The sequence below is a fragment of the Corallococcus sp. AB038B genome (genome assembly GCF_003668955.1).
Lineage (GTDB): Bacteria > Myxococcota > Myxococcia > Myxococcales > Myxococcaceae > Corallococcus > Corallococcus exiguus.
In genome coordinates this window covers 1-56,584 of record NZ_RAWO01000019.1, presented here as the reverse complement: position 1 = coordinate 56,584, position 56,584 = coordinate 1, and the positions used below count along the sequence as shown (strand labels likewise).

General features: G+C 69.6%; 50 protein-coding genes (1 of these 50 cut by a window edge). 34 read left to right on the top strand and 16 right to left on the bottom strand.

The window, feature by feature from the left end; translation table 11 throughout:
• Positions 1–176 carry the start of a BamA/TamA family outer membrane protein gene (locus D7Y04_RS40595; protein WP_121762820.1) on the bottom strand. Its footprint begins 1,759 nt before the window's first position, so 176 of the gene's 1,935 nt are visible here — the first part of the coding sequence; its start codon is at positions 174–176; its stop codon lies beyond the left edge, outside the window.
• A gap of 42 nt (positions 177–218) precedes the next feature.
• Entirely contained in the window at positions 219–1,088 is an 870-nt protein-coding gene (locus D7Y04_RS40590) for a cobalamin-binding protein (RefSeq protein WP_121762819.1), read from the bottom strand.
• A 290-nt stretch (positions 1,089–1,378) separates the two neighbouring features.
• Here D7Y04_RS40590 and D7Y04_RS40585 point away from each other — a divergent pair, with 290 nt between their 5' ends.
• The 4 genes from D7Y04_RS40585 to D7Y04_RS40570 all read left to right on the top strand — a co-directional run bounded on the left by D7Y04_RS40585 (position 1,379) and on the right by D7Y04_RS40570 (position 7,367).
• Positions 1,379–2,992 carry a serine/threonine-protein kinase gene (locus D7Y04_RS40585; RefSeq protein WP_121762818.1) on the top strand — a complete coding sequence of 538 codons (1,614 nt, stop codon included), beginning with the start codon at positions 1,379–1,381 and terminating at the stop codon, positions 2,990–2,992.
• Complete coding sequence (locus D7Y04_RS40580) at positions 2,989–5,544, top strand: TonB-dependent receptor domain-containing protein (protein WP_171807823.1); 2,556 nt, start codon at positions 2,989–2,991, stop codon at positions 5,542–5,544. Before D7Y04_RS40585 ends, D7Y04_RS40580 begins: the two co-directional genes overlap by 4 nt.
• Positions 5,541–6,764: a hypothetical protein gene (locus D7Y04_RS40575; RefSeq protein ID WP_121762817.1), complete on the top strand. Its 1,224-nt coding sequence runs from the start codon at positions 5,541–5,543 to the stop codon at positions 6,762–6,764. The genes D7Y04_RS40580 and D7Y04_RS40575 overlap by 4 nt, the downstream gene beginning before the upstream one ends.
• A gap of 120 nt (positions 6,765–6,884) precedes the next feature.
• Positions 6,885–7,367: a response regulator gene (locus D7Y04_RS40570; protein ID WP_120598047.1), complete on the top strand. Its 483-nt coding sequence runs from the start codon at positions 6,885–6,887 to the stop codon at positions 7,365–7,367.
• A 6-nt stretch (positions 7,368–7,373) separates the two neighbouring features.
• On the opposite strand, the gene D7Y04_RS40565 is transcribed toward D7Y04_RS40570, so the two are convergent.
• From D7Y04_RS40565 to D7Y04_RS40550, 4 genes are all read right to left on the bottom strand, one after another.
• Positions 7,374–7,985, bottom strand: a complete 612-nt coding sequence (locus D7Y04_RS40565; protein WP_121762816.1) for a sulfite oxidase heme-binding subunit YedZ — start codon at positions 7,983–7,985, stop codon at positions 7,374–7,376.
• Positions 7,986–7,988: 3 nt separating this feature from the next.
• The gene (gene msrP / locus D7Y04_RS40560) at positions 7,989–8,978 is read right to left on the bottom strand and encodes a protein-methionine-sulfoxide reductase catalytic subunit MsrP (RefSeq protein ID WP_120598049.1); all 990 of its coding nucleotides are present in this window, start codon (positions 8,976–8,978) and stop codon (positions 7,989–7,991) included.
• A 34-nt stretch (positions 8,979–9,012) separates the two neighbouring features.
• A complete protein-coding gene (locus D7Y04_RS40555) occupies positions 9,013–9,738 on the bottom strand; it encodes a fatty acid desaturase (protein ID WP_121762815.1) in 726 nt (241 codons plus the stop codon).
• Between the two features lie 77 nt (positions 9,739–9,815).
• The gene (locus tag D7Y04_RS40550; protein ID WP_121762814.1) at positions 9,816–11,537 is read right to left on the bottom strand and encodes a hypothetical protein; all 1,722 of its coding nucleotides are present in this window, start codon (positions 11,535–11,537) and stop codon (positions 9,816–9,818) included.
• A gap of 131 nt (positions 11,538–11,668) precedes the next feature.
• On the opposite strand from D7Y04_RS40550, the gene htpG reads away from it, so the two are divergent.
• Positions 11,669–13,576, top strand: coding sequence for a molecular chaperone HtpG (htpG, locus tag D7Y04_RS40545; RefSeq protein ID WP_121762861.1), 1,908 nt, complete (start codon positions 11,669–11,671; stop codon positions 13,574–13,576).
• 43 nt (positions 13,577–13,619) lie between these two features.
• On the opposite strand, the gene D7Y04_RS40540 is transcribed toward htpG, so the two are convergent.
• The 4 genes from D7Y04_RS40540 to D7Y04_RS40525 form a co-directional block, all read right to left on the bottom strand.
• On the bottom strand, positions 13,620–14,654 hold the full coding sequence (locus D7Y04_RS40540) for a 2-dehydropantoate 2-reductase (RefSeq protein WP_121762813.1): 1,035 nt from the start codon (positions 14,652–14,654) through the stop codon (positions 13,620–13,622).
• Positions 14,655–14,678: 24 nt separating this feature from the next.
• The gene (locus D7Y04_RS40535; RefSeq protein ID WP_121762812.1) at positions 14,679–15,254 is read right to left on the bottom strand and encodes a CPBP family intramembrane glutamic endopeptidase; all 576 of its coding nucleotides are present in this window, start codon (positions 15,252–15,254) and stop codon (positions 14,679–14,681) included.
• A gap of 165 nt (positions 15,255–15,419) precedes the next feature.
• The gene (locus D7Y04_RS40530; protein ID WP_120599770.1) at positions 15,420–17,882 is read right to left on the bottom strand and encodes a S8 family peptidase; all 2,463 of its coding nucleotides are present in this window, start codon (positions 17,880–17,882) and stop codon (positions 15,420–15,422) included.
• A 170-nt stretch (positions 17,883–18,052) separates the two neighbouring features.
• On the bottom strand, positions 18,053–19,303 hold the full coding sequence (locus D7Y04_RS40525) for an NAD(P)/FAD-dependent oxidoreductase (protein ID WP_121762811.1): 1,251 nt from the start codon (positions 19,301–19,303) through the stop codon (positions 18,053–18,055).
• 184 nt (positions 19,304–19,487) lie between these two features.
• On the opposite strand from D7Y04_RS40525, the gene aroF reads away from it, so the two are divergent.
• From aroF to D7Y04_RS40485, 8 genes are all read left to right on the top strand, one after another.
• On the top strand, positions 19,488–20,513 hold the full coding sequence (gene aroF / locus D7Y04_RS40520) for a 3-deoxy-7-phosphoheptulonate synthase (RefSeq protein ID WP_121762810.1): 1,026 nt from the start codon (positions 19,488–19,490) through the stop codon (positions 20,511–20,513).
• Between the two features lie 3 nt (positions 20,514–20,516).
• Positions 20,517–21,533, top strand: a complete 1,017-nt coding sequence (trpD, locus tag D7Y04_RS40515) for an anthranilate phosphoribosyltransferase (RefSeq protein ID WP_120600008.1) — start codon at positions 20,517–20,519, stop codon at positions 21,531–21,533.
• Positions 21,534–21,756: 223 nt separating this feature from the next.
• The gene (locus tag D7Y04_RS40510; protein ID WP_199749814.1) at positions 21,757–22,575 is read left to right on the top strand and encodes an indole-3-glycerol phosphate synthase TrpC; all 819 of its coding nucleotides are present in this window, start codon (positions 21,757–21,759) and stop codon (positions 22,573–22,575) included.
• Complete coding sequence (locus D7Y04_RS40505; protein ID WP_121762809.1) at positions 22,572–23,204, top strand: phosphoribosylanthranilate isomerase; 633 nt, start codon at positions 22,572–22,574, stop codon at positions 23,202–23,204. The genes D7Y04_RS40510 and D7Y04_RS40505 overlap by 4 nt, the downstream gene beginning before the upstream one ends.
• Before the next feature lie 11 nt (positions 23,205–23,215).
• Positions 23,216–24,421, top strand: a complete 1,206-nt coding sequence (trpB, locus tag D7Y04_RS40500; protein ID WP_121762808.1) for a tryptophan synthase subunit beta — start codon at positions 23,216–23,218, stop codon at positions 24,419–24,421.
• Positions 24,418–25,209 carry a tryptophan synthase subunit alpha gene (gene trpA, locus D7Y04_RS40495; RefSeq protein WP_120600005.1) on the top strand — a complete coding sequence of 264 codons (792 nt, stop codon included), beginning with the start codon at positions 24,418–24,420 and terminating at the stop codon, positions 25,207–25,209. The genes trpB and trpA overlap by 4 nt, the downstream gene beginning before the upstream one ends.
• A 46-nt stretch (positions 25,210–25,255) precedes the next feature.
• On the top strand, positions 25,256–25,807 hold the full coding sequence (locus D7Y04_RS40490) for a GNAT family N-acetyltransferase (RefSeq protein WP_120578334.1): 552 nt from the start codon (positions 25,256–25,258) through the stop codon (positions 25,805–25,807).
• 51 nt (positions 25,808–25,858) lie between these two features.
• Positions 25,859–26,455: a histidine phosphatase family protein gene (locus D7Y04_RS40485; RefSeq protein WP_121762859.1), complete on the top strand. Its 597-nt coding sequence runs from the start codon at positions 25,859–25,861 to the stop codon at positions 26,453–26,455.
• 6 nt (positions 26,456–26,461) lie between these two features.
• Here D7Y04_RS40485 and D7Y04_RS40480 read toward each other — a convergent pair whose 3' ends face one another.
• The 3 genes from D7Y04_RS40480 to D7Y04_RS40470 form a co-directional block, all read right to left on the bottom strand.
• On the bottom strand, positions 26,462–27,025 hold the full coding sequence (locus D7Y04_RS40480) for an aminodeoxychorismate/anthranilate synthase component II (protein ID WP_120567444.1): 564 nt from the start codon (positions 27,023–27,025) through the stop codon (positions 26,462–26,464).
• On the bottom strand, positions 27,022–28,518 hold the full coding sequence (locus tag D7Y04_RS40475) for an anthranilate synthase component I family protein (protein ID WP_121762807.1): 1,497 nt from the start codon (positions 28,516–28,518) through the stop codon (positions 27,022–27,024). Before D7Y04_RS40475 ends, D7Y04_RS40480 begins: the two co-directional genes overlap by 4 nt.
• A gap of 72 nt (positions 28,519–28,590) precedes the next feature.
• Positions 28,591–29,499: an SH3 domain-containing protein gene (locus tag D7Y04_RS40470; RefSeq protein ID WP_216669569.1), complete on the bottom strand. Its 909-nt coding sequence runs from the start codon at positions 29,497–29,499 to the stop codon at positions 28,591–28,593.
• A gap of 200 nt (positions 29,500–29,699) precedes the next feature.
• On the opposite strand from D7Y04_RS40470, the gene D7Y04_RS40465 reads away from it, so the two are divergent.
• The 16 genes from D7Y04_RS40465 to D7Y04_RS40390 all read left to right on the top strand — a co-directional run bounded on the left by D7Y04_RS40465 (position 29,700) and on the right by D7Y04_RS40390 (position 48,864).
• Complete coding sequence (locus D7Y04_RS40465) at positions 29,700–30,722, top strand: ligase-associated DNA damage response exonuclease (RefSeq protein ID WP_120578330.1); 1,023 nt, start codon at positions 29,700–29,702, stop codon at positions 30,720–30,722.
• Positions 30,723–30,725: 3 nt separating this feature from the next.
• Positions 30,726–32,324, top strand: coding sequence for an ATP-dependent DNA ligase (locus D7Y04_RS40460; RefSeq protein ID WP_121762806.1), 1,599 nt, complete (start codon positions 30,726–30,728; stop codon positions 32,322–32,324).
• Positions 32,325–32,340: 16 nt separating this feature from the next.
• Positions 32,341–34,872 (top strand): ligase-associated DNA damage response DEXH box helicase, encoded by a 2,532-nt coding sequence (locus tag D7Y04_RS40455; protein ID WP_370457322.1) that lies wholly within the window; start codon positions 32,341–32,343, stop codon positions 34,870–34,872.
• On the top strand, positions 34,842–35,495 hold the full coding sequence (pdeM, locus tag D7Y04_RS40450; protein WP_121762804.1) for a ligase-associated DNA damage response endonuclease PdeM: 654 nt from the start codon (positions 34,842–34,844) through the stop codon (positions 35,493–35,495). Before D7Y04_RS40455 ends, pdeM begins: the two co-directional genes overlap by 31 nt.
• A gap of 533 nt (positions 35,496–36,028) precedes the next feature.
• Positions 36,029–36,691 carry a cytochrome c3 family protein gene (locus D7Y04_RS40445; RefSeq protein ID WP_120578326.1) on the top strand — a complete coding sequence of 221 codons (663 nt, stop codon included), beginning with the start codon at positions 36,029–36,031 and terminating at the stop codon, positions 36,689–36,691.
• Complete coding sequence (locus D7Y04_RS40440; protein ID WP_121762858.1) at positions 36,688–39,909, top strand: TAT-variant-translocated molybdopterin oxidoreductase; 3,222 nt, start codon at positions 36,688–36,690, stop codon at positions 39,907–39,909. Before D7Y04_RS40445 ends, D7Y04_RS40440 begins: the two co-directional genes overlap by 4 nt.
• A gap of 5 nt (positions 39,910–39,914) precedes the next feature.
• Positions 39,915–41,354, top strand: a complete 1,440-nt coding sequence (nrfD, locus tag D7Y04_RS40435) for an NrfD/PsrC family molybdoenzyme membrane anchor subunit (RefSeq protein WP_120600189.1) — start codon at positions 39,915–39,917, stop codon at positions 41,352–41,354.
• 4 nt (positions 41,355–41,358) lie between these two features.
• On the top strand, positions 41,359–41,904 hold the full coding sequence (locus tag D7Y04_RS40430; RefSeq protein ID WP_120567452.1) for a DUF3341 domain-containing protein: 546 nt from the start codon (positions 41,359–41,361) through the stop codon (positions 41,902–41,904).
• Positions 41,901–42,461, top strand: coding sequence for a cytochrome c (locus tag D7Y04_RS40425; RefSeq protein WP_120567453.1), 561 nt, complete (start codon positions 41,901–41,903; stop codon positions 42,459–42,461). Before D7Y04_RS40430 ends, D7Y04_RS40425 begins: the two co-directional genes overlap by 4 nt.
• A complete protein-coding gene (locus D7Y04_RS40420; protein ID WP_121762803.1) occupies positions 42,458–43,657 on the top strand; it encodes a hypothetical protein in 1,200 nt (399 codons plus the stop codon). Before D7Y04_RS40425 ends, D7Y04_RS40420 begins: the two co-directional genes overlap by 4 nt.
• Entirely contained in the window at positions 43,654–44,139 is a 486-nt protein-coding gene (locus D7Y04_RS40415; protein ID WP_121762802.1) for a hypothetical protein, read from the top strand. Before D7Y04_RS40420 ends, D7Y04_RS40415 begins: the two co-directional genes overlap by 4 nt.
• A 40-nt stretch (positions 44,140–44,179) precedes the next feature.
• A complete protein-coding gene (locus tag D7Y04_RS40410) occupies positions 44,180–45,055 on the top strand; it encodes an SCO family protein (protein WP_121762801.1) in 876 nt (291 codons plus the stop codon).
• Positions 45,052–46,098, top strand: coding sequence for a cytochrome c oxidase subunit II (gene coxB / locus D7Y04_RS40405; RefSeq protein WP_120567457.1), 1,047 nt, complete (start codon positions 45,052–45,054; stop codon positions 46,096–46,098). Before D7Y04_RS40410 ends, coxB begins: the two co-directional genes overlap by 4 nt.
• A complete protein-coding gene (locus D7Y04_RS40400) occupies positions 46,082–47,758 on the top strand; it encodes a cytochrome c oxidase subunit I (RefSeq protein WP_120580866.1) in 1,677 nt (558 codons plus the stop codon). The genes coxB and D7Y04_RS40400 overlap by 17 nt, the downstream gene beginning before the upstream one ends.
• Positions 47,751–48,413: a cytochrome c oxidase subunit 3 family protein gene (locus D7Y04_RS40395; RefSeq protein ID WP_120560477.1), complete on the top strand. Its 663-nt coding sequence runs from the start codon at positions 47,751–47,753 to the stop codon at positions 48,411–48,413. The genes D7Y04_RS40400 and D7Y04_RS40395 overlap by 8 nt, the downstream gene beginning before the upstream one ends.
• 10 nt (positions 48,414–48,423) lie before the next feature.
• Positions 48,424–48,864 (top strand): cytochrome C oxidase subunit IV family protein, encoded by a 441-nt coding sequence (locus D7Y04_RS40390; RefSeq protein ID WP_120580867.1) that lies wholly within the window; start codon positions 48,424–48,426, stop codon positions 48,862–48,864.
• Between the two features lie 100 nt (positions 48,865–48,964).
• Here the strand turns inward: D7Y04_RS40390 and D7Y04_RS40385 are convergent, their stop codons facing one another.
• Positions 48,965–50,035: a DUF481 domain-containing protein gene (locus tag D7Y04_RS40385; RefSeq protein ID WP_121762800.1), complete on the bottom strand. Its 1,071-nt coding sequence runs from the start codon at positions 50,033–50,035 to the stop codon at positions 48,965–48,967.
• Positions 50,036–50,203: 168 nt separating this feature from the next.
• On the opposite strand from D7Y04_RS40385, the gene D7Y04_RS40380 reads away from it, so the two are divergent.
• Complete coding sequence (locus D7Y04_RS40380) at positions 50,204–50,875, top strand: hypothetical protein (protein ID WP_120599942.1); 672 nt, start codon at positions 50,204–50,206, stop codon at positions 50,873–50,875.
• Positions 50,876–50,897: 22 nt separating this feature from the next.
• The gene (locus tag D7Y04_RS40375; protein ID WP_368666437.1) at positions 50,898–51,875 is read left to right on the top strand and encodes a GNAT family N-acetyltransferase; all 978 of its coding nucleotides are present in this window, start codon (positions 50,898–50,900) and stop codon (positions 51,873–51,875) included.
• Between the two features lies 1 nt (position 51,876).
• On the opposite strand, the gene D7Y04_RS40370 is transcribed toward D7Y04_RS40375, so the two are convergent.
• Positions 51,877–52,842 carry a ferritin-like domain-containing protein gene (locus D7Y04_RS40370; protein WP_121762798.1) on the bottom strand — a complete coding sequence of 322 codons (966 nt, stop codon included), beginning with the start codon at positions 52,840–52,842 and terminating at the stop codon, positions 51,877–51,879.
• Positions 52,843–52,967: 125 nt separating this feature from the next.
• Here D7Y04_RS40370 and D7Y04_RS40365 point away from each other — a divergent pair, with 125 nt between their 5' ends.
• Genes D7Y04_RS40365 through D7Y04_RS40355 form a run of 3 tightly spaced genes read left to right on the top strand, consistent with a single transcriptional unit; the run spans position 52,968 to position 55,403 of the window.
• Positions 52,968–54,107: a hypothetical protein gene (locus D7Y04_RS40365; protein ID WP_121762797.1), complete on the top strand. Its 1,140-nt coding sequence runs from the start codon at positions 52,968–52,970 to the stop codon at positions 54,105–54,107.
• 22 nt (positions 54,108–54,129) lie between these two features.
• Positions 54,130–54,432: a YkgJ family cysteine cluster protein gene (locus D7Y04_RS40360; protein WP_120581371.1), complete on the top strand. Its 303-nt coding sequence runs from the start codon at positions 54,130–54,132 to the stop codon at positions 54,430–54,432.
• A complete protein-coding gene (locus D7Y04_RS40355) occupies positions 54,429–55,403 on the top strand; it encodes a hydrolase (protein ID WP_121762796.1) in 975 nt (324 codons plus the stop codon). Before D7Y04_RS40360 ends, D7Y04_RS40355 begins: the two co-directional genes overlap by 4 nt.
• Here the strand turns inward: D7Y04_RS40355 and D7Y04_RS40350 are convergent, their stop codons facing one another.
• Positions 55,404–56,054 carry a hypothetical protein gene (locus D7Y04_RS40350; protein WP_120581369.1) on the bottom strand — a complete coding sequence of 217 codons (651 nt, stop codon included), beginning with the start codon at positions 56,052–56,054 and terminating at the stop codon, positions 55,404–55,406.
• Positions 56,055–56,584: the final 530 nt, after the last annotated feature.

Genomic DNA, 56,584 nt, shown 5'->3' with positions numbered 1-56,584 from the left:
GGCGCGACGTCCGTGTTCGACACGCCCGACGGATCGACGTCCGGCGAGCGCACCGGCGCATCTGGCGGCACGACGTCCTGGGGCTTGCCGGAAACCTCCTCCGGAGGAGTCTGCCCCGACGGCGTGCCCGTCGCGGCGAGCACGGTGACCAGCAGGACGGGCAGGGAGAGCGGCACGCGCGCATCCTGTCATGCGCCGCGCCTGCCGCCAGCCTCCCCTCACCCCAGCGCGGTGCGCAGGTCTCCCGGCCGGGCCATGGGCAGCTTCTCCCCCTTCGCGATGGCCGCCACGATGCGGGCCAGCTGATCCACCCCGTCCGACAGCGCCGCCGGCCCCGGCTGGAGGATGTACGAGCTCCTCACTTCGTAGAGCTGGTCGTCCACCACCGCCCGCACGTTTGCCCAACCCGGCCGGGAGGCGATCTTCTCCCGCTTCGCCTTGCGCCCGCACCAGCTGGCGATGACGCCCTCCGGGTCGCGCTTCGCCACCTCCTCCGGGTCGAAGATGCGGCCCTTCGCCCCCTGCGACGCGCGCGACTCCTGGCAGACGTCCACGCCACCCACCACCTCCACCAGCTCCGAACACCAGCGGATGCCGGAGATGAGCGGCTCGTGCCACTCCTCGAAGAAGATGCGCGGCCGCTTCGGCAGGGACTGCGCCGCGTCCGAGTGACGCTCCAGGTTCTTCTCCAGCTCCACCGCCAGCGCCTCCGCGGGTTCCGCCCGTCCCACCAGCGCACCGGTGAGCCGCACCGCCTGCAATATCTCCGCGAGCGAGCGCTGATTGAACAGGTACACGGGCACCCCGCGCTTGCACAGCTCCCGGCCGATGTCCGCCTGCAGGTCGCTGAAGCCCAGCACCAGGTCCGGCTTCAGCTCCAATATCCGCTCGAAGTTCGCGTCCAGGAACGAGCTGACCTTCGGCTTCTTGCGCGCCTCCGGTGGCCGCACCGTGAACCCCGACACGCCGACGACCAGGTCTCCCGCGCCAATGCGGTAGAGCACCTCCGTCGTCTCCTCCGTCAGGCACACCACCCGCCGCGGAAACCGCGGCGCCGACGACAACAGCGAGGACAGCCTGGCATTCATGCGGGAAACCCTAACCCGCCCGAGTCCCTGTCACCGGAGATGACGCGACGCACCAGCTGCCACGAACTGTGCGGCAACGGACGCTGATTTCCTCGTTTTCCAACCCCCACCGGGGGACGCGATGCGCACGGGAGGTGCGGGAGTGCGAGCGTGCCTCGCGGGCCGGAAACTCGGCGCTGGGGCGCGGCGATGATAGCGGCACGTCTCTTGGGCGGTTTTCAAAGGCGGTGCTAGCATCCGCCGGGTCTGAAACGACGTATGCGGTTCTTCTCTTCACCTTGGGGGAACACATGATCGAAAGCGACGCCCGCCGCCAGGGCGCGCCCGCCGACGTGCCGGATCCCCTGCTCGGGCGGATCCTCAACGAGCGCTTCCGCATCCTGGAGACGCTTGGCGCCGGAGGCATGGGCCGCGTCTACAAGGCCATGCAGGCCCCGTTGGACCGCTTGGTGGCGCTCAAGGTCCTCAACCCGCAGTACAGCGGCGAGGGCAAGGACCCCGGCTTCCAGAAGCGCTTCTTCCTGGAGGCCAGCGTCACCGCGAAGCTGCGCCATCCGAACACCGTCACCGTCATCGACTACGGCAAGACGGAAGACGGCATCTATTACATCGCCATGGAGTACCTGGAGGGGCTGACGCTGTCGCAGCTGCTCACCCAGGAAGGCCCGCTGCCGTGGGAGCGCGCGCTCGCCATCGGTCAGCAGGTGGCCCGCTCACTGCGCGAGGCGCACAAGGTCGGTCTCATCCACCGCGACCTCAAGCCCGCCAACGTGATGGTCCTCAACCAGGAGGCCGATCACGACGTGGTGAAGGTGCTGGATTTCGGCCTGGTGAAGTCCTTCTCGGGGGACGCCTCCATGAAGGAGGACACCACCCTCACGCAGGCGGGCGTCATCCTGGGCTCGCCGCAGTACATGGCGCCGGAGCAGGCGCGCAACATCGCGGATCCGCGCAGCGACGTGTACAGCCTGGGCGTGGTGCTCTACCAGGTGCTGATGGGCCGGCCGCCCTTCCAGGCAGCGCAGAGCATCGACGTCATCGTCAAGCACATCAACGACCCGCCGCCGCCCTTCTACACCGTGTGGCCGGACCACAACGTGCCGGCGGAGGTGGAGTCGCTGGTGATGAAGTGCCTGGCCAAGCGCCCCGTGGACCGCTACGCGTCCATGGACGCCGTGCTCCAGGGCATGCGCTCCGCCGCGTCCGCGTCCGGCGTCAGCGGCGTCTTCGCCACACGCACCGGCCTCAACGCGGTGGGCTCCGGCCCCCACAGCGGTCCGCACAGCGGCATCCACACCGGCCCCCATCAGGCGCTGGGCTCCGGCCCCACGCCCGCGCCCAACACCATGGCGCTGGACATCTCCGTGGACGAGGCCGGTGGCCTCGCGGAGAAGAAGTCCAGGAAGGGTCTGGGCATCGCCCTCTTCGGCGCGTCCCTGATCGTGGGGCTGGGCGTGGCGGGCATCTTCGTGCTGCGCGGATCACAGAAGCCCCCGGTGGATCCGTTCGAGTCCGCCCCCGTGGCGCGCACGCCCGTCGCGCAGCCGCCCCCCGCCCGCGAGCCCACGGCCGTCGCGGAGACCGCCGTCACGCCGCCGCCAGCCGCCCCCCGGACCGTGCGCTTCGACCTGGACAGCGAGCCCCAGGGCGCGGAGATCATGCTCGACGGCCAGGTGCGTGGCACGACGCCGATGGTCATCACCCACACCCCTGACGGCCCGGGCCTCGCGTCCGTGGAGGTGTCGTTCGCGATGGACGGCTACCAGACCGTCAGCAAGAAGTACGCAGGCGAGCCGGGCACCACCGTCAACGTCTCCATCAAGCTTCCGCGCATCAAGAAGCAGGGACCGAAGCCTTCCCCCAAGGCTCCGGGTTCCTCGTACAAGGACGATCCGTACCAGTGAATCCCCCGACAGCCTTCCGACGTGGAGCGCTCCTCGCGCTGTGTCTTTGCGCGACCGAGGCCCTGGCGGACGCGCGACTCGAAGCGCGCCGCCACTTCCGCAATGGCATGAACCTCATCGAACAGAAGCAGTTCGATGAGGGCATCGCCGAATTGGAAGAGGCCTACAACATCAAGCCGCACCCCAGCGTCCTCTACAACATCGCCCGGGCGTACCAGGACGCGGGCCGGCTGGACGAAGCGCTGGATGCCTACAAGCGCTACCTCGCCTCCAATCCTCCGGACACCACCAACGTGCAGGCCCAGGTCACACGCCTGGAAGCCACGCAGAAGGCGGCCCAGGCGGAGGCGCCCACCCCCGGCACCGAGACCGGCACGACGGGCACCACCGGCCTGCCCATGCCGCCGCCGCCCCCCACGAGCATCCAGGCCCAGCAGCAGCTGGCCACGCTCATGGAGCGGCTGGAGAAGGCCGTCAACCGCGCGGAGTCGCTCACCGCCCAGCCCCAGGGCTCGCAGCAGCCCGCGGCCACGCCCGGCCCCACCGCCAGCACCAGCGGCAGCGCCGAGTCCGGCGACACCTCCGGCGACCAGGGCCTGGTGCCGTACGAAGAGCGCGTCGTGACGGCGAGCCGCCGCGCCCAGTCCTCGCTGGAAGCGCCCAACGCCACCACCGTCATCACCGCTGAGGACATCCGCCTGTCGGGCGCCACCACGCTGCCGGAGCTCTTGCGCCGCGTGCCCGGCGCGGACGTGATGGCCATGGGCGTGGGCAGCGCCAACGTCAGCCTGCGCGGCTTCAACCAGCGACTGGCCAACAAGGTGCTGGTGCTGGTGGACGGCCGCACCGAGTACCAGGACTTCCTCGGCCTCACGGTGTGGGCGGGGTTGCCCATCGGCCTGGAGGAGATCGACCGCATCGAAGTCATCCGCGGTCCAGGCAGCGCGCTGTACGGCGCCAACGCGATGCTGGGCGTCATCAACATCATCACCCAGGCCCCCGGCACCGGCCGGCGCGCGCGCTTCAGCGCCATGGCGGGCGGTGGCAACACCGTGCAGGGCTCCTTCGTCAGCCACGGTCAGAACGGGAGCCTGCGCTACCGCGCGTCCGCCGCCTACCAGCAGCAGGACAAGTGGAGCCGCGATTACGAGAGCGGCCGTCCGGACTTCGCCCTGCAAGGGCCCGCGGATCCGGACCTGGGGCAGCGCGGAGCTCGCGCCAACCTGTCCACCGTCTACACGTTCGAGGAGGGCCGCGCGATTGGCGTCTCCGGCGGCGTGCACCGCTACCTGACGGAGATCTATCCGCTGGGCCTGCTGCGCAACTACTACATCGACGGCCTGGGCGCGTACGCCAAGGCCGACGTGGAGCTGGGCGCCGTGAAGCTCAAGGCGTTCTGGAACCACCTGTCCGGTGACGCGGGCCCGCAGTACGAAGCCATTGGCCAGCGCTCGCTGAGCACCAGCGTCGCGTCCAACGTCTTCAACGGTGAAGCGCTGTACGCGCGCGGCTTCGAGCTGGCCGGTGAGCACCAGGTGAACATCGGCGTGGAGGGCCGCTTGAAGCGCGTGGCCTTCCAGTACCTGGACGACCTGCGCGAGGAGTTCCACGCGGCGGCCTTCGTCCAGGACGAGTGGCGCATCGTGCAGCCGTTGCGCCTCATCGTCAGCTACCGCGTGGACCGCCACCCGCTGCTCGACAAGGGCAACCCGGGCATCGCGCAGTCGCCGCGTCTGTCCGCGGTGTTCCAGCCCATTGAAGGGCACGCCTTCCGCGCGTCCGTGGCCACCGCCTTCCGCGAGCCCACGTTCCTGGAGAGCTACACCCGGCTGCCCGTGCCCGTGCCGGGCGTCAACGGAGTGAGCCTGCTGACCACCGGCAACCGGACGCTGCGCCCCGAGCGCCTCAACGCGCTGGAGCTGGGCTGGCGTGGTGAGTCCCCGCGCCTGGGTCTGGACTGGGACGTGGCCCTCTACCAGAACACGGTGAAGGACCTCATCGCCCTGTCGCCCGTGCAGCCCCTGCCCGCCGGCGAGTCCTACGACAGCGGCACCGGCAACTACCTGCTGGGCCGCTCCATGTTCACCAACGAGGCCGCCATCTACACCGCGCGCGGCGTCGAGGCGGGCATCAACGTGTCCCCCATCGACGGCCTGGGCGTGAAGGCGAGCGCCGCGTACCAGCACGTCAGCTCCGACCTGCCGGACGACGGCCAGTGCGGCACGTGCAGCCAGACGCCGGCCTTCCGCCTCTTCGGCGGCGTCACCTACCGCACGCGCACGGACCTGGAGTTCGGCATCGAAGCGGCGTTCACGACCTCCACCACCTGGGTGGAGCGCGAGCCCTCCGCGTCCGACCCGACGCGCGTGGACCTCATCGCCAACAACCTCCCCGCGTACACCGTCGTCAACGCCCGCGTGGGCTACACCGTGGTGAAGGACTTCGTCTCCGTGGCGCTGCAAGGCAGCCAGCTCGGTGGAAGCCACGCGGAGCACCCCTTCGGCAACCGCATCGAGCGGCGCGTGTTCGCCAACCTCACGGTGACCCCATGAAGCGCGCCCTTCCCTTCCTCGCGTTCACGCTCGCGTCGCTGTTGTCTGGCGGCTGTGATGCCCCGGACGTGGTGCCCACCGCGGACGGCCGCCAGCACACGCGCTCGGCCCGCATCGAGGGCAGCCTGGTGGTGCAGTCGCGCGCCCGCGGCAACGCCATCGTGTTCATCTACGACGCGGCCAACCCGCCGCCGCCCGCGGGCTCCGGCCGGCCGCTGGCCTTCACCGTCGTCACCGCCGCGGAGCTGTTCGGCGCGTCCATGGGTGACAGCTCCACGGGCCCGTTCACCGCGCCGTTCTCGCTGAGCCTGGTGGAGCCGGGCCGCTACCTCCTGCGCGGCTTCATCGACGCGGACACCTGCCGGAACATCCCGCAGCCCTGCCACGTGTCCGACTTCAACCCCTGGTACGGCGTCACCTCCGAGCCCAACGCGGGCGACGTGGGCGGCGGCGCGGTGGACCCCGCCACCAGCGCCACGCGCGTCCTGGAAGTGACGACGGACGCGGACGGCTGGCCCCAGCCGCTCAGCGGCGTCTCCGTGTCCTTCGCGGACTCGGCCACCGTGCCCTTCGACCGGCCGGCGTTCCAGACCGCGGACCCGCGCGAGTTCAACACCTCGAACACGCCCCTGAAGACGTTGACGCTCACGCCGCAGGTCCTCACCGGCGCGGTGGATCAGCGGCCTCCTGGCTTCTGGGTGCAGCTGATTGACGCCAACAAGGACGGCGTCCCGGACGACGCCAACGGCGACGGCGTGCCGGACTTCTGGCCGCGCGTCATCGTCCGCAAGCTGGCGGAAGGCGTGACGGGCTACGTGGATGAGAACGACCTCAACCGCGACGGCATGGTGGACGACGAGGGCGTGGACTACGCGCGCGTGAGCGGCGGCAAGGACGGCAAGCCGGACGTGACGGTGCTGGCGGCGGGCCTTTCGCCTGATCCCCTGCTCGCCGCGCTGCTCGACGAACAAGGGAAGCCCCGCCCGCAGCCCGTCTTCGTTCCGCAGTTGGTGGTGGCCATCCGCGCACTCGCTCTGGACGCGCGCGACCCCGCCGCGCCCGCGCCGCTCGCGGCCGTGCCCCCGGGTCGCTACAGCGTCACCCTGCTTCAATCCACGGGTCAGACGTGGCGGTTGCCCAACGAGCTGGACCCGGCGCTCGCGGAGGCCGTGGGGCTGCCGGGCGTGCAGTCACAGGCGTTCGTGCTGGAGGTCCGCTGAGGTCGTTTTCGCCCTCCTGAAATCGCGGCGGGGTGCCCTGGTTGCTTTGACTTCGCAGGGCCCTTCCGCGACCATGGGCGGAGCCGCTGGAGGCGTTTCCTCCCCGAGGTTTTGATTCCGATGAAGGCCGGCCCTCTCTCCACCCCCGAAACCGCGCCCTCCCGTCCCACGGGGAGTACGCCCACGGTCCGTCCGGCCGGGGGGACAGGTCCGCAGCGCGTGCTGCTGGTGGACGACAGCCGCTCCATCCGGACGCTGCTGAAGATCTACCTCATGGCCCGCAGCTTCGAGTTCCTGGAGGCGGAGTCCGCCGAGGAAGGCCTCAAGGTCGCCGAGGCGGAGCATGTGGACCTCATCCTCACCGACTTCCACATGGACGGGATGAACGGCGCGGACTTCGCCGGGCAGATCCGCGCCAGCAGCAACGCCAGGCTGTCCAAGGTCCCCATCCTGATGATGACGGGCGATCCGAACGTGGCGGAGGTGCGCGCGCTGGGTCAGAAGGCCGGCATCAGCGCCTTCGTGCGCAAGCCGGTGAGCTGCGCGCAGCTGATGACGCTGGTGGACACCATCCTCCCGCTGCCCCGCGCCACCGCGAAGTAGCCCGTCTCAGGCCGGGCGCGCGAGCGCCCGCCGCTTGCGCAGCGCCTCACCCACGCGCACGGCCAGCAGCAGCGCCAGGACGGCCCCGTAGAGCACCGGCTCCGTGACGTCCTTCTTCACCCGCCACACGAAGTGCACCACGCCCAGCACCGCGGCCACGTAGGCCAGCCGGTGCAGGCGCTGCCACGTGGGGAAGCCCAGCTTCCGCACCCACTTGTTGGTGGAGGTGACGGCCAGCGGCACCAGCAGCATCAGCGCGGTGAAGCCCACGGTGATGAACGGCCGGGTGAAGACGTCCTCCGCCATGGCGCGCACGTCCAGGCCCTGATCCAACACCGCGTAGGTGAGGAAGTGCGCCGCCGCGTAGGTGAAGGCCAGCAAGCCCAGCGTGCGGCGGATGCGCGCGGGCCACGTCCAGCCCGTCACCAGCCGCACCGGCGTGCACGCCAGCGACCCCAGCAGCACCGCCAGCGCGAAGAGGCCCGTCTGGTTGAGGGCGAACTCGATGCCGTTGGCCCCCAGCTGTCCCTGCGCCCCCTGCATCGCGAGCAGCAGCAGCGGGGACAGTCCTCCGACGGTGATGGCGGGGTTCAGCCAGGGGAGCTTGGAGGAGGCCATCGTTCAGAAGTCCCGCTTCAGGTCCATGCCGCTGTAGAGGCCGGCCACCGCGTCCGCGTAGCCGTTGAAGGGCAGCGTGGGCCGGCGCGAAGTTTCACCAATGCGGCGCTCCGAGGCCTGGCTCCAGCGCGGGTGATCCACCGCCGGGTTCACGTTGGCGTAGAAGCCGTATTCGCGCTTGTTGGTGATGTTCCACGTCGTGGGCGGCTGCTCGCGCGTGAGCGTGATGCGGACAATGGACTTGATGCCCTTGAAGCCATACTTCCACGGCACCACCAGCCGCAGTGGGGCGCCGTTCTGCGCGGGCAGCTGCTTGCCGTAGAGGCCCGTGGCCAGCAGCGTCAGCGGGTGCTGGGCTTCATCCAGGCGCAGGCCTTCAACGTAAGGCCAGTCCAGCACCGGGCTCTTCTGGCCGGGCAGCTGCTCCGGGTCCTCCAGCGTGGTGAAGGCCACGTACTTCGCGAACGACGTGGGCTGCACGCGGTCCAGCAGCTTGCCCAAGGGCAGGCCCAGCCACGGAATCACCATGGACCAGGCTTCCACACAGCGCATCCGGTAGACGCGCTCCTCCAGCGGGAAGGCGGAGATGAGCTGATCCACGTCCACGGTCCACGGCTTGTGGACCTCCCCGTCGATGACCACGGTCCACGGCCGCGTCTTCAACAGGTGCGCGCGGCGGGCCGGGTCGTTCTTGTCCAGGCCGAGCTCGTAGAAGTTGTTGTAGGTGGTGATGTCCTCGTAGGGCGTGCGCGGCTCGTCCGTGCTGAAGAGGCCCTGGGCGGGCACCACCGGCTGGGCCACCGCGCCTGCGTCCGGCACGAAGCCGTCCATGGGCCGGGTGCGCTTCATGCCCAGCAGGTACAGCCCGCCGCCCACCACCGCGGCGGTGCCCGCGAACAGGCCCGCGTTCTTGATGAACTCGCGGCGGCGCACGTAGAGCTTCTCGGGCGTCACTTCGGAGCCAGGGGGCTCGGGAGGGAGCTTGTCGCGCATGACTCCCTCTATAACGCCCCAGCCCCTTTTCCGGTTACCGCCGGGCGTCCTTCGCCCGCCACAGCCGCCACCAGGGCGTGCCGGGGGACTGATGGTGCTCCCAGTGGTAGCCGAAGAAGAAGCACGACAGCAGGGCCCACAGGTGGTTGCGAGGCAGGGAGCGCGCATGGTGCGGCGCCATGCCCTCCGTCTCCGGGCGCCGGTGCGGCAGGTAGGTGCCGAAGTAGAACAGCTGCACGGTGGCCAGCACCGACGGCAGCACCCAGAAGGCCAGGATGCGCGCCTGGGGCACGCCCAGCCACAGCAGCACGTTGAACTTCAGCGCCATGACCGCGATTTGAAGCCACGTCGTGTAGCGGACCATGAAGGCCCCGAACCACGGCCAGAACGACACGCCCCGCGCCGCGAAGTCCGGGTCGTGCTCGCCGGTGGGGTCCGCGTGGTGCGCGCGGTGGTTCACCACCAGCCGGCGGTAGGACAACCCCGCGAAGAGGAAGCAGGCCAGCATCCCCACCGCCGCGTTCACCCGGCGATTCAGGGACACGGTGCCGTGCATGGCGTCATGCCCGGTGATGAAGAGGCCGGTGGACAGCCACATCTGCAGGAGGACATGCAGCCAGGAGAGCGGTGAAGCCCACGGCAGCGCGGGCCCCGCCAGCATCCACGCCAGATGCCCACCCCACGCGCCCACCACCGCGAGCGCGAGCACGACGCCCCACGGGTCGGGAGGGGCGGGATGGGTGGAGGGCTCGGGCGCCATGGCTCCCTTACTGGCCGGGCCCCGCCCCCCGCGCACGAAGAAACGCGCGCGGGTGGGACGGAGCGTGGCCGGGGACACTACTTCTTCGCCGCGGGCGTGGCGGCCGGAGCGCCGAAGTCCTTCACCAGCGAGTCGGCGGTGACGTAGCGCGGCTCGATGTCCACCGGCACGTTCTTCAGCCGCTCCAGCACCTTCTGCACGGAGGGGCGCACCACGCCCTGCTTCGCGAGCAGCGCCTCCGCGGCGGTGCGGTCGCCCGAGGCCTGAAGGGCCATGAGCTGGTTCGTCAGCGACGTGACGGCCGCCTGCATCTTGTCCGGCACGACTTCGAACGTGCCGTCCGCGTTCACCTTCACCGCGCCGGTGTCCAGGAAGTGGTTGAGCTGCAGCGCGATGCCCTTGCCGTGCGCCTCGTCGATGCCGAAGCGGATGGAGCGGAACGCGGACGCGAGGAACGTCGTGTACATGGTCCGCTGCAGGTCCTTGTCCAGCGTGCCCTTGTCCACCAGCCGCTGGAGCGCCCACAGGCCGGAGATGTCCGCCTTGGCTTCCTCAATGGCGCTGGAGGCCGCCTGCAGCGCCTGACGCACCGTCGTCTGCTTCCCGGCCACGGTGACGTTGTGGGGCCCCAGGCCGTGCATCAGCTCGTGCATGAGGATGTGCGTGAAGAAGGCGTCGAAGGACACGTCCTTGCGGTCCTTCGCGGGCAGCGCCACCTTCGCGATGGGCAGCAGCACGCGCTGGAACTTGGCCTCCTGGATGTTCTTCAGCATCACGCGCTTGGTGCCCTTCTCCGCCGCCACGCGCTCGTCGTTGGGCAGGTTGAAGGCCGCCGTCTGCACGCCCCGGTTGCCGTCGCCGGACGAGTAGATGCTGTTGATGACTCGGATGGGGGCGAGCGCGCCCAGCTTCGGGTTGCGCAGGCCCGGCTCGATCGGGAGGTTGTTCTCCAGCTCCTGGAGCTCCGCGCTGAACTTCGCCAGCTTCTGCGTCTCCGCGTCGTCGCGCACGCCGATGAAGGCCTCGAACGCGGCCTTGTAGTTGAACCAGCCATCCTCGTAGACCTCATAGGGCCCGATGGTGGGGTCCACGCTCGCGTCCAGCTCCATCCACGCGACCTCGCTCGCGTAGTAGTCGTTGGACAGGAACGCCGCCGCGCGCGTCTCCAGGAAGCGCTTCAGCGTGGGCTGCTGGGTGAGCGCCGCGGCCTCACGCAACAGCTGCGCGGCCATGCCCAGCTCGCCCTGGTACTCGACGCTGTAGGGCACGCTCACGAACTTGCCGTCCGTCCCCTTGCGCAGCGTGGTGAAGAAGCCCGTGGCCTCGTGCTGCTTCGCCTCCGGCAGGCTCTTCACCCACGCCTCCACCTCCGCCTTGGTGGCGCCGGCGGGATAGAAGTTGCCCTCGTCCGGCTTGGCCGGCACGCCGGGGATGAACGGCTTCGCCTCGTCCAGGCGCGACCAGGGGCCCTTGTTGAGCAGGAACGCATGCAGCCGCTCCTTGCCCAGGGGCGTGGTGTCCTTCACCAGGTCCAGCAGCAGCGTCTGGTTGCCCGCCCACGCCTGGCCCAGGAAGAGGGGGTCCATGATGCGGGCCGCCTGGAGGACCTTGGCCAGGGCGCGCTTCTCCGCGTCCGGCAGCTTGGACACGTCCACCTTGACGTCCACGGGGGCGAAGCGCGCGGTCATCCGCTTCAGCGTCGGGGCGTCCGGCAGGCGGGCGGGGGCTTCCTGGGCAGGGGCGGCGCTCGACAGGAGCATCGCGCCAAGCAGGGGCAGCAGGGTTCTGGACTTGGGCATGCCCCCTCCCTACCCCAACCCGTCCCCGCCTCCCAGTGACGGGTGTGGGCGGATTCCCTCTTCTCGACAAGCCGCCGGGCATGGTTATGGGGAAGGGCATTGGCGCGTTCCGTCAGCGTCCGGAGGCCTTCATGTCCGCAGAGACCCACCCCCAGCGGGAAACCCACTCATTCCAGGCGGAGATCCAGCAGCTGCTGAGCCTGGTCATCAACTCGCTCTACAGCCACCAGGAGATCTTCCTGCGCGAGCTGGTGTCCAACGCGTCCGACGCGCTGGACAAGCTGCGCTTCCGCTCCATCACGGAGCCGGAGCTGCTCAAGGACGAGTCCGCGCTGGAGCTTCGCATCATCCCGAACGCCGACCAGGGCACCCTCACCATCGAGGACACCGGCGTCGGCATGACGCACGACGAGCTGGTGAAGAACCTGGGCACCATCGCGCACTCCGGTTCGCGCGAGTTCCTCCAGGCGCTGGCGCAGAAGGGCAAGAACGACGTGCAGCTCATCGGCCAGTTCGGCGTGGGCTTCTACAGCGCGTATCTCGTCGCGGACCGCGTGGAGGTGGTGAGCCGCGCCGCCGGTGAGACCTCCGCGTGGAAGTGGGCGTCGGAGGCGCACGGCACGTTCACGGTGGAGCCGGCGGAGAAGGCCACGCGCGGCACCGCCATCACGCTGCACCTGAAGGCGGACCAGAAGGAGTTCCTGGACGAGTGGAAGCTGAAGCAGCTCATCACCCAGTACTCGGACTACGTGGGCCACCCCATCAAGCTCCAGGTGACGAAGCAGGTGGGCAGCGGGGACACGCAGGCCACGGAGACCGCGCTGGAGGTGGTGAACAAGGCCAGCGCCCTCTGGCAGCGTCCGAAGAGCGAAATCACGGACGAGCAGTACCAGGAGTTCTACAAGCACCTGACGCACGACTTCGACAAGCCGCTGGCGTGGACGCACTTCAAGGCGGACGGCACGCAGCAGTTCACGGGTCTGCTCTTCGTGCCCAAGCACCCGCCGTTCGATTTGAACTCGCAGCAGCAGCGCGGCGTGCGGCTGTTCGTGAAGCGCGTGTTCATCATGGACCGCTGCGAGGACCTGGTGCCGCAGTGGCTGCGCTTCGTGCGCGGCGTCATCGACTCGGACGACCTGCCGCTCAACGTGTCGCGTGAGATGTTGCAGGACTCGGCGGTGGTGCGCGCCATCCGCAAGCACGTGGTGAAGAAGTCGCTGGACCTCCTGGAGAAGCTGGCCAAGGACAAGCCGGACGACTACCGCACGTTCTGGGAGTCCTTCGGCACGGTGGTGAAGGAAGGCCTGACGCTGGAGACGGAGTACCGCGAGAAGCTGGGCGCGCTGGTGCGCTACGAGTCCTCGCGTGAGGAGGGCCTCACGTCCCTGGCGGACTACGTGGGCCGCATGAAGGAAGGCCAGGAGGCCATCTATTACGTCTACGGCGAGAGCCGGAAGGCGGTGGCGGACAGCCCGCACCTGGAGGCGCTGAAGCAGCGCGGCTACGAGGTGCTCTTCATGACGGACCCGGTGGACGAGTGGGCCGCGCAGGGCCTGCGCGAGTTCCAGGGCAAGCCGCTGGTCTCCGCGCTCAACGCGGACCTGAAGCTCCAGTCCACGGACGAGGAGAAGAAGGCGAAGGAGCAGCAGTCGGAAGGGCTCAAGGGCCTGACGGACAAGATGAAGGACGTGCTGAAGGAGGACGTGCGCGAGGTGCGCGTGTCGGACCGCCTCACGGATTCGCCGGTATGCCTGGTGGTGTCGGAGGGCGGAACGCCGGCCTACCTGGAGCGCCTGCTCAAGGAGCGCGGCAAGGGGATGCCGCGCATCAAGCGCATCCTGGAGGTCAATCCCAAGCACCCGGTCATCGAGCACCTGCGCGGACTCCTCGCGAACGACCCGGCCGCGCCGCAGGTGGGCGAGTGGATTGAGCTGCTCCACGACCAGGCGCTGCTCACGGAAGGAAGCCCGCTGAGCGACCCGAACCGGTTCGCCCGGCGCATGACGGCGCTGCTCACGCAGGTGGCCGCCCGGAGCTGATGTTCCCGTGCGTGCGCGGGTCGCGAGGCCCGCCACGCACAGGTCAGCCCCTGTTCGCCAGCTCCGCCTTCTTCAGGTCCACGAGCAGCGCCTCACCGGTCCACTGGCGGCGCTGCCCCGCTTCCGCCTCGCGGATGAGCTCCACGAGTCGTGAGTTCACCGGAGCGGAGACGCCGTGTTGGTGGGCCAGCCGGACCACCTCGCCGTTGAGGTAGTCCACCTCCGTCTTGCGGCCCGCGTGCAGGTCGTCCCACATGGACGAGCGCGCCTTCGGGTCGATGGCCAGCATCTTCTTCGCCAGCACCGAGAACACCGCGTCTGGAGCGCCCAGCAGCACCGGAATCCATCCCGGCGGCAGCGGCGTCAGCTTCGCGGGCTTCACCCCGGCGCGCCCCAGCACCGCGAGCGCCTCGCCCTGCGCGAGGGCCAGGCACCGCCGCCACGCGCGCTGTGACAGCTCCTCCTTCAACGGCAGGTTCGCCAGCGCGTTGAGCGCGTTGTTGAGGTTGAACAACAGCTTCGCCCACTGGACCGCGACGATGTCCGCGTGCTGCTTCAACGCCAGCCCCGCGCGGGTGAATGCATCCACGAACGGCGCGAGCACCGCGTGCCGCTCCACCTCCAGCGTGCCTTCCGACCCCGCGTGGAAATGCCCCTGCCCCTGCGCCGCGACGTTGAAGGGCACCATGCCCGTGAGCACCGTGTGGCTGGGCAGCAGACCGCGTAGCACCGCCGCGTTGTGCAGTCCGTTCTGGAAGCTGATGACGATGGCCCCGGGCTTGAGCCGCGGCGCGAGCGTCTGTCCCGCCTCCTCCGTCGCCGCGGACTTCACCGTGACGAGCACCAGGTCCGCCGTGGACAGCGCCTCCGGCCCCGTGTCGATGCGCACGTCCGCCGCGGGCACCTTCAGGTCCGCGCCCTGCCAGTCCGTCAGGTGCAGGCCGTGCGCACGCACCTCCGCCACCACCCGCTCGCGGCCAATGAAGCGCACCGTCGCGCCCGTCGCGGCGAGCCGCCCACCCACGTAACAGCCGATGCTGCCCGCGCCGAAGACGACCACCTCAGGAGTCGAAGCCATGGGCGCGTATTGTGGCACGCGCGCTCACGTCGCGGGCCACACCACGACGATGAGCACGTCCCACAAGGCATGGCTCACCCAGGAAGCGGCAGGCGTCCGACGCCACTCGGCCAGCGCGCCCCAGGCGAGCGACGTGGGCAGCGCGGCAAGGGCCAGCAGCGGCTCACCGAAGCCCAGCAGCACGACGCTCGACAGCACCGCCGACCCAGCGACCGCGCCCCACCGGCCCAGCCGGGGACGCAGCGCACCCTGCACCCATCCGCGCCAGAACAGCTCCTCCGCCGGAACGAGCAGCAGCACCAGGGCCAGCGCCGTCCCCAGCGAACCCGTGCCGAACGTCGCGTAGATGGATTGCAGAGGTCCGCAGAGCGCGTCGGTGAAGCCGCCGCAGAACGCCCACAGGAAGGCCCTCGCGCCCGCGAACAGCACCACCGCCTGGGCGACACCCCACGCGGTATCCGGGAGCGACAGGGAGGGAGGCAGCCTTCGCCAGGGGCCCATCGCCCGCCACGTCACCGCGAGCCAGACGGCGCAGAAGACGGAAGCGACAGCGAAGAAGCGCGGCGGATGCACGTGCACCAGCGCCGTCCAGGCCAGCACGCCGCCAGCGGCCGCGACCCGCCAGAGTGGAAGGGCCGCGTCACCGGCTGACGGCGATCCAACAGGAGAAGCAGTCATCGCGCGCGGCAGCGTACCCCGGCGCGATGGACACCGGCGGGCACGTTCACGCGTGCACCGCCGGCGCCGGTACGAACCTTCACGACACTACGGGAGGCACGCGCCGCTGCCCGCGCCGTCGCTCACGCACCGGTAGCCCGTGCGGCACGACCCCTGGGTGTTGCTGCTCGACGGCGTGCAGGTCACGAAGCAGTAGGCGGTGGCGCCCCGGTCATTGCTGTAGCAGTCCGAACCCGACGGGCAGCCGGCCGTCATGCAGCTCTGGGTGCAGTAGCCGCCCGGGAAGCTGGCGCCGGTGAGGCACTGGCCGTCCGTGCCGCACGTGCTGTTGGTGGTGCAGGCCCCACCGATGGTCGTCGTGGGCGTGTGGTCGTCGTCCGACTGGTAGGGCACCAGCGTGAAGCTGATGTCGCTGGTCGTCTTGCCCTTGGTGACCGTCACGGTCTCCACCTGGGTGGTGTCGCGCCAGAAGCCCACGCGGTCGCCGTCCTCGAAGTAGTCCCCTTCGCCGGTGTCGTCGATGGACGCCAGCACCAGGTAGTCGCGCGGGGTCACCTTCAGGCTGAAGTTGTACCCACCGGCCGCGCGCACCACGGAGATACCGTCGTCGTCGACCTGCACCTCGCCCGCCGCGTCCAGGTACGCGAACCCGATGACGGCGTCCTTCTCATCCGAGGCGCCCACGCGGAACTTCACCAGCACCTGCGCGTTGCCCGCGCTCGACGCGCCGGTCAGGTCGATCTGCGCCACGTAGCTGCCCGGCGCCAGCGAGCCCGGGGTGACGGTCACGTTCAGCGCCGTGGACTTGTACGCGGGGACCGACAGCGAGGTGCTGGAGACGGACACCGCGGAGGCGTTGGCGCCGGAGACGGCCACGCTCACCTGCAGCGTGCCACCGCCGTTATTGCGCACCGTCAGCGCCTGCGACGACGCGCCGGTGAAGGACAACTGCGTGGTGGTGATGGCGAGCTTCGGGGGCAGCGTCGGGTCACCGCCGCCCTTGGCGCGCAGCACCGCGGCGTACGCGTCCACCAGGCCCGCGCCGCAGCCCTCGGAGCACTGGCTCGTCTTGTCCGCGGTGTCCTTCAGGATGGCCTCCACGTCCGCCGCCGTGAGCTTGGAGTCCTGCGCCAGCATCAGCGCCACGATGCCCGCCACGTGCGGGGTGGCCATGCTGGTGCCCTGGTACCACTCGTAGGAAGGCTGGTTGGTGCTGTTGGGCAGCGTGGACAGCACGCCGTCCGGGAAGCCGTCGCCGTTGCGGTCCTCGCTCGTCTGGCCGCCAGCGGCCATCACGTCCACCTGCGTGCCGAAGTTGGAGTAGCTGGCGCGCTTGCCGTTGAAGCGCACCGCGCCCACGCAGATGACGTTCTGCTGGTTGCAGGGGAAGCTGCCGTTGGTGTTGACGTTCTCGTTGCCCGCGGCCACCACCAGGATGGCCCCGCGCGCGTTGGCCGCGTTGATGGCGGTCTGCATCTCCGTCGACGCAGGACCGTCGCCGCCCAGGCTCATGTTGATGACCCGCGCGGGCGTGGTGTTCAGCCGCACGCCGGTGACGGGGCCGCCGCTGGCCCAGGTGACGCCCGCGATGATGTCCGCCAGCGAGCCGCCCTGCGTGCCCAGCACGCGCACCGGCAGGATGTTGCGGCCGGACCAGGTGACGCCCGCCACGCCCAAGCCGTTGTCGGACGACGCGCCAATGGTCCCCGCCACGTGCGTGCCGTGGAACGACGAGCCGCCGTTGGGCAGGTCCTTGCCGTTGTCCGTCGGGTCCGTGTCCACGCCATCGCCGTCGCCCGCGTTGGTGAGGCTGGAGATGAGGTCCATGCCCGGCAGCACGCGCGTGTTCAGGTCCGGATGCGACGTGATGCCGGTGTCCACCACCGCCACGACGATGGACGCGCTGCCCGTGCCCAGGTCCCAGGCCGCCGGCAGGTTCATGTTCTTGTAGTGCCACTGCCGCGAGTAGAGCGGATCATTCGGCACGGCCTGCGCCCGCACGCGGACGTTGCTCTCCGCGTTCTGCACGCCCTGCACGGCCAGCACCTGGGAAAGCACGCGCACGTGCTCCGCCTGGGTGAGCGCGCGCACGGTGGGGGCGCCACCGGACATCGCCTGCGGCTGGCTCACTTCGTAGCGCAGCAGGTGCTGAGTATCGCTCAGGAAGGCCTGGTGCACGACGTGGTAGCCCGCGACGCGCGCCTGCGCGACGGCCTCCTCCGCGGACAGCCCCGGCGTGTCGAAGCGGATGATGATTTCTCCCGGCAGCAGCGACGCCTCGTGCGTCAGCTGCTTGGACGGGATGCCCGTGCGCCACACGCCTTGCGCGGCCAGGGCCTTGGAGACCTTCTGGGACAGGTTCTTCGAGCCCGGCAGGGAGAAGAACGCATCCAGCGACGAGCTGGCGTTCGCGGCGGCGGAGCCAGCCTGGAACGGCTGCAGGGAGCCCGAGACGGTCCCCTTCGTCGCATCAGTGTCATCGTCGTCGCTGTTTTCGCCGGGACAGGCCGCGAGACCGAGCAATCCCAGGAGGGCAAGGCGGCGGAGCATGAACGGAATCCTTGGAAGAACGTGTGAGAGCGTCCGACCCTAGGTCCGCTGCGGGCAATGCGTCCAGCTATCCGGGGCCTGGCTGGCTGGTCCCCCGTCCTTCGCGGTTTCACCCTCACGCGAGGTGTTGTCTGGAAGGCAACGCGCAGCTTCGCAGGCAACAGGGAGGACTATCTCCCCAGGTCCTGCAACACCGCCTCCGCCGCGCGGCGCCCTGACGCGAGCGCTCCGTCGATGGACGCGTTCTCGCGGTGGTCTCCGCACACGTAGAGCCCCGCGGCCAGCCGTACGGGCCGGTGCGGTTCCACCAGCGCGGACGGAGGCTGCGCGGGCAGTGCCTCCACGAGCGTGTACGTGCGCAGATGCCGCCACGCGGACACCGCCGCGCCGAACCACTCCGTGAGCTGCGCACGCACGCGCGCCTCCAGTGAGTCCGCGCCGCCCGGGTCGTCCACCACCGACACGGACACCAGCGCCTGGCCTGGGGGTGCGTACGCGGCGGACACCTCGCTCATCACCGCCACGTTGTTCACCGGTCCGCGCCCCTCACCATTGAGCACGAGCCACGGCCCCTCCACCGGCGGCTCCGGCGCCGCGAAGTACAGACACGTCGCGCGGTTCATCCGGGGCGCGGGCATGCCCACGAGCAGCGACGCCGCGCTGCCTGGATCCGTCGCCACCACCACGGCGTCCGCGTGCAGCAGCTCACTGCCCGGCAGGCGCACGCGGTGCCCCCAGACCTCCTCCACGCGCACGCGCATCCGCAGCGCGCCTGAGGGCAGCTTCGCCGCCAGCTGTTCGGGGATGGCGCCCATCCCCTGCGCGGGGACGGCCGCGTACCCCGTCGCGAACATCCGGAACACGAACTCCAGCATCCGGCTGGACGTCGTCAGCCCCCGCTCCAGGAAGATGCCGCCGAGGAAGGGCGTGAAGAACGCTTCGAGCATCTCCTCGGAGAAGCCCAGGTCCAGCAGGAAGCGCCGCGACTCCTGCTGGGGCCGCTGCCACAAGTCGCCCAATTCGCCAGACGTCGCGTGCTGCCGCAGCTCCAACACGCGCAGCTTGTCCGACAGACCTCCTGGTGCGTCGAACAGATGCGACACCGCCGTGACGGGATGCCGCAGCGGGTCCGCCAGCGTGTGCAGCCGCCCACCCCGCCACACCTTCGCGCCGGGGATGAAGCGTTGGAGCGAGAGGGCCTTCAGGTCCAGCACCCGCTGACCTTCCGGGTAGGCGGTGAGGTACACCTGGAAGCCCCGGTCCAGGAGGAACCCTTCGTGCGAGTCGGTGCGCACTCTTCCGCCCGGTGAGTCCCCTGCTTCCAGCACGTGCGCGTCCACGCGGGCCTCGAGCAGCGCCGTCGCACACGCCAGGCCCGCGAGCCCCCCACCCACCACGATGACCCCGGGCCGCTTCGCCATGGTCCGCCTCCCGTACGAGCGTTCGGACCCTGGCTTGATAACGCCAGGACGTGCAAGCAAGACTCTGGTTCGGTTGCGGGCATCCGACAGTTACGGCAAAGGTTGCCGTGTGCACGGTGCTCCAAGCACACCCACGCAGGCATCCGCCCGCGTGCCCTTTGGAGAGAAAGAGCAGGAGTTCCCCATGCTGATCGTGATGCGCCCAGACGCGACGGACCAGGACATCGAGCGAGTGAACGATGAGATCCGCCGCCGTGGCTGGCATCCGCACGCGATCACAGGAGGCTCTCGCACCGCCATCGGCATCACCGGCAACCCGGGCGCGGTGGAGCCGGAGCCCTTCCGCGTGCTGCCCGGCGTCGCGGACGCGGTCGCCATCTCCCAGCCGTTCAAGCTGGTCAGCCGCGAGGTGAAGCCGGAGGACAGCCTGGTGCGTGTGGGCAACCTCACGCTCGGCGGCGCGGCCATCCACGTCATCGCGGGCCCCTGCTCCGTGGAGTCGCGCGAGCAGATCATCTCCACCGCGCAGGCGGTGAAGCTGGCGGGCGCCACCATGCTGCGCGGCGGCGCGTTCAAGCCCCGCACCAGCCCCTATGAGTTCCAGGGCCTCAAGGGTGACGGCCTGGCGCTGCTCGCGGAGGCGCGCAAGGAGACGGGCCTGTTGGTGACGACGGAGGTGAAGGACACGGCGACGCTGGCCGCCGTCGCGGAGCACACCGACATCCTCCAGGTGGGCGCGCGCAACATGCAGAACTTCAGCCTGCTGGAGGCGGTGGGCGAGACGCGCAAGCCCGTCCTGCTCAAGCGCGGCATCAGCGCCACCATCAAGGAGCTGTTGATGGCGGCCGAGTACATCGTCGCGCGCGGCAACACCCAGGTCATCCTCTGCGAGCGGGGCATCCGCACGTTCGAGAACATGACGCGCAACACGTTGGATTTGAACGCGGTGCCCATGCTCAAGGCGCTCACGCACCTGCCGGTGTTCGTGGACCCGTCGCACGGCATCGGCGTGCGCAAGGCCGTCCCCGCGATGATGCGGGCCGCGGTCGCCGCGGGCGCGGACGGCCTCATCGTGGAAGTGCATCCGGATCCGCCGCGCGCCAGGTCGGACGGCTTCCAGTCGCTGGACTTCTCCGAGTTCGAGAAGGCCATGGGTGAAGTGCGGGCCATCGCGCAGGCGATGGGACGCGAAACGGTCAGGCTGGGATAGGCCATGACACTCAAGGAAGCGCTGGGCAAGGTAGTGGGCCGGCGCGACCTCTCCCGCGAGGAGATGGCCTCTGTCATGGGTCAGATGCTCGCGGGCGAGGCATCCGCCGCGCAGGTCGGTGCGTTGGCGGCCGCGCTGCGCATGAAGGGAGAGACCGAGGACGAAATCCTCGGCGCGGCGGAGGCCATGCGTGCCTGCGCGGCGAAGATTGCTCCCCTGGCGGAGGTGGTGCTCGACACCTGCGGTACGGGGGGTGACGGGGCGCACACCTTCAACATCTCCACCGCGGTGGCCTTCGTGGCCGCCGGGGCGGGGGTGACGGTGGCCAAGCACGGCAACCGCGCGGTCTCCAGCCGCTGCGGCAGCGCGGACGTGCTGGCGGCGCTGGGCGTGTCCATGGAGCGGGCGCACGCGCAGGTGGCGCGCGACATCGACGAGCACGGGGTGGGCTTCCTCTTCGCGCCCTCGCACCACAGTGCCTTGAAGCACGTGGCGCAGGCACGCAGGGACCTGGGCTTCCACAGCGTGTTCAACCTGCTGGGACCGCTGACGAACCCCGCAGGAGCGCGCTACCAGTTGCTGGGCACGTTCGACCGGCAGCGCGTGGAGCAGACCGCGCGAGTGCTGGGGCGGCTGGGCAGCCGACGCGCCTGGGTGGTGCACGGGCACGACGGGCTGGATGAGATTTCGCCATGCGCGCCCACGGAGGTCGCGGAGCTGTGCGCGGACGGCACCGTGCGCCGCTTCACGGTGACGCCGGAGGACGCGGGACTGACGACGGTGACGCGGGAGTCCATCGCGGGAGGCGACGCGGACGAGAACGCGAAGCGCCTGCGCGGACTGCTCGCGGGAGAGCGAGACGGTGTGCGTACGGCGGTGCTGCTCAACGCGGCCGCCGCGCTGCTCATCGTGGGGCTGGTGGACACCCTGAAGGAGGGCGTGAAGCGGGCCGAGCACGCCATCGACTCCGGGGCCGCCGAACGCAAGCTCGCGGCGCTCATCCAGAGGGTCGCGGCATGACGGCGCGCATTTCCAATCTGAAGCCATCTGCGCGCCTCCGCACGCGGGGCGTTGTCGTGGGCGCCCTCGCCACGCGGTTCACGGCGTTCGCCTCCACGCGAGGTGCCGGCATGAACGCCCTTGTCACGAAGCACGCGACGGCCGTCTCCGCACGAGGCGCCGTCATGGGCGCCCCCGCCACACGGCACACGGCGGCGCGCCTCCGCACGCGAGGCACTCCGTCATGACGACCTCCTCATCGGCCGCGAAGCCCGTGGACGCGCCCGGCACGCTGGACGTCATCATGGCGCGCAAGCGACGGGAGCTGGGCACCCGCCCGCCGCCCACGCACGGCGCGCATCCCCCGACGCGGGACTTCGCGCAGGCGCTGGTACGGCGCACGCTCGGACATCCGGTCAACGTCATCGCGGAGGTGAAGCGCAAGAGCCCGTCGGGCGGCGCCTTCCCGCACGCGGACGTGGTCGCGGTGGCCCGATCCTATGAAGCCGCCGGCGCCTGCGCCATCAGCGTGCTCACGGACGGGCCGGACTTCGGCGGCAGCCTGGAGGACCTGGTCGCGATCCGCGCCGCCGTCTCCATCCCCGTGCTGCGCAAGGACTTCCTCGTCGCCGCCAGCGAGGTGGAGGAGAGCGCGGCCTGGGGCGCGGACGCGGTGCTGCTCATCGCGGATGCGCTCGGGGACTCGGAGCTCCGGGAGATGATCGCCGCCGCGAAGCAGGTGCGCGTGGCCGCGCTCGTGGAGGCCCACACGGAGGCGCACGCCGAACGCGCGCTCGCCGCGGGCGCGAGCATCATCGGCCTCAACAACCGCAACCTCGCCACGCTGAAGACGGACACTGGCACGGCGCTCCGGGTGATGCCCGCGCTGCGCTCCCGGTCCACCGCGCTGGTGGCGGAGAGCGGCCTCAAGCACCTGGCGGACCTCACCGCCGCGCGCGACGCGGGCGCCAACGCCGTGCTCGTGGGCGAATCTCTTTTGCGTGACGCGGACCCCGGCCGCGCCCTGCGACGGCTGCTCGGCCTGGAAGGCGACGGGACATGAGGGTCCTGGTGAAGGTCTGCGGCGTGACGCGCGTCGCGGACGCGAAAGGCGTGTGGGCCGCGGGCGCGGACGCAATGGGACTCAACTTCCATCCGGGTTCCCCCCGCTTCGTGGACCTGGCCACGGCGGCGGAGCTCGCACGTACGCGGCCCCCGTTGGCCTCCATGGTGGGCGTGTTCGTCAACGCGAAGCCGGAGGACATCCGGGTGCGCGTGCGCGAGTGCGGCCTCACCGCCGTGCAGCTCCACGGCGACGAGTCCCCCGAGGACTGCGCAGGCTACGGCGTGCCCGTCATCAAGGCGCTGCGCGTGCGCGGGCCGGACGACGTGGAGAAGGCCAGGAGCTACGTGGGCGTGGGTGATGTCGCGGGGCTGCTCCTGGACGGCGCGGCTCCGGGCTACGGGGGCGGCGGCGTCACCTTCGACTGGTCGTTGGTGAAGCAGCTGTCGGACTGCGGCCTGCCGGTGCTGGTGGCGGGCGGCCTCAAGCCTTCCAACGTGGCCGAGGCCGTGAAGGCCACCCGGCCCTACGGTGTGGACGTGGCCAGCGGAGTGGAGTCCTCCCCTGGCATCAAGGACCTGGACGCGGTGCGCGCCTTCGTGCGCACGGTCCAGTCCCTCAACCTCTGAGGAGTCGTGCCATGACGACGGACACTGCCGTGGGCCGCTTCGGCCGTTACGGCGGACGCTATGTGCCGGAGACCCTGGTCCCGGCGCTGCTGGAGCTGGAAGAGGCCTACGCGAAGGCGCAGCAGGACGCGTCCTTCGGCGAGGAAGTCACCCGCGTGCTGCGCGAGTACGTAGGCAGACCCACCACGCTGACGCCCGCGCACCGCCTCACGGAGGCGTGGGGTGGCGCGCAGGTGTGGCTCAAGCGCGAGGACCTGGCGCACACGGGCGCGCACAAAATCAACAACACCGTGGGCCAGGTGCTGCTCGCCCGGCGCATGGGCAAGAAGCGCATCATCGCGGAGACGGGCGCGGGCCAGCACGGCGTGGCCACCGCCACCGCGTGCGCGCTCTTCGGCCTGCCCTGCGAGGTGTTCATGGGCGCGCTGGACGTGGAGCGCCAGGCGCTCAACGTCTTCCGCATGCGCGCGCTGGGCGCGGTGGTGCGGCCGGTGGAGTCGGGCTCGCGCACGCTCAAGGACGCGATGAACGAAGCCATGCGCGTCTGGGTGTCGCAGGTGCAGGACACCTACTACGTCATCGGCAGCGCGGCGGGCCCGCACCCCTACCCCACCATCGTGCGCGACTTCCAAGCCGTCATCGGCCGGGAGATTCGCGCCCAGACGCTGGCCGCGATGGGCCGGCTGCCGGACGCCATCATCGCGTGCGTGGGCGGAGGCTCGAACGCCATCGGCGCGCTGCACCCCTTCATCCCGGACACGGCGGTGCGGCTCGTCGGCGTGGAGGCGGGAGGCCACGGCCTGGACTCCGGCCAGCACGGCGCGTCGCTGACGCTGGGCACGGAGGGCGTGCTGCACGGCTCGCGCTCGCTGGTGCTCCAGGACGAGAACGGCCAGATTCAAGAGGCGCACAGCATCTCCGCCGGCCTGGACTACCCGGGCGTGGGGCCGGAGCTGGCGCACCTGGCGAAGACGGGGCGCATGGAGGTGCGCACCGCGACGGACGACGAGGCGCTCACGGCCTTCTACGAGGTCGCGCGCTCGGAGGGCATCCTCCCCGCGCTGGAGACGTCGCACGCGTTCGCGGCGGCGCGCTCGCTGGCCCGCGACATGGGCAAGGGCAAGCACCTGGTCATCAACTGCTCGGGCCGGGGTGACAAGGACGTGGCGACCATCTCGGCGCGCGGAGTGCCGCCTGCGACGGGGGTGAAGTCATGAGCACGGAGCTGGGCAAGGCGTTCGCCCGGGCGAAGGCCCGCGGAGAGGGCGCGCTGGTGGCGTACGCGATGGCGGGCGACCCGGACCTGCCGAGGTCCGTGGATGTCTTCGCCGCGATGGTGGAAGGCGGCGCGGACGTGCTGGAGATTGGCGTGGCGTTCAGCGACCCCATCGCGGACGGCCCCGTCATCCAGGCCGCGTCAGAGCGGGCGCTGAAGGCCGGAGCCACCCTGCGCCGCGTGCTGGACGAAGTGGTGCCGGAGGTGCGCCGCCGCTGCCCGGAGACGCCGCTGGTCATCATGACCTACGTCAACGTGGTGATGGCCATGGGTGAGGAGCGCTACGCGAAGCTCGCGCGCGAGCGGGGCATCGTCGGCACCATCCTCCCGGACCTGCCGCCGGAAGAGAGCGCGAGCATCCGCGCCGCGTTCGACAAGGAGGGCGTGGACCTGGTGCCGCTGTGCGCGCCCACGACGCCGCCCGCGCGCGCGGAGGCCATCGCGAAGGACGCTCGAGGCTTCGTCTATTGCGTGTCCGTGGCGGGCGTCACCGGCATGCGTGCGGAGCTGCCGCCGGACCTGTCCCAGCGGCTGGACCTGGTGAAGCGCGCCGCGTCCGTGCCGGTGGTGGCGGGCTTCGGCATCTCCAACGCGGAAACGGCCCGGCCGCTGGTGGCCCACGCGGACGGCGTCGTCGTGGGCAGCGCGCTGGTGAAGGCCGCCCACTCGGACGGTCCGGCTGCGGCGAAGCAGCTCTGCGCGGACATCAAGCGCGGCCTGAAGCGCTAAGGTCCACTCCACGCGCCGGCACGTCGCCGGCGCCAGGAGACCGGACATGCACACCCCCCCCATCCTGGGGCCCACCCTCGAAACGCCGCGCCTCATCCTGCGTCCACCCACGCTCCAGGACCTGGAGGGCTTCGTGGCGATGATGGCGGACGAGGAGTCCGCCCGGTACATCGGCGGCCTCCAGCCTCGCTCCAACGTGTGGCGCGCCGTCTGCGCCATGGCCGGCTCCTGGGTGCTCCAGGGCTTCGCCATGTTCTCCGTGTTCGAGAAGTCCACCGGCAAGTGGGTGGGACGGCTCGGGCCCTGGCAGCCCGCGGAGTGGCCGGGCCCGGAGGTCGGCTGGGGCCTGTCGCGCGACGCGTGGGGCAAGGGCTACGCGACGGAAGGCGCGGCGGCCACCATCGACTGGGCCTTCGACCACCTCGGGTGGACGGAGGTCATCCACTCCATCTCCCCGCCGAACGAGCCGTCGAAGCAGGTGGCCCGCCGGCTGGGTTCACGCTTCCTGCGCATGGGCATGCTGCCGGCGCCCTACAACGACCACGAGGTGGAGATCTGGGGCCAGAGCCGTGAGGAGTGGCGGACACGCAAGCGGTAGCGCGTGCACTTTTCCCTCCCGTCCCGCCACGGGCTGACACAGATTGGCGCCATGAACTCACGCGCGCCCCAGGTGGTCCTCGTCCGTCACGGTGAGACGGAGTGGAGCCGCAGCAGCCAGCACACCGGCCGCACGGACCTGCCGCTGTTGGAAGAGGGCCGCCAGATGGCGGAGCGGCTCCACGCGCCGCTGAGCAAGTGGCGCTTCGCCGCCGTGTGGACCAGCCCGCTGACGCGCGCACAGGAGACGTGCGTGCTCGCGGGCTACGGCGACGTGGCCCAGAAGAAGAACGACCTGATGGAGTTCAACTACGGCGACTACGAGGGCCGCACCGGCGCGGACATCCGCACCACGCGCCCGGACTGGACGCTGTGGCAGGACGGAGTGCCCAACGGAGAGACGCTGGAGGACGTGGGCACCCGAGCCGACCGCATCATCGCGGAGGCGCGCGCGCTCCAGGACGACGTGCTCCTCTTCTCGCACGGGCACATGCTGCGCATCCTCGCCTCGCGATGGCTGGGCCTGCCCCCGGACGGAGGCAGGCTCTTCCACCTGGGTACTGCTTCCATCAGCGTGCTGGGCTCCGAGGCCGGCGGCAAACAGCCGGTCCTCGTGAGCTGGAACGACACCACGCACCTGAAGGACTGACGCCCGCTACAGCTTCCCCTCCAGGAAGTTGCGCACCAGCGACGGGCCTTCCGGAGTCAGCACGCTCTCCGGATGGAACTGCAGGCCCACCACCGGCCGAGTGCGGTGACGCAGCGCCATCACCAGGCCATCCTGGCTCCACGCGGTGGCCTCCAACTCCGCGGGCATGGACTCCGCCGCCACCACCAGCGAGTGGTAGCGCGCCGCCTGGAAGCCCTGCCGCATGCCGGTGAAGACGCCGGTGCCGCCGTGCCGGATGTGAGCCGCCTTGCCGTGCACGGGCTCCGGTGCGCGCACCACCTGCCCGCCAAACGCAGCACCAATGGACTGGTGCCCCAGGCACACGCCCAGCACCGGCACGCGAGACTGGGAGATGGCCGCCACGCTCACCCCGGCCTCGTGCGGTGTGCACGGTCCCGGAGACACCACCAGGTGGGACGCGCCCGACGCCGCGATGCCCGCGACATCCAGCGCGTCGTTGCGCACCACCTTCACCTCCGCGCCCAGCGTGTAGAGCAACTGCACCAGGTTGAAGGTGAACGAGTCGTAGTTGTCGATGACGAGGATCACCGCCCACCTCCTTCGCGAGCCAGGCGCAGCGCGGCGGCCATGGCACCCGCCTTCGCCTCCGTCTCGTCCGCTTCCTTCATGGGGTCCGAGTCCGCCACCAGCCCCGCGCCAGCGGTCCACATGGTGCGGTCGCCATCCACGAAGAAGGTGCGCAGCGCGATGGCCACGTCCAGCGTGCCGCAGAAGGACAGATAGCCCACCGCGCCGGCATAGGGCCCGCGCCGCATGGGCTCCAGCTCATCGATGATCTGCATCGCGCGGATCTTCGGTGCGCCTGAAACGGTGCCCGCGGGGAAGGTGCTCGCCAGTGCGTCCAGCGCGTCGAAGCGCGTGGTGTCCAGCTTGCCGCGCACCTGGGAAACGATGTGCATCACGTGGCTGTAGCGCTCGATGATCATCAGGTCCTCGATGCGCACCGTGCCCGGCGCGGCCACCCGGCCCACGTCGTTGCGCCCCAGATCCACCAGCATGATGTGCTCGGCGCGCTCCTTCTCGTCCGCGAGCAGCTCCTTCTCCAGCGCCTGGTCCTCGACCTCGGAGCCGCCCCGGCGGCGCGTGCCCGCGATGGGCCGTACCACCACGTCCCCATCGCGCACCTGCACCAGCAGCTCCGGTGACGCGCCCACCAGCGCACGGGCCTCACCCAGGTCCACCAGGAACAGGTACGGAGACGGATTCACGCGCCGCAGCGCCCGGTAGAGCGACAGCGGAGGGATGGCGCCCTTCGCTTCGAACCTGCGCGCGAGCACCGCCTGGAAGCAGTCGCCCGCGCGCACGTACTCCTTCACCTTGTCCACCGCCCGGGCGTAGCCCTCGCGGTCCCAGCAAGCGACGGGGGCCGGCGCGTTCTTCTGCGCGGGGACGGCGGCGTAGGCCTCCTGCGGCAGCGGACGGCGCAGCTTCTCCGCCATTGCCTCCGCGCGCGCTTCCGCGTCCTTCAGCGCCGCGGCGACACTGCCGTGCAGCGCGGGCCGCGCGATGGCGATGGCCTTGAGCGTCTGGGTGCGCGTGTCGTGGGTGACAAAGTCCTCCGCGATGAGCCACTCGGAGTCCGGGAAGCCCGTGTCGCGAGGATGGCGGTCCGGCACGCTCGGCTCGAACCAGGACGTGGCGTTGTAGCCCAGGTAGCCCACGAGCCCGCCCAGGAAGGGCGCCTCGCCCGGCAGCGTCGCCACGGACAGCTCGCGCCACAGCGTGCGCAGCACGTCCAGCGGCCGGCCCTCGCGGCGCTCCTCATGCGAGCCACGCCACAACGTGAGCCCGTCCCGGTCCAGCCGCACGCGGCCCGCCGGGTTCACGCCCACGTGGCTGTAGCGCCCGAAGCGCTCGCCGCCGTAGCACGACTCGAGGATGAAGCCGCGGCTTCCACCGCCCAGCTTCAGGTATGCCGACAGCGGTGTATCCAGGTCCGCCGGCAACTCCACCGACACCGGCACCGCCTGGCCTGCTTCCGCGCGCTGCCGGTAGGCTGCCTTCCGCTCCTGCGCATCCATGGTCGATTGCCCTGACCCCCTCTTCCTTCACCCGGAGGGGCTCCCGGGTGCCCGGCCGTCCGGGCCCTGCACCTACGGCTTCTTCACCTTCGTGAATACGCCGTCATTCCACTGATAGACCTCGCGCGCCGTAACCGTCCACGCCTTGCCTTCTTCCTCTTCCTCGACGGTCTTGCGCGTCACCACGGCCTGCTTCGCGGCCGCCTGGAAGGCCACCTTGAAGGTGCTGAAGTTCGGCGCGTCCGACAGCCCGGCCGCCTCCAGCGCGAGCTTCGCCTTGCCGAGCACGCCCTTCGCCTTCTTCCCGTCCGCCTGCATGTAGCTCACGTACGTGGTGATGAAGTCCCCGCAGCGCTCCGGCGTGGACTCCATCTCCAGCAGCGCCACGCCCGCCTTCTTCGCGGGAACCAGGCGCATCTTCACCGGACCGCCATGGCCTTCACCGTAGGCCGTGGAGGCCACCTGCACGTCCACGCTGCTCACGCGCCGGGGCGGCTTCACGTTCGGCTCCAGCACGCGCACGCGAGCCTTGAACTCGTTGCTCATCACCACCGTGGCCACTTCCATCTCACCGTCCCCGTCCAGGTCGGCCTCGATGCGGAACGGCGTGAGCGTGTTGCCGAACACCCAGCCCGTGACGGGAGCGGCACCGGCGGGAGCCTTCGCGTCCACCACCGCCACCTGGTACCAGGTGTTGACGTACTCCCCGACCTTCGCGCGGGTCCCCGCCTTCACCACCTTCACGGGCGTGCCCAGCATCAACGTCTGGACCACGGCCGCGTCCGCCGCCGCGTTCGCGCGCAGGTTCCCCTCGTCCACGCCCAGATAGACCGTCCGCCCCGCTTCGAAGGCGGTGAACTCGAAGCTCTCGGGGGCCGGCGCGGCGCCCTCCTCCGCCATCGCGGCGCTGTATTCGAGCACCGTCTCGGAGTCGGGTTCTTGCGTCAGGAAGAGGGACAAGAGGAGCGCGGACGGCGTCATCACGAAGGGTCCGAAGTCGGAGGTTTCCAGGTTTATCCCCTGTCCACGCCCACCATCCAAGGGGCCCTCCGGTCCCTGGCTTCGTCGTTTGGAGCGCAAGCAAGGTCAGCACGGCCGCCCGCCCCCTTGTCAGCGGAGCGCGCGAGAGGGTCCGGCCGTGGGTGGCCCCTGCTCCAAGGCCTCGTTACTTCTAGAGGACCGTGGCCACCGCGACCCACCAGGAACGAACGCCGCTGGTTTCCGTGACGCCGCAGGGGCTGTATTGCCAGGCGGGGAACTTCCACATCGACCCATGGCGTCCGGTGGAGCGGGCGCTCGTCACGCACGCGCACGGCGACCACGCCCGGAGCGGGAGCAAACGCTACCTGGGGGCAGCTCCCGGCCGAGGCCTCTTGCAACGCCGCCTGGGAGCGGACGCGGTCATCGACACGCTGGAGTACGGCGAGAAGCTGACCGTGGGAGACACCACCGTGAGCTTCCATCCCGCGGGCCACGTGCTGGGCAGCGCGCAGATCCGCGTCGAGCATCGGGGCGAGGTCTGGGTCATCTCCGGCGACTACAAGCGCACGCCAGACCCCACGTGCGCGCCCTTCGAAGTGGTGCGCTGCAACACCTTCATCACCGAGGCGACGTTCGGCCTGCCCATCTACCGTTGGGATGAAACGGGCCTCGTGGCCCAGGACATCCTGCGCTGGTGGGACGCGAACCGCGAGGCGGGCCGCTCCGCGGTGCTCTTCTGCTACGCGCTGGGCAAGGCACAGCGGCTGTTGGCGGAGCTGGGGAAGCTCACGGACCGGCCGGCCTACGTGCACGGCGCGGTGAACGGGCTCGTCACCGCGTACCGCGAGGCGGGCATCGCGATGCTGCCCACGCAAATGGTGTCGGAGACGGAGAAGGGCACGTCCTTCGCGGGCGCGCTGGTGCTGGCGCCGCCGAGCGCGGCCGGCTCCACGTGGATGCGCCGCTTCGGCGAAGCGGAGACGGGCTTCGCGTCGGGGTGGATGCGCGTGCGAGGCAACCGGCGCCGTCGAGGCTACGACCGGGGCTTCGTGCTCTCCGACCACGCGGACTGGCCGGACCTGCTGCGCACGGTGGCGGACACGCAGGCGGAGAAGGTGCTCGTCACGCACGGCTACACCGACCCCTTGTCGCACTACCTGCGGGAGCGGGGCGTGGATGCCTCGCCGCTCGCCACGCCCTTCGAGGGCGAAGCGGAGGACTGACGCGTGCGAGCCCTGGCCGACCTCTACGACACGCTCGACCAGACGACCTCCACCAACGCGAAGGTGGAGGCGATGGCGCGTTACTTCCGGCAGACGCCACCGGAGGACGCGGCCTGGGGACTGTTCTTCCTCACGGGTCAGAAGCTCAAGCGACTGCTCACGTCGAAGCTGCTGGTGGGCTGGACGCAGGAGCTCACGGGCATCCCAGGCTGGCTCTTCGAAGAGGTCTACGCGTCGGTGGGAGACCTGGCGGAGGTGATTGCCCTGCTGCTCGACGGAGCGAACCTCCCGCCCGAGCACGCCGAGGAGCTTCCCCTCTCACGCTGGTTGGAAGAGCGACTGCTGCCCCTGCGTGGCCTGGACGCGGCGGAGCAACGCGAGCGCGTGGTGGGCTGGTGGAAGTCCATGCCCCGCCGCGAGCTGTTCCTCCTCAACAAGATGCTCACAGGCAAATTGCGCGTGGGCGTATCCAACACGCTGGTGGTGCGAGCCATCGCGCAGGTCACCGGCCTGCCCCCGCCCAGCGTGGCGCACCGGATGATGGGCACGTGGACGCCGACGAAGGCGTTCTTCGAACAGCTCGTGGCGCCGGACGTATCGGACGGCCACGTGTCACGCCCATATCCCTATTACCTCGCGTCGCCGCTGGAGCAGCCGGCGGAGTCACTGGGCGAATTGAGTGACTGGCTCGTCGAGTGGAAGTGGGACGGCATCCGGGGCCAGCTCATCCGCCGCCAGGGCGAGGTATTTCTCTGGAGCCGGGGCGAGGAGCTGATCACCGAACGCTTCCCCGAAATCACCGAAGCCGCACGGGCCCTGCCCGAAGGCACGGTGCTCGATGGCGAGGTGATGGCCTACGAGGACGGAGTCCCCCTGCCCTTCGCGCGGCTCCAGCGCCGCATTGGCAGACAGAAACTCACGCCCAAGGTGCTGGCGGAGGCTCCCGCCGCGTTCGTCGTCTACGACCTGCTGGAGCAGGACGGAAAGGACTTGCGAGAACTGCCCCTGCGCGAGCGCCGCGCGAGGCTGGAGGCCCTGCTCAAGGACCACCCGCGCTTCCCCATCTCTCCCACGGTGACAGCCACTTCTTGGGAGGAACTGGCGGAGCTGCGCAAGGAGTCGCGAGCCCGCAATGTCGAAGGCTTGATGCTCAAGCGCCTGGACTCGGTGTACCAGACGGGGCGCAAGCGCGGCGATTGGTGGAAGTGGAAGATCGACCCGTACACCGTGGACGCGGTGCTGCTCTACGCGCATCCAGGTCACGGCCGGCGCTCGTCGCTCTACACGGACTACACCTTCGCGGTGTGGAACGGCGAGGACCTGCTGCCGGTGACGAAGGCCTACTCGGGCCTCACCGACGAGGAGATAGGCCGGCTCGACCGGTGGATCCGCGCCCACACGCGGGAGAAGTTCGGCCCGGTGCGCTCGGTGGATCCGGAGCAGGTGTTCGAGCTGCACTTCGAAGCCATCGCCCCGTCCCCGCGCCACAAGTCAGGCGTCGCCCTGCGCTTCCCACGCATCGCCCGCTGGCGCGCGGACAAGACGGCCAGGGACGCGGACACGCTCGACTCGTTGAAGGGGCTGCTGCATGCAGCCCACTAAGCCCCGCCGCAATCGCATGCGCGGCAAGCACGCGCCGGAAAAGCAGGCTGAATCACCGAAGCCCACCAGGACCCGAGCGAAGCGTCCGGCGCCCCGAAGCCCATCCCCATACAAAGGCACGCCACAGGATCAACTCCGCCAGTGGTTCGCCGCCAAGGGATGGACGCCCTATGCCTTCCAGGAAGAAGCGTGGGCCGCCTACGCGCGAGGAGACAGCGGCCTCATCCACGTGCCCACCGGCGCGGGAAAGACATACGCCGCATACCTCGGCCCGCTGGCGGACGTGGCGGAGCGCAATCAGAAGGGCCTTCAAATCCTCTACCTCACGCCACTGCGAGCCGTGTCGCGTGACGTGGAGCAGGCCCTGCGCGAACCGCTGATGGCATTGGACGCGGACCTGGAGGTGGAGAGCCGCACAGGCGACACGTCCTCTTCCGTGCGCCAACGTCAGCGCGAGCGCCTGCCTCAGGTGCTCATCACCACGCCGGAATCCCTGTCGCTCCTCCTGACACAGGAGCAAGCCGCGGAGAACTTCGCCTCACTGCGCGCCGTCATCGTGGACGAGTGGCACGAACTGCTCGCCTCCAAGCGAGGCACCCAGGTGGAACTCGCGCTGGCCCGCCTGCGACAATTCGCTCCAGGCCTGCGCATCTGGGCGCTGTCCGCCACGCTCGCCAATCTGGAGGAGGCCGCGCGCACCGTCGTGGGCACGGACCGCGAGCCCACGCTGGTCAGCGCGGATCTGCAGCGCCCGGTGCACGTGGAGACGCTGCTGCCAGAGGAGGTGGACACCTTCCCGTGGGCCGGGCACCTGGGTTTCACCATGCTCCCACGCGTGGCGGACTGGTTGGACCCCACGCAGTCCACCCTCCTCTTCACCAACACCCGCTCGCAGGCGGAGCGCTGGTTCGAAGGCCTGCGCTTCCTGCGCCCCGAATGGGAACACCTGCTCGCGCTGCATCACGGTTCCATCGACAGCGAGGAGCGAGAGCGCGTGGAAGGAGGCCTCAAGGACGGAAGCCTGCGCCTCGTCGTGTGCACGTCCTCGCTGGACCTGGGCGTGGACTTCGGCCCGGTGGAGCGGGTCATCCAGATAGGAAGTCCCAAGGGCATCGGCCGCACGCTCCAACGCGCGGGCCGCAGCGCGCACCGCCCCGGAGCCACGTGCCGCATCCTCTTCGTCCCCACGCACGCGCTCGAACTGGTGGAGATGGCCGCGGCCCGAGACGCCATCGCGCGCCGCGAGGTGGAGCCGCGCACGCCCCTGTCCAAGCCGCTCGACGTGCTGGCCCAGCACCTGGTGACGTGCGCGCTGGGAGGAGGCTTCACCCGCGAGGCCCTGCGCGACGAGGTCCGCACCGCCACCAGCTACGCGTCCCTCACCGACGAGGAGTTCGACCAGATCCTCGCCCTGGTGCGCGAGGGAGGCCCCACGCTGCGCGCCTACCCGGAGTTCCGCCGCGTGGTGGAGGTGGACGGCCGCTTCCGAGTGCCCGACGCGCGCCTCGCCCGGCTGCACCGGCTCAACATCGGCACCATCACGTCGGACGCGTCCGTGCAGCTGCGCTACTGGAGCGGCGGCACCCTGGGCACGGTGGAGGAGTCCTACGTCAGCCGCCTGAAGCCTGGAGACACCTTCCTCTTCGCGGGCCGCCGGCTGGAGTTCAGCCGCTTCAAGGACATGACGGCGTACGTGAAGCCCGCGAAGGCCAAGGCCACCCAGACGCCGCGCTGGGGCGGCAGCCGCCTGCCCCTGTCCACCTCGCTCGCGTCCGCGATGCGCCGCACGCTGGAGGCCGCGCGCCAGGGCGATGTCACCCGGGACGAGGTCGCCGCCGCGTGGCCCATCCTCGACGCGCAGGCCCGCCTGTCCCGCATCCCCGGCGACGGCGGATGTCTGGCGGAGATTTGCCGCACGCGGGACGGCTACCACCTCTTCCTGTATCCCTTTGAAGGAAGGCTCGTGCACGAAGGCCTGGCGGCGCTCCTCGCCCTGCGCCTCACGCGCCTGCAGAAGGCCACCTTCAGCCTGTCCGTGAACGACTACGGACTGGAGCTGCTCACCTCCACGCCGTTCCCCTTCGATGAAGCCCTGCGCCCCGCCCTCTTCACCCGCGAGCACCTGGTGGAGGACATCCTGGAGAGCGTGAACCTGAGCGAGCTCGCGCGTCGGCAGTTCCGCGACATCGCCCGCGTGGCCGGATTGGTGATGCCGGGCCTGCCCGGAGCGCGCAAATCCACCCGGCAGGTCCAGGCCAGCGCCGCGCTCATCTATGACGTCTTCGTGAAGTACGACCCGGACAACCTCCTCCTGCGCCAGGCGCGCCGCGAAGTGCTGGAGCATCAGTTCGAACAGGGCCGGCTCGCGCGCACCCTGGAGCGCCTGGAGGCGCACCCCGTCGAAGTCGTCCACGTCCACCGGCCCTCGCCGCTGGGCTTCCCGCTCGTCGTCGAGCGCATCAGCGCGAGCGTGTCCAACGAATCCCTGCTGGACCGCGTGCAGCGCCTCAAGGAGCGATGGTCCCAGGCCGATGCCAGACCCGCGTAGCGGACGCGGACGTGGAGCTGCTCCCGGAACGGGCCTTGCATTGGCCCGAGGCCGGCGTGCTCGCGGTGGCCGACCTGCATTGGGGCAAGACGGAGTCCTTCCAGCAGCACGGCATCCCCCTCCCCCTGGGGGTCCTGGATGACGACCTGGCCCGCCTCTCCGCCGCCCTCACCGCCACCAGCGCCCGGCGACTCCTATTGGTGGGGGACCTCGTGCACTCGCGCCAGGGGCTCACCGCGGACGTCATCAGTCGCGTGAATACCTGGCGCGAAGCTCATGCATCACTAGAAGTCGTGCTGATACGCGGCAACCATGACCGCCACGTGCGGACCCTTCCGCCCTCCTGGAGGATGGAGGACCGCGCGGAGGTATTAGACGAAGGCCCGTTCCGCTTCGCCCACCATCCGGAGCCAGCCGCCAGCCGCTACGTCTGGGCCGGGCACCTCCACCCCATGGTGCGGCTGTCGGGTGGGGCGGACCGGCTGCGGCTGCCCTGCTTCCATCTGGCCCCTGGCGTGGGCGTGCTGCCCGCGTTCAGCGCTTTCACGGGCGGTATGGACGTGCGGCGAGGAAGGAAGGACCGCGTCTACGCCATCGCCGGCACCGCGGTGGTGGAGGTCTAGCGCCATGAGCCAGGCCAGACGCCGCGTCCTCCGGATCAGCGACGCCGGCGACACCGGCGACCTCGGCGACACGGACTCCCAGTAGCCCCGCTTCATGCGTGGCGCGGACCGTCGCACCCTGTAGTGCGCGCCCTGAAAGGGATTGATCCCAGAGGGAGGAGTCTCCTCGCGCAAAGCTCCCTTCCGATCGCCAGAAGCGGGATTCATCACCGCACGCGGGCAACTTGTCGCAACCGCCCCAGAAGGTGCTAAGCGCTCCTTATTCCCACTCCCCACAGAATGGTTGACACTGCCGTGCTCATGAATGATGGTCCCGCGCCGCATTGGGTCGGGAAGTTCATGAGGGACCCGCGCCCACGGCACCATCCTAGAGGTTCGTTGGACGTGACTGCCTTGCCGTCTGAGCGCCAGGAGCCACCGCCCGCCCGGTCCACCGGGACCGGGACGGCCCCCCTGACTTCCGCGCCGAACGGTTTCCCCGCGTCCACCCCTGCTTTCATGTCGCCTTCAGTCCCCTTGCCCCTGGTCCTGGTATGAGCGGCCCTCTCTTCCCACGCTGGACGAATACGGTGTCGCGCCTGTCGGCCGCGATGCTCCTCGCCGTGCCCGCCATCGCCATCGGCGGCCTCTTGGCCTACGTGCGCTCGCCGCTCGTGACCAATCAGGCGCGCCCGGTGGAACAGCCCATCGAGTTCGACCACCGGCACCACGCCGGTGACGAGCAGATCGACTGTCGCTACTGCCATTGGTCGGTGGAGAAATCCCCGTCGGCGGGCATCCCCTCCACCACCGTGTGCATGTCCTGCCACGCGCAGGTGTGGAACAAGAGCCCGTACCTCACCGAGGTCCGCAAGGCGTTCTTCGCCGACCAGCCCATCCCCTGGGTTCGCGTCCACAACCTGCCGGACTTCGTCTACTTCAACCACTCCATCCACGTGGGCAAGGGCGTCGGCTGCGCCACCTGCCACGGCCGAGTGGACCAGATGGGCGCCATCGAGCAGTCCGCCCCGCTGACGATGAGCTGGTGCCTGGATTGCCACCGCAACCCCGGTCCCAACCTCCGGCCCCCGGAGTTCATCACCAGCATGACCTGGGCGCCCCCCGCGGCGAAGGCGGAGGCTGAGGCCCTCGCCGAGACGCTCATCAAGGAATACGACGTTCACTCGCGCACGAGCTGCTCCACATGCCACCGATGAACACCAAGCCTGACAGCGCGCCCGCGCAGGAAACCCCCTCGTCCTTCGCGCTCCCGGTCGTCTCGGGCCGCAACGAGGCCGCCCCCCACGCGCACTCCCACGACGACGTCGTGGGTGAAGCGCTCGACCACGCCTCCACCCGCGCCGTTGCCGCGGAGGGCGCGTACGGCAAGACGTACTGGCTCGGCCTGGAGGAGAAGCTCGCCACGCCGGAGTTCCTGGAGGAGACCCGCCCGGAATTCCCCGTCGGCGCGGACCTTCCCCCCACCGGCTTCGCCCGCCGCGAGTTCATGCAGCTGATGGGCGCGTCGCTCGCCCTGGCTGGCGCCACCGCGTGCAGCACCCGTCCGCAGGATGAGCGGATGGTGGCGTACACGAAGACGCCGCCGGAAGTGACCCCGGGCAACCCGCTGCACTACGCGTCCGGCATGACGCTCGGAGGCCACACCTCCGGCCTGCTGATCACCGCGCGCGAAGGCCGCCCGGTGAAGATCGAAGGCAACCCCCAGCACCCCATCAACCAGGGCGCTGCCGGCGTCTTCGAGCAGGCGTTCCTGCTCTCGCTCTATGACCCGCAGCGCGCCCGCGTGCTGCGCCAGGGCAACAACCCCCGCTCGCTGCGCGTTCTGGCCGAGGACATCTCCTCCCTCGTCAGCCAGAGGGCCGTGGCCGACGGTGGCAGCCGCCTGCGCTTCCTCACGGAGCCCATCAGCTCCCCGATGCTGCGCGACGTGACGGGCCGCATCCAGAAGAAGCTGCCCAACGCGCGCTTCCACGCGTTCTCGTCCATCACGGACTCCGCCGCCGGCGAGGCGAACCGCGCACTGTTCGGCCAGCCGGTCCAGGCCCTCTACGACCTGAGCCGCGCGGACGTCATCGTCTCCCTGGACGCGGACTTCCTGGAGAGCCGCCCGGAGAACCTGGCCCTCAACCGCCAGTTCGCGGACCGCCGCGACCCGAAGAACGGGGAGCTCAACCGCCTGTACGTCGCCGAATCGCGCATGTCGATCACCGGCGGCATGGCGGACCACCGCAAGCGCGTGAAGTCCTCCGAGGTCTTCGCCGTCGCCGCCGCGCTGGCGCAGGCCGTGGGTGGCGCCGCCGCCAGCCTGGGCGCCGCCGCGTCCGGCAAGGCCGGCTCGCTGAGCCCGGAGACCCAGTCGTGGGTGCAGGCCGTGGCCCAGGACCTCAAGTCCAAGGCCGGCCGCTCCGTGGTGCTCGCCGGTGAGCGCCAGCCCGCCGCCGTGCACGCGCTGGCGCAGGCCATCAACGGCGCGCTGGGCAACGTGGGCACGACCGTGAAGGTCGTCCCGGCCGCCGCTCCGGAGGCCTCGGGCCTGTCGGAGATCAGCGCCCTGGTCGCGGACATCAAGGCTGGCAAGGTGGACACGCTGGTCATCACCGCCACCAATCCCGTCTACGCCCTCCCGGTGGACGCGGGCCTGGCGGAGGTGCTGGACCCCAAGCAGAACGCCAACCGCAAGGCGCTGTCCGTCCTGTACGCGGGCCACTACGAGGACGAGACCTCCAAGTTCGCCGACTGGTTCGTGCCCCTGGCGCACCAGCTGGAGACCTGGAGCGACGGCCGCGCGGTGGACGGCACCGTCAGCATCGCCCAGCCCCTCATCCAGCCGCTCTTCAACGGCGTGCCGGAAGCGGAGCTGTACGCGCTGTTCCTCGACGAGCCCTTCCGCCCCGCCTACCAGATCCTCCGCGACTATTGGACCGCGCAGGGTGGCGAGGCCGGCCGCGCCGACTTCGAGACCCGCTGGGAGACCTGGGTCTCCGAGGGCGTCGTCCCCGGCAGCGTCGCCTCCGCGCTGACGACCGCGACCCCGGATGCGGGCGCCGCCAACGCGCTGGTCGCCGCCTACCAGCCGCCCGCGGCCGGTGAGCTGGAGATCAACTTCGTCCACGACTACAAGCTGCTGGACGGCCGCTTCGCCAACAACGCGTGGCTCCAGGAGACGCCGGACCCCATCACGAAGATCGTCTGGGACAACGCCGCCATCCTCAGCCCGGCCACGGCCAAGAAGCTGGGCCTGGAGAACGGCCACGTCGCGGAGCTGGAGTACGGCGGCCGCAAGCTGCAGATCCCCGTCACCATCCTCCCCGGCAATGCGGACGACACCGTCACCGTGGCGCTGGGCTACGGCCGCACCGGCCTCCACGAGGTCGTGGCCAAGGGCGTGGGCGTCAACGCCAACCTGCTGCGCACCACGAACGCCCCCTGGTTCGACGGCGGCGCGAAGCTGACCAAGGTCCGCGGCAGCCACAAGTTCTCCCGCACCCAGTACCACTGGCGCATGGAGGGCCGCCCGCTGGCGCTCGACATGTCCGTCAGCGAGCTGGCGCACCCGTCGAAGGAGACGTCCCACACCCTGGAGCGCGTCCAGGCCAAGTACGAGCTGGGCAAGCAGAACAACCTGCCCGACTTCGACTACGCCAAGACGCCGCAAGAGGGCTACAAGTGGGGCATGTCCATCGACCTGTCGCGCTGCACGGGCTGCAACGCGTGCGTCGTGGCGTGCCAGGCGGAGAACAACATCCCCGTCGTGGGCAAGGAGCAGGTGGGCCGCGGCCGCGAGATGAACTGGCTGCGCATCGACCGCTACTTCCAGGGCGATGAGAACGACCCCGCCATGGTCATGCAGCCCGTCGCGTGCGTGCACTGCGAGAAGGCCCCCTGCGAGTACGTCTGCCCGGTGAACGCCACCGTGCACTCGGACGAGGGCCTCAACGACATGGTGTACAACCGCTGCATCGGCACGCGGTACTGCTCCAACAACTGCCCGTACAAGGTCCGCCGCTTCAACTACCTGCACTACACGCAGGGCAAGACGCCGACCGAGAAGATGCTGATGAACCCGGACGTCACGGTGCGCAACCGCGGCGTCATGGAGAAGTGCACCTACTGCGTGCAGCGCATCGAGCGGGTCCGCATCAACGCCCGCGTCGAGAAGCGCCTCATCCAGGAGAAGGAGCTCCAGACGGCGTGCCAGCAGACCTGCCCCACGCAGGCCATCGCCTTCGGCTCCCTGGCGGACCCCGCCCAGCGCGTCACCCAGCTCCAAGAGGACGAGCGTGCCTACCGGCTGCTGCACGAGCTGGGCACCCGCCCCCGCACCGCCCACCTCATCCGCCTGCGCAACCCCAACCCTGCCCTCGTGCCCGCCGCCCCTGCTGAAACCGCGCCGGCGCATGAAGGAGGTCACTGACCGTCATGGCCGAGACCGCACACGCACTCCCGCTCGACCCCCTCGAGCCCCGGGACCTCGTCGCGCCGCACCACGACGACAAGTCCCTCAATGAAACCCTGCTCGACCATGTCTGGCGCAAGCCCGGCAAGGGCTGGTTCATGCTGCTGGGCATCACGTCCGCGGCGCTGGGCCTCCTGGTCGTCGGTGTCACGTACACCCTCGCGCGCGGCATCGGCGTGTGGGGCAACAACCAGCCGGTGGGCTGGGCGTTCGACATCATCAACTTCGTCTGGTGGGTCGGTATCGGCCACGCCGGTACGCTCATCTCCGCCATCCTCCTGCTCTTCCAGCAGAAGTGGCGCACGAGCATCAACCGCTTCGCGGAAGCCATGACGCTGTTCGCGGTCATGTGCGCCGGCCTGTTCCCGCTGCTCCACACGGGCCGTCCCTGGTTCGCCTTCTGGCTGTTCCCCTACCCCAGCACCCTGGGCGCCTGGGCGCAGTTCCGCTCGCCGCTCGTGTGGGACGTGTTCGCCATCTCCACGTACCTCACCGTGTCCGCGCTCTTCTGGTTCGTGGGCCTCATCCCGGACCTGGCGGCCCTGCGTGACTCGTCCAAGGGCAAGCTGCAGCGCACCATCTACGGCCTCTTCGCGCTCGGCTGGCGCGGCTCCGGCCGTCACTGGCACAACTACAAGATTGGCTACCTGCTGCTCGCCGGCCTCTCGACGCCGCTCGTGGTGTCCGTGCACACCATCGTGTCGTTCGACTTCGCCGTGTCCCAGATTCCGGGCTGGCACGCGACCATCTTCCCGCCCTACTTCGTGGCCGGCGCCGTGTTCAGCGGCTTCGCGATGGTGATCACCCTCATCGTCCCCGCCCGCAAGTACCTGGGCCTCCGGGACGTGATCACGGACCGCCACCTGGAGAACATGAACAAGGTCATCCTCGCGACGGGCCTCATCGTGTCCTACGGGTACATGATGGAGCACTTCATCGCCTGGTACTCCATGAACCAGTACGAGTTCTGGACCTTCTACGTGAACCGCGCCACGGGCCCCTACGCCGGCGTGTACTGGCTGATGATCGCCTGCAACGTCATCACCCCGAACATCTTCTGGTTCAGGAAGGCCCGCACCAGCATCCCCATCATGTGGGTGGCGTCCATCGCGGTGAACATCGGCATGTGGTGCGAGCGCTTCATCATCATCGTGACGTCGCTGTCGCAGGACTTCCTGCCCTCCTCGTGGGACATCTACACGCCCACCTGGGTGGACTGGTGCATCTACATCGGCACGCTGGGCCTGTTCGGCACCCTGTTCCTCCTGTTCCTCAAGTTCGTTCCCGCCGTCGCGGTGAGCGAGGTGAAGGAGCTCCAGCTGGAGCTCAAGCACGCCGCCCACGCCGCCCATGGCAACGGACACCACGGCTCGGACGCCGCGGCCACCCACGGAGCGCACTAGCATCATGGAAGCCAAGGTCCTTGATTCCTGGGTGATGGCCGAGTTCGCCACCCCGGAAGCCCTCGTCTCCGCCACGCAGCAGATGCGCGAGAAGGGCTTCCAGGGGATGGACACCTACTCCCCGTACCCGCTGCACGGCGGGTCGGAGGCCCTCGGTCTGCCGCCCTCTCGCATGCCCTTCATCGCCCTGGGCGGCGGCCTCACCGGCATGGTGACCGCCCTCACGATGCAGACGTGGATGAACACCGTCGACTACCCGCTCAACGTCGGCGGCCGTCCGCTGCTGAGCCTCCCGGCCTGGGTGCCCATCACGTTCGAGTTGAGCGTGCTGTTCGCCGCGTTCGGCATCTTCTTCGGCCTGCTCGGCCTGAGTAAGTTGCCGCAGCCCTACCACCCGGCCTTCGAGTCGGAAGAGTTCCGCAGCGCGTCCACGCACGGCTTCTGGCTGAGCATCCCGCACCCCACGGGAACGGACGCCGCGGACGTCAAGAACCAGCTGACGGCCCTGGGCGCGACCCACGTGACCGTCGTGTCGGGAGAGAACGAATGAGGTGGCTCATCCCCGCCGCCGGGCTCGCCGCGCTCACGGGCTGCAACGTCAGCTCTGAGTTCCTCCAGCGCATGGAGCACCAGGCCAAGTACGAGTACTACGAGACGTCCGAGTTCTGGCCGGACGGGCGCGCCATGCGCGTGCCCCCCGCCGGCACCGTCCCGCGCGAGCGGCCGGTGGGCAACCCGGGCATCTCCACGGGCCGCGCCAACGGCGTGGCCGTGAACGCCATCCCGCTTCCGGTGGACAAGCACCTGCTGGAGCTTGGCCAGAAGAAGTACAACATCGTCTGCTCGCAGTGCCATGGCGTGCTCGGCGACGGCAACAGCGTCGTCGCGGAGAACATGGCGCTGCGCCTGCCGCCGTCCCTGCTGGAGCTCGCGGACAAGCCGGCCGGCCACTTCTACACCGCCATCAACGAGGGCTACGGCATCATGCCGTCCTTCTCGGGTGAGCTCGACACGCGCGAGCGCTGGGCCGTCGTCGCCTATGTGCGCGCGCTGCAGGCCGCCCGCAGCACCGCCGGGACGCAGCCCGTCCCGCAGGAGAACCGATGACTGCCATGGAGCGCTACACCGGCACGCCCAAGCTGATGGTGCCCGCGTTCGGCCTGGGCGTGGTGGGCCTCGTGCTCACCGCCGTGGGCTTCTTCATGAACCCGGAGGCGACCAGCTTCAGCTACCTCTTGGGCTTCACCTACTGGGTCGGCATCAGCGTGTCCGCCCTCATCATGCTGGCCATCTTCCACACGGCGAAGGCGAAGTGGCCCATCGTCCTGCGCCGCGCCATGGAGACGATGGCCATCGCGGTGCCCGTCTTCGCGGTGCTCATCCTCGCCTTCATCCCCATGATGAAGCACATGTACCCCTGGGTGGATGGCTCGCCGCTGGCCGCCCACATCCACGGCATCGAGGTGGAGCACCTGTCGCATAAGAAGGCCCACTACCTGAACGGGACCTTCTTCGCCGTCCGCCAGGTCATCTACTTCGCGGTGTGGATCTTCGTCTCCCAGCGGCTGTACGGATGGAGCACCCAGCAGGACGAGGTGGGCGGGCTGGAGCTCACCGTCAAGCAGCGCCGCTTCTCCCCGGGCGCCCTGCCCTTCCTGGCGCTGACCATCACCTTCGCGTCCTTCGACTGGCTGATGAGCCTCACCCCGCTGTGGCAGTCCACCATCTTCGGCGTCTACTACTTCGCCGGCAGCTTCCTGGCCGCCTTCTGCGTCCTCACGCTGGCCACCATCCGGGCCCAGGGCAAGGACCTGTACGGCAGCCTGGTGAAGACGCCGCACTACCACAACCTGGGCAAGCTCATCTTCGCCTTCACGGCGTTCTGGGCCTACATCGGCTTCTCCCAGTTCCTGCTGGTGTGGATCGCCAACATCCCGGAAGAGGCCCCCTGGTACGGCCTGCGCATGTACGGTCCGTGGCGCGGCGTCTCCCTGGTCATCTTCTTTGGCCACTTCGTGCTGCCGTTCTTCACGCTGCTGTCACGCAAGCTGAAGGAGAAGACCGGGACCCTGGCGGTGGCGGCCGTCTACATGCTTCTCATGCACGCCGTGGACCTGTATTGGCTCATCTGGCCGGCGTACTCCGGTGAGGCCGGTCCGACGTTCCACTGGACGCTCATCACGGCCTTCGTGGGCGTGGGCGGTGTCTCGGTGGGTTACGCCCTGTACCGGGCGCGCAACAAGTACACGTTCCCGGTGAAGGACCCCTACATCGCGGAGTCCCTGAGGTACGTGCAGCCATGAAGAAGACCCAGTCCGAAGTCGAATCGCGGGTCATCGTCGGCGCGCATGGCGTCGCCGCCGAGGAAGACCATCTGGTCATGGGGAAGATCATCGGCGTCGGTGTGGGCGCCATGGTCCTCTTCTTCGTGGGCGCGGTGTGGGCCTGGCGCATCCAGGTCGTCACCATGCAGGACGCCCAGCCGGACGGTCCTCCCCCCCGCCCCGCCGCGGTGGGCCAGTACGAGATTGGCATCGTGAACCAGCGCCTGTTCGAACAGGACTGGCGCGCGGCGGAGAAGCTTGGCGGCCAGCACCAGGCGCTGAAGAACGGCTGGGGTGACCAGCCGGGCGTCACCGCCCACAAGTCGCTGGGGCAGGCCATGGACCAGGTCATCACGACCGAGGCCCAGAAGGCCCGCGAGCCGGCTCCGGCCCCCACGCCGACCCCGGCCCCCGAGCCCGCGCCGCACACGGCGCCCCCGGCTCCGGCCCCGAAGAAGTAGGCTCCCACCCGCTCCTCCTGCCCCCGAGCCGTCCCCCGCCATGCCGTCCCTTCTTCCGCTCTCCTCCGCCCGCGCCGCCGGGCTCCTCGCGGCGCTCGCGCTGGTACTCACCAGCGCCACGCCCGCGTTCGCCCTGCCGGGTGGAGGCAAGACGCCCCGCGCCATCGTGGAGGCGGACTCAGACCTGCCCCCGCCGGTGACGGGCGTGGACGTGGAGGAGCACCTGGGGGATCCGCTCCCCCTGGAGACCCGCTTCCTGGACTCCTCCGGGGAAGAGGTGCGGCTGGGCACGCTGCTGTCGAAGACGCGCCCCACCCTGCTCACGCTCGTCTATTACGAGTGCCCCATGCTCTGTAACCTCGTCATCAACGAGCAGGTCCGCGTGATGCGCGAGCTGGGCCTGGAGCTGGGCAAGGACTACGAGGCCGTCACCGTCAGCATCGACCCCAAGGACACCCCGGCGCAGAGCACCGAGCGGCGGCGCAAGTACCTCCAGTCCATGGGCAAGCCGGAGACGGCTCCGTGGCACTTCCTCACCGGCACCGACGAGAACATCCACAAGCTCGCCGATGCCGTGGGCTTCAAATACACGTATGAACCGAGCACGAAGCAGTACGCCCACCCCGCGGTGGTCACCGTGCTCACCCCGGAGGGGAGCATCTCCCGCTACCTCTACGGCACGTCGTTCGACCGCAAGGACGTGAAGCTTTCGCTGCTGGAAGCAGCGGGCGGTCGGGTCGGGACGAGCGTCGATCGCATCGTCATGTCCTGTTTCAAGTATGACACCGCCACGCGGCGGTACGGTTTCTACATCTTCGGGTTCATCCGCCTGGGCTCCCTGGCTGTCTTTGGCGCCCTGGCCACGATGCTGATCTATTTCTGGAGGCGCGAGCTGAAGAAAGGCGCGACTACATGAGCGACCTGGCCAACCAATTCCTGTTCCTCCCGGAGCGCGCGTCCACGTTCGCGGAACGGGTCGACTTCCTGCACTACTTCGTCGTTGGTACGACGATGGTGATGTCCGCGGGCGTCGGCCTCGCGGCGCTCTTCATGTTCTTCCGCTACCGTCGGCGGGAGGCCCACCAGCACACGGAATACGTGGTGCCGGACCTGAAGACGGAGTTCCTCTTCGTCTCCGTTCCGCTGGTGTTCTTCCTGGCGTGGTTCGCCATCGGGTTCCGGGACTTCACCTGGTTCACCACTCCGCCCAAGGACTCGATGGATGTCTACGTCATGGGCAAGCAGTGGATGTGGAAGTTCTCCTATCCGGAGGGCCCCAACGGCGTGAACGTGCTGCACGTGCCGGCTCACCGCCCGGTGCGCCTGCTGATCACCTCACGCGACGTCATCCACTCCTTCTACGTCCCGTCCTTCCGCATCAAGATGGACGCGCTGCCGGGCCGCTACACGCAGGCCTGGTTCGAGGCGACGAAGCCCGGCACGTACCAGGTGCTCTGCACCGAGTACTGCGGCTTGTCGCACTCGAAGATGCTGGCGGAGGTCGTCGTGCTCGCGCCGGAGGACTACGAGAACTGGCTGAAGGAGCAGCAGCGTGGCCGCCTGCAGGACCGGCAGGACGCGCTGGCGGACACCTCGCTGGTGCCCCCCGTCGCCCGCATGGCCGAGCAGGGCCAGAAGCTGGTGGGCACGCAGGGCTGCCTCAAGTGCCACTCGGTGGACGGCTCCAAGCACATCGGCCCCACGTTCCTGGGCATGTACGAGCGTGAAGAGAAGCTCGACGATGGCCAGAGCATCCGCGTGGATGAAGCCTACATCACCCAGTCGATGATGGACCCGGGCGCGCACATCGTCGCCGGCTACCAGAACGTGATGCCGACCTATCAGGGCAAGCTGCAGGGCCCCGAGTCGGCCGCCATCGTCGAGTACATCAAGACGCTGCGCACCGCGAACGTGCGCGAGACCGCTTCCGAGGGCCCCGCCTATGACCCCATCCAGTAGCATCGCCGCGCCGGGGGCCGTCCCCGGCCATGAGGCGCACGACGACCACGGCCACCACCCGAGCTACCTGACGGACGGCACCACGGTGAAGTCGTGGCTGCTGACGGTGGACCACAAGCGCATCGGCATCATGTACATGGCGTGGATCCTGCTCTTCTTCCTGGTGGGCGGCATCTTCGCGCTGCTCATCCGGATCGAGCTGCTCACGCCCGGCCCGACCATCATGGACGCGATGACGTACAACCGCGTCTTCACGCTGCATGGCGTGGTCATGATCTTCCTGTTCATGATCCCCGCCATCCCGGCCATCTTCGGCAACTTCCTGCTGCCGCTGATGCTGGGCGCCAAGGACGTGGCGTTCCCGCGGCTGAACCTGCTGTCGCTCTACGTGTACCTGGCGGGCGCGGGCTTCGCGCTCTGGGGCATGCTCAACGGCGGCCTGGACACCGGCTGGACGTTCTACACGCCGTACAGCGCGCACACGACGACCACGGTGGCGCCGGTGCTGTTCGGCGCGTTCATCATCGGGTTCAGCTCCATCCTCACGGGCATGAACTTCATCGTCACCACGCACACCATGCGCGCGCCGGGCATCACCTGGTTCAAGATGCCGCTGATGGTGTGGGCGCTCTACGCCACCAGCTGCATCCAGGTGCTGGCGACGCCGGTGATTGGCCTGCTGCTCCTGCTGGTGACGGCGGAGAACCTGTTCAGCCTGGGCATGTTCGACGTGGCCCGCGGCGGTGACCCGGTGCTCTTCCAGCACCTGTTCTGGTTCTACAGCCACCCGGCCGTGTACATCATGGTGCTGCCGGCGTTCGGAGTGATGAGCGAGGTCGTCTCCACGTTCAGCCGCAAGAACATCTTCGGCTACCGCGCGGTGGCGTACTCCAGCGTGGGCATCGCGTTCGTGGGCTTCTTCGCCTGGGGCCACCACATGTTCGTGTCCGGCCAGTCGACCTTCAACGCCGGCGTGTTCGGCGTGCTGTCGATGCTGGTGGGCGTGTTCACGGCCATCAAGGTCTTCAACTGGGTGGGCACCGTCTACAAGGGCGCGGTGGAGTTCAGCACTCCGTTCGCCTACTTCTGCGGCTTCCTGTTCTTCACCGTGTTCGGCGGCATGACGGGCATCGCGGTGGCGACGGTGTCGCTGGACGTGGCGTGGCACGACACCTACTTCGTCGTGGCGCACTTCCACTTCATCATGGTGGGCGCGACGATCATGGCCTTCCTGGCCGCGCTCCACTACTGGTTCCCGAAGATGTTCGGGAAGATGTACCACGAGGGGTGGGGCCTGGTTTCCGCGGCGCTCATCATCCTGGGCTTCAACGCGACGTTCATCCCCCAGTTCCTCGTGGGCAACGCGGGCATGCCGCGCCGCTACTACGAGTACCCGGAGCGCTTCCAGGCGCTGAACGTGGCGTCCACCGCCGGTGCGTCGCTGCTCGCGTTCGGCTTCATCATCATCGCGGTGTACCTGACCTACGCGCTCATCTACGGCGAGCGCGTGGACAACCCGTGGCACAGCAAGGGCTACGAGTGGCTGACCCAGTCCCCTCCGCCCACGCACAACTTCATCGGGCCCCAGCCGACGTATCCCGAGGAGCCGCACTTCTACGTGGATCCGAAGAAGGCCCAGGGCGAGGTGTCGGATGTCTAGCGCGCACGTGACGCCGGGCTCGGTGCCCGGTCCCAAGCTGGCCGCCCACTTCGCGTCGCTGGAGGTGCAGAAGCACGCGGCGCGGCTGGGCATGTGGCTGTTCCTCGCAACGGAAATCCTGCTCTTCGCCGGTCTGTTCGCGTGCTACGCGGCCTACCGCTTCCTGTTCCCGGAAGCGTGGGCGGCGTCCAGCCGCAGCCTGGACCTGACGATGGGCACCATCAACACGGTGGTGCTCATCACCTCCTCGTTCACCGCCGCCATGGCGGTGCACTACGCCAAGGAGGGGAAGAACGCGATGGTGGGGCACATGAACGTGCTCACCCTCCTGATGGCGGTGGGCTTCCTCGTCATCAAGTTCTTCGAGTACAAGCACAAGTTCCACATCGGGACGCTGCCGGGCCGCTACTACTTCTACGAAGGCATCCAGCTGCCGGGTGCGCCGCTGTACTTCACGGTGTACTTCGCCTCCACCGCCCTGCACGCGCTGCACGTCGTCATCGGCATGACGGTGCTGGCGTTCGCCACGGTGCGCGCGTACCGCGTCGGGGACTTCAACGCGAACAACTACACGCAGGTCGAGCTGGGCTCCATGTACTGGCACCTCGTCGACCTGGTGTGGATCTTCCTCTTCCCGATGCTGTACCTGGTCTGAGGGTTACGACATGGCCATCGCCAACGAATCGCATCAGGAAGAGCACAACATGCAGGCGCACCACGGCGCCGGGCGCTACGTGGTCATCTGGATTGCGCTGCTGGTGCTCACGCTCGTCACGGTGTTCACCGGCCGCATGCACCTGCCTGACTTCGGTCTGGTGCTCGCGCTCATCATCGCCAGCGTGAAGGGCACGCTGGTGGCGCTGTACTTCATGCACCTGTCGGAGCACCAGGGCGCCAACCGCCTGGTGTTCGGCGTGTCCATCCTGTTCGTGGTGCTGCTCATCGGCTTCTCGCTGATGGACCTGGGCACCCGCTTCCGTCTGGCCAACCCGCCGGGGTCGCAGTACAGCGACCTGCAGGCGGTGGACATCGGAGCGAACCCGACGGAAGGCCGCACGGGTGGCCACCAGCAGATCCAGAAGCAGGGACACGAAACGCACGAGTAGTTCGTCGCTTTCCGCAGTCCCCTGAAGCACGAACGCGGCGCCCGGGATTCTTCCCTGGCGCCGCGTCGCTTTTGGCGGGCTTGGGTGCCCGCGTGGGGGACTACAGGGCGACGGTCAGGTTGAAGGAGAGCGCCGTGTCGGTGGACACCTTGCCCGGGGGCGGAGCGCTGTCGGACTTCACGAGGAAGCCCACGCCCAGGGCCAGCGCGTCGGTGAGGTTCGCCATCACCTGCGTCTGGCTGCTGAAGAGGATGCGCGCGTCGGAGATGACGCTGACCAGGATCTCCGCCTCTTCCTGGAAGGTGATGTCCTTGGAGAGGCCGTAGCGGAACAGGGCGCCGAAGCGCGGACCGCCCAGGTCCACGTTCGGCAGGTCCACGCGATTGGGGTAGTACTGGAAGCGCAATTCGCGTGCGTAGCGGAAGGCGAAGTCGGTGCGCAGGACGGTCTCGCGCACGCTGGCCTTCTCGTCCCGCTTGGTGTCGAACCAGAAGATGCTGGCGCCGGCTTCACCGTAGGGCCGCGCCTCGATGCTCTTGATGTGGTCCGTGTCCACGCCGGCCAGCAGGTAGCCGCTGATCTCCTGCGTGAAGCGGCGGTCCCCGCGCAGCTCGACGCCGGCGTTGAGGGCCACCACCTGGGACAGGGACTCCACCTCCCCTTCCACCTGGGGCGGGCGGCTGCGGCCGTACGCGCCGTAGGCCTTCACGGAGTAGATCCAGTGCTCCGTCTTGCGCAGCGCGCTGGCCAGGCCGCTCACGGTCAGCGTGGACGCGTTGCCGGTGAGGGAGATGAGGCTCAGGCCCACGCTGACGTCCCAGACGCTGGGCTTCGCGGCGGCGGGAGCCGCGGCGGCAGCGGCCTCGGGGGTGGGCGCGGGGGGCGGCGGGGCGATGGGCCCGCGCGCGGTGACTTCAGCCAGACGCTCGATGGCCTCCGCGAGCCGGGCGCTGGCCTCGGCGGCGCGCTCCGCGGCGAGGGCGGCGCGCTCCGCGGCGGCGGCGGCGCGCTCGGCTGCGGGAGCGTCCGCGGGCATGGCGGGCGGCGCGGGCGGCGCGGGCGGCGCCGGAGCGCGAGCGGCAGTCGGAGGCGGCGGGGCGGCGGGACGCGGGGCGGGCGCCGGCGTCTGGGATTGCAGCGACGAGGCGAGCAGCAGCGCAACGGGGAGCATCTGGGTTCCTTGGGATGAGGCAGGTGCGGCAGCGGACCTGCAAGGGAGCGTGAAGGGGCCGGCTCCCATTCCGGCGCGAACTTCTTAGCGCATGCGGGACACGGAGCGTCCTAGCCTTCTAGGTTCGAAACGCGGGTCGTCCCTGGACCCGGTACGTGAGGACCCGCCTTGAGGCCCACCCTGCTCCCGTTGCTGTTCGCGCTGTCGCTGTGGCCCGCCGTTTCCCTGGCGGCGCAGAAGGTCACCGTTCCGGTGGACGTGGGCGTGGGGCCGGCGGTGTTCGTGTTCTCCGGCCCCATCGCGGACGACCAGCTGCTGCACACGGGGCTGAAGCTGTCGGTGGACGCGGTGCTGGACAAGGAATGGCTGCGCAAGAACCAGCGCGCCATCCCGGCGCGCTACCGGAAGCAGGCGAAGCAGATGGATGAGATTCGCATCTCGCCGTCCATCTTCATCCCGGACTCGTTCATCATCTCGCCCAAGTACCGCGACACGGGGATGTACGGCGTGACGTTCAAGCCGCTGGGGCTGGGGGTGCCGCTGTCGTCCAGTCCGGTGCGCTTCAAGCTGGGCGTGGGGCTGGTGTTGACGTACGCGTACATCTTCTCCGACACGCTGCCGGACACGCACTTCCTGCGGCCCGGTGCGAGCCTGGGCGCGGACCTGGAGTTCCAGCTGGCGAAGAGCTTCCTCGTCAGCGTGGGTTGGGAGTCCACGTTCTACGTGCCGCAGGAGTTGGGCGGGTTGGGACTGCCGGACTCGCTGGGGGACGGCATCTTCCACGTGGGGCAGGCGTACCTGCAGCTGCACTTCCGGTTCCCGTACACCACGACGCTGTAGTGCTCGCGCGCGGGCGGGGCGCGTGGCTAGCGTGCCCGGCACCATGTCACTCGTCCTCGCCACCGACGCGCAGAAGGCGCAGCGCGACGCCGTCACCCATGCCGCGTGGGGTTCGCCCCTGAGCGTGCCGCAGTACCAGGAGCGTGAAGCGCGGCTGCGCGCGCACCCGTGGAGCCGCGAGGGCATGAACACGTGGCTGTGGCTGGCGGACGACGGCCGGGTGCTGGCGTCGTGCGAGACCTTCCACACGGACAGCTTCCTGCGGGGCGCGGACGGACAGCTGACGCAGGGGGACAGCTACGCCATCGCCAGCGTGTACACGGAGGAGCACCTGCGCGGGCGGGGACACGCCACCCGGTTGATGGACGCCGTCGCCGCGGAGCTGGAGCAGGTGGCGCAGCGACCGCACTCGGTGGTCCTGTTCTCCGACGTCGGGGCGCCGCTGTATCGCCGGTCCGGCTACGCGGACGTGCCCGCGTGGGACTGGCACCTGGATGCCACCGACGCGCCGGGAGGACGGCCCGTGGACGGTGGGCTCCAGGAGACGGACGTGGCGGGGGCGCTCGCGAGGATGCGCCGGCCGGACGTTCCCTTCTTTCTATGGCCGAGCGCCTCGCAGGTGGACTGGCACCTGGAACGGGAGCGCATCTACGCGGACCTGCTGGCGCGGCCCCGGCCCCGGACGTGCGGCGCGGTGGTGGGCGAATCCACCACGCTGTGGACGATGAACGCGCGCTACGGCGAGTTGGTGGTGCTGATGCTGGATGCGCGCGACGCCTCCGCGGCGCAGGTGCTGCTCACGGAGGCGCGCCGCGTGGCGCATCACGCGGGACTCAAGCGAGTGGTGTGGTGGGAGGAACCCACGACGGCGTCACTGCTCGGCGGCGTCCCCGGCGCGGTGCGGGTGCAGCGGGACGGGTCGCTGCCCATGCTGCGACCGCTGCGCCCGGGGCTGCCTCCCGCTCCAGAGGTCGCCTTCCCTCGCGCCCTCTGGGTGTGAATCAGGCCTGAAGACCCACGGCGGCGAGCCCCTGGAACAGGGCCTGGGCCTGCGCTCGTGAGGGCAGGCCCGCGTCGTGGATCAACGGCTCCGGCGGATGGTGGCCATCCACCTCTTCGCCCAGGCTCCGCAGCGCGTCCCGCCGCGACTGGCGCAGCCCTTCCCGCTGCGCCGCGCTCAAGTGCTCCTGAGCCCAGGCATCCACGGCCCACGCCAGCTCCGCGTGCCGCAGTTCGTCCCGGGCGATGGCGCGCATCGTGCCGCGCACCTCCGGGTCCCTGGCGGTGCGCCCCTGCCAGCCCGCGACGAAGGCGCCGAACGTCTCCCGCACGCAGCCTTCCACGGCGTTCTCCCGGAGCATCTCCTCCAGCGAGCGGGGCTCGAATGGCGGCAGGTCCACCTCCGGCATCTCCGCGCCGTGACGCCTCGCGAGCGCCTGCATCGCGCGCGTGTGGCGAACCTCGTCCCCCGCGGAGCGCCGGGCCGCCTTCACCAGGACGTCTGGCGCACCGTTCGCCTGGAGCTCTTCCGCGAGCCGCAGGAACGCGGGCACCGACGCCGCCTCCAACCAGGCCGCCTTCGCGAACAGGGCTCCCAGCTCGCTGCCTGAGTCCAGCACGGCGGATTCCCTCAGGCCCTCCGGGCGGCGGCCGTCGCCGAAGCAGCTCTGATAATGGCAGATCAGATCCGCGCCCCCGTCCGCCGTGCCCTCGGCCGAGCAGCCCCAGTTGGAAACACCGTCAGGATGCGGGGGGCAGAGCCCGCAGGGGCGAGGGAACCCTCCATCGGCCTGTACGGCGATGGGCCCCAGGTTCAGCGCCGAGTAGTCAGGCTCACAGACGAAGCCCACTTCCTCGCCACGACAGGCCAGTCCCCCGGGCAGCAAGGGAGCGGCCAGCAGCAATCCGTAGAGCGTGCGGCGCAACATCCGGTGCTTCGGAACCAACACCACCGTCCGACGCGTCATGAGAGACCTCCGCGCTCCCATTCCTGGAGAGCGGTCTGGCTTCCCACCTCCGGCCAGGTGGGAACAGGGGCGGCGACGCTAACCTGGATGTGTCACGCGGCGACAGGTCCCCTAGGATGCGCCCCATGGCCGAGAGAAGGCGCATCATCGAAGGCACCTGGAACTGCACGTCCTGCGGTGCCAAGAACATCCCTGCCCGTCACAAGAACTGCCCCTCCTGCAACAACCCGCGGGAGCTCACCGGCAAGGAGTCCGAGTTCGACTTCGGTGACGTGGACGCGGCCTCCGGCAAGTCCACCCGCGAGGGTGTCGCCGACGACCAGGCCCTGGAGATGGCCGGCGCCGGCGAGGACTGGTTCTGCGCCTACTGCGGCGCGGCCAACCGGGGCGATGGCAAGCGCTGCCGGCAGTGCTCCGCCGAACGGGGCTCGGATGCGAAGGCCGCGCCGCTCGCGGACCTGGGCCCCAAAGCGCCACCGAAGCCCGCGCCCAAGCCCCGCCGCTTCGGGAAGGTGGCGCTCATCGTGGTGGGCATCTTGAGCTCCTGCTGCATGGGCACCTGCGCGGTGGGCATCTGGGGCAACATGAAGCATGAGCTCAAGGGCGAGGTGGTGGCCACGAACTGGCGCCGCGCGCTGGTGCAGGAGCGCTTCGTCCCGGAGACGCGCACGGGCTGGCGGGACGAGCTGAGCAACACCTCGCCGCGCATGCCGGTGAACGGCGCGGGAGAGGTCGCGGGCGTGACGAACATCCGCGACTGCGCGTCCCGGCAGCGTGGCACCCGCCGCGTGGCGGACGGCACCCAACGCGTGTGCCGGACGAAGACGCGCAAGGTGGCCTGCGGCACCGAGGAGAAGTGCTCCCGTCGCGACAAGGGCAACGGCTTCGCCGAAGAGGTCTGCCACGACGTGACGAAGTACTGCAACGAGTCCTACGAGGACTGCGACACGGAGACGCGCTACCGCAACGAGCCCGTCTACTCGCAGCAGTGCGCCTACGACACGTACGTGTGGAAGCCGGTGGACACGCGCGAGCTCAAGGGCACGGAGGGGCCGCCGCGCTGGCCGGAGCTCGTCGCCGGGACGAACGAGCGGGTGCGACGCGAGGAGGACTACACCGTGCTCGTGCGCTACGACGACGACGGCGTGAAGCAGCACGAGGTGAAGCCCACGCGCGAGGACGAGTTCGTCGCGTGGAAGAAGGGTCAGGGCGTCACGCTCACCGTGACGAACCTGGGCAAGGTGGAGCAGGCCGTCCGCCGCTGAAGAAGCACCGTCGAGGAGTCGCATGGAGTGCACCTGCTGTGGCGCCTGCTGCGTGGCGCCAGACATCGCCGCGCTGGACAAGCCGTTGGGGTTGCGGTGCCCGCACCTGGGCGCGGACAACCTGTGCACCGTGTACGAGCGGAGGCCCCAGGTGTGCCGGGACTACGCGGCGGACGAGGTGTGCCGCCGCATCGAGGCCCCCACGTTGGAAGAACGCGTGAACAACTACCTGGCGCTGTTCCAGCTCACCGCGGAGGCAGAGTCCGTGCGCAAGTCCGGCTGCGCCTCCATGCGGATGGCGCGCGCCATCAGGGAGCGGAAGTGAACTTCCAGCCCACCGAGCCGTTCATTCCCGCGCCGGGCATTCGTGGCGCGCACGCGCAGACCATCTACGCGTCGCTCGTGCGCCCCACCCGCGTGCCGCCCCTGCGCCGGGAGCGGCGGGACTTGCCGGACGGGGACTTCGTCGACCTGGACACCTTCGACGGGCCGAAGGGCGCGCCGCACGTGGTGGTGCTGCACGGCCTGGAGGGGTCCTCGCAGGCGGGCTACGTCACGGAGGTGCTGCGGGGCGCGGCGAAGCGCGGCTGGGGCGCCACGGCGATCAACTTCCGCTCGTGCAGCGGGGAGCCGAACCGACTGGCCCGGGCGTACCACTCCGGAGACACAGCGGACACGCTGCTGGTGATGGCGGACGTGCGCGAGCGCATCACCGGACCGATGCTCGCGGTGGGTTTTTCGCTGGGCGCCAACGTGCTGTGCCGGCTGCTGGAGGAGACGGGAGACCAGGCGCCGGTGGTGGCCGCCACGTCCATCAGCGCGCCGTACGATCTGGATGCGTGCTGCCGCAAACTGGATGGCGGCAGTGGCTACCACTGGCTCTACCGCGAGCGGTTCCTGCGCACGCTCAAGAGCAAGGCCCGCGCGAAGTTGCAGCGGTTCCCGGGCGCGTTCGACGGGACGCGCATGGAGGCGGCGCGCACCATCCGGGGCTATGACGACGTGGTCACCGGGCCGCTGCATGGCTTCCGGGACGCGGAGCACTACTACCGGGAGGCGTCGTCAGGCCCCAGGCTCGCGGACATCCGCCGGCCCACGCTGCTGCTGAGCTCCGCGGATGATCCGATGCTGGAGGCGCCGGTGATTCCGCCCTCGGCGCGGGACAACCCGTTCCTCAGCGTGGTGCTGACCGAGCAGGGTGGCCACGTGGGCTTCGTCGCGGGCCGCGTGCACCGTCCGTATTTCTGGGCGGAGGCACAGGCGCTCGCTTTCTTCGATCGGGTGCTCGCCAGCTGATCAGCCGAAGAAGAAGGTGAGGCCGAGTTTTCCGGACGGCTGCACCTTGCGCATCATCCACGACTGCGTCTCCACGGGAGACAGCGCGTCGCGGAAGGGCTCGTCCAGCTTCTGGAGGCTGGGGACGTCCATCTCCATGAAGCTCATGCCGCCGCGCACGAAGAAGCTGAGGCGCCGGGTGGCGTTGAACTCCAGGCCCACGTGCGTACTGATGTACGTGTAGCCCACGCGCTCCATGGAGGAGGCGGGCAGCTGCGTGCGGTCCGCGAGCCTCCGGTTCAGCGTCTGCGTGCTCGCGGCCTGCGCGTGTCCGAACTCCCATGAGAACGAGGGAGAGACCTTGCTCTTCAGCGGGAGCAGCGTGAGTCCCGCGCGCAAGGCGCCTCGCAGACCGTTGTGCGCTCCGCCGAGGTGGATTCGCAGGTATGGCGAGGGCCGGAGGACGCCGGAGAGTCCCGCGCCTTCGGGCATGCCCGCGTCGAGCATCAGTCCGAAGGGCGCCAGCCGCTCCGGATCATTGCTGATCCGCCGACGGCCTTCCATCTGCGGTGCCTGCACCTGGGGTGATTGCACCTGCGGTTTTGATTGGGCCACGGCCGTGTGAGCCGCCAGGACCACTACCGCCGCGGTGACGATGGACACCGCTCCCATGAGGATTCTCCCCGTTCCAGACATCGCGGCCACGCGCGATGAGATTTGCGAGGTACGCCGGATCCCGGGAGTACGTTCTCTCCGAGACCTGGCTGCGTGTTGCTCCCCCCGACCCGCCACTCCACTCCCGCCACACGTCCGGTGCTGACTGTCGCGTCGCCTCGATGCCGCCGCCGGCTGGATCGCGAAGCTCTCGCACCGCCACGTCTTGATTCACGGCTCTTCACGTCTCCCATCCGGCGACCACGACCACCTTTGCCGGACTCCCCCAAACTGCGCACTGCTCCATCCCGCCGCCCAGCCCCGTCCTGCGACCTGCCTGCTGCCTTGCTCGACCGCGCCGCGTGCTGCCCCACGGTGCCGCGCGATGAGAGGTGATGCGCACTGCCCTGATCCGCCGTGCTGCGTGCTGCCCCGTCCCGCCCTACCCCGTCCTGCCCTTGCTGCTCCGTGCTGCCTTTGCTGCCCCGACCCGCCCAACCCCGTCCTGCCCTTGCTGCCCCGTGCTGCCCCGACCCGCCCTACCCCGT

What these genes read in the sequence shown, in the direction of transcription:
- D7Y04_RS40475 (WP_121762807.1), bottom strand. Translation starts at nt 28,518, where the DNA reads ATGGATGCGCAGGAGCGGAAGGCAGCCTACCGGCAGCGCGCGGAAGCA.
- D7Y04_RS40425 (WP_120567453.1), top strand. Translation starts at nt 41,901, where the DNA reads ATGAGGTGGCTCATCCCCGCCGCCGGGCTCGCCGCGCTCACGGGCTGC.
- D7Y04_RS40455 (WP_370457322.1), top strand. Translation starts at nt 32,341, where the DNA reads ATGCGCGGCAAGCACGCGCCGGAAAAGCAGGCTGAATCACCGAAGCCC.
- D7Y04_RS40365 (WP_121762797.1), top strand. Translation starts at nt 52,968, where the DNA reads ATGGCCGAGAGAAGGCGCATCATCGAAGGCACCTGGAACTGCACGTCC.
- D7Y04_RS40575 (WP_121762817.1), top strand. Translation starts at nt 5,541, where the DNA reads ATGAAGCGCGCCCTTCCCTTCCTCGCGTTCACGCTCGCGTCGCTGTTG.
- aroF (WP_121762810.1), top strand. Translation starts at nt 19,488, where the DNA reads ATGCTGATCGTGATGCGCCCAGACGCGACGGACCAGGACATCGAGCGA.
- D7Y04_RS40370 (WP_121762798.1), bottom strand. Translation starts at nt 52,842, where the DNA reads ATGACGCGTCGGACGGTGGTGTTGGTTCCGAAGCACCGGATGTTGCGC.
- coxB (WP_120567457.1), top strand. Translation starts at nt 45,052, where the DNA reads ATGAGCGACCTGGCCAACCAATTCCTGTTCCTCCCGGAGCGCGCGTCC.
- D7Y04_RS40420 (WP_121762803.1), top strand. Translation starts at nt 42,458, where the DNA reads ATGACTGCCATGGAGCGCTACACCGGCACGCCCAAGCTGATGGTGCCC.
- D7Y04_RS40440 (WP_121762858.1), top strand. Translation starts at nt 36,688, where the DNA reads ATGAACACCAAGCCTGACAGCGCGCCCGCGCAGGAAACCCCCTCGTCC.
- D7Y04_RS40430 (WP_120567452.1), top strand. Translation starts at nt 41,359, where the DNA reads ATGGAAGCCAAGGTCCTTGATTCCTGGGTGATGGCCGAGTTCGCCACC.
- trpA (WP_120600005.1), top strand. Translation starts at nt 24,418, where the DNA reads ATGAGCACGGAGCTGGGCAAGGCGTTCGCCCGGGCGAAGGCCCGCGGA.
- htpG (WP_121762861.1), top strand. Translation starts at nt 11,669, where the DNA reads ATGTCCGCAGAGACCCACCCCCAGCGGGAAACCCACTCATTCCAGGCG.
- nrfD (WP_120600189.1), top strand. Translation starts at nt 39,915, where the DNA reads ATGGCCGAGACCGCACACGCACTCCCGCTCGACCCCCTCGAGCCCCGG.
- D7Y04_RS40585 (WP_121762818.1), top strand. Translation starts at nt 1,379, where the DNA reads ATGATCGAAAGCGACGCCCGCCGCCAGGGCGCGCCCGCCGACGTGCCG.
- D7Y04_RS40505 (WP_121762809.1), top strand. Translation starts at nt 22,572, where the DNA reads ATGAGGGTCCTGGTGAAGGTCTGCGGCGTGACGCGCGTCGCGGACGCG.
- D7Y04_RS40390 (WP_120580867.1), top strand. Translation starts at nt 48,424, where the DNA reads ATGGCCATCGCCAACGAATCGCATCAGGAAGAGCACAACATGCAGGCG.
- D7Y04_RS40350 (WP_120581369.1), bottom strand. Translation starts at nt 56,054, where the DNA reads ATGGGAGCGGTGTCCATCGTCACCGCGGCGGTAGTGGTCCTGGCGGCT.
- D7Y04_RS40445 (WP_120578326.1), top strand. Translation starts at nt 36,029, where the DNA reads ATGAGCGGCCCTCTCTTCCCACGCTGGACGAATACGGTGTCGCGCCTG.
- D7Y04_RS40570 (WP_120598047.1), top strand. Translation starts at nt 6,885, where the DNA reads ATGAAGGCCGGCCCTCTCTCCACCCCCGAAACCGCGCCCTCCCGTCCC.
- D7Y04_RS40525 (WP_121762811.1), bottom strand. Translation starts at nt 19,303, where the DNA reads ATGGCGAAGCGGCCCGGGGTCATCGTGGTGGGTGGGGGGCTCGCGGGC.
- D7Y04_RS40400 (WP_120580866.1), top strand. Translation starts at nt 46,082, where the DNA reads ATGACCCCATCCAGTAGCATCGCCGCGCCGGGGGCCGTCCCCGGCCAT.
- trpD (WP_120600008.1), top strand. Translation starts at nt 20,517, where the DNA reads ATGACACTCAAGGAAGCGCTGGGCAAGGTAGTGGGCCGGCGCGACCTC.
- D7Y04_RS40565 (WP_121762816.1), bottom strand. Translation starts at nt 7,985, where the DNA reads ATGGCCTCCTCCAAGCTCCCCTGGCTGAACCCCGCCATCACCGTCGGA.
- pdeM (WP_121762804.1), top strand. Translation starts at nt 34,842, where the DNA reads ATGGTCCCAGGCCGATGCCAGACCCGCGTAGCGGACGCGGACGTGGAG.
- trpB (WP_121762808.1), top strand. Translation starts at nt 23,216, where the DNA reads ATGACGACGGACACTGCCGTGGGCCGCTTCGGCCGTTACGGCGGACGC.
- D7Y04_RS40415 (WP_121762802.1), top strand. Translation starts at nt 43,654, where the DNA reads ATGAAGAAGACCCAGTCCGAAGTCGAATCGCGGGTCATCGTCGGCGCG.
- D7Y04_RS40550 (WP_121762814.1), bottom strand. Translation starts at nt 11,537, where the DNA reads ATGCCCAAGTCCAGAACCCTGCTGCCCCTGCTTGGCGCGATGCTCCTG.
- D7Y04_RS40540 (WP_121762813.1), bottom strand. Translation starts at nt 14,654, where the DNA reads ATGGCTTCGACTCCTGAGGTGGTCGTCTTCGGCGCGGGCAGCATCGGC.
- D7Y04_RS40490 (WP_120578334.1), top strand. Translation starts at nt 25,256, where the DNA reads ATGCACACCCCCCCCATCCTGGGGCCCACCCTCGAAACGCCGCGCCTC.
- D7Y04_RS40410 (WP_121762801.1), top strand. Translation starts at nt 44,180, where the DNA reads ATGCCGTCCCTTCTTCCGCTCTCCTCCGCCCGCGCCGCCGGGCTCCTC.
- D7Y04_RS40530 (WP_120599770.1), bottom strand. Translation starts at nt 17,882, where the DNA reads ATGCTCCGCCGCCTTGCCCTCCTGGGATTGCTCGGTCTCGCGGCCTGT.
- D7Y04_RS40385 (WP_121762800.1), bottom strand. Translation starts at nt 50,035, where the DNA reads ATGCTCCCCGTTGCGCTGCTGCTCGCCTCGTCGCTGCAATCCCAGACG.
- D7Y04_RS40360 (WP_120581371.1), top strand. Translation starts at nt 54,130, where the DNA reads ATGGAGTGCACCTGCTGTGGCGCCTGCTGCGTGGCGCCAGACATCGCC.
- D7Y04_RS40470 (WP_216669569.1), bottom strand. Translation starts at nt 29,499, where the DNA reads ATGACGCCGTCCGCGCTCCTCTTGTCCCTCTTCCTGACGCAAGAACCC.
- D7Y04_RS40395 (WP_120560477.1), top strand. Translation starts at nt 47,751, where the DNA reads ATGTCTAGCGCGCACGTGACGCCGGGCTCGGTGCCCGGTCCCAAGCTG.
- D7Y04_RS40555 (WP_121762815.1), bottom strand. Translation starts at nt 9,738, where the DNA reads ATGGCGCCCGAGCCCTCCACCCATCCCGCCCCTCCCGACCCGTGGGGC.
- msrP (WP_120598049.1), bottom strand. Translation starts at nt 8,978, where the DNA reads ATGCGCGACAAGCTCCCTCCCGAGCCCCCTGGCTCCGAAGTGACGCCC.
- D7Y04_RS40485 (WP_121762859.1), top strand. Translation starts at nt 25,859, where the DNA reads ATGAACTCACGCGCGCCCCAGGTGGTCCTCGTCCGTCACGGTGAGACG.
- D7Y04_RS40510 (WP_199749814.1), top strand. Translation starts at nt 21,757, where the DNA reads ATGACGACCTCCTCATCGGCCGCGAAGCCCGTGGACGCGCCCGGCACG.
- D7Y04_RS40590 (WP_121762819.1), bottom strand. Translation starts at nt 1,088, where the DNA reads ATGAATGCCAGGCTGTCCTCGCTGTTGTCGTCGGCGCCGCGGTTTCCG.